The sequence below is a fragment of the Streptomyces sp. NPDC001220 genome (genome assembly GCF_053597895.1).
On sequence record NZ_JBSFJE010000004.1, the window covers coordinates 283,910 to 341,580 of the forward strand.

General features: G+C 71.3%; 44 protein-coding genes (2 of these 44 running past the window's edge). 29 read left to right on the forward strand and 15 right to left on the reverse strand.

Annotated features, from left to right (window positions below):
* Positions 1-3,144, reverse strand: the 5' portion of a protein-coding gene (locus ACWDGI_RS11960) for an RHS repeat-associated core domain-containing protein (RefSeq protein ID WP_450757931.1). Its footprint begins 3,333 nt before the window's first position; only the first 3,144 of its 6,477 coding nucleotides appear in the window; its start codon is at positions 3,142-3,144; the stop codon falls past the left edge of the window.
* 959 nt (positions 3,145-4,103) lie between these two features.
* Here ACWDGI_RS11960 and ACWDGI_RS11965 point away from each other — a divergent pair.
* Together ACWDGI_RS11965 and putP are read left to right on the forward strand one after the other, a co-directional pair.
* On the forward strand, positions 4,104-4,496 hold the full coding sequence (locus ACWDGI_RS11965) for a hypothetical protein (protein ID WP_450757933.1): 393 nt from the start codon (positions 4,104-4,106) through the stop codon (positions 4,494-4,496).
* Positions 4,497-4,515: 19 nt separating this feature from the next.
* Complete coding sequence (gene putP, locus ACWDGI_RS11970) at positions 4,516-8,100, forward strand: sodium/proline symporter PutP (protein ID WP_450757935.1); 3,585 nt, start codon at positions 4,516-4,518, stop codon at positions 8,098-8,100.
* A 139-nt stretch (positions 8,101-8,239) separates the two neighbouring features.
* Here the strand turns inward: putP and ACWDGI_RS11975 are convergent, their stop codons facing one another.
* Complete coding sequence (locus ACWDGI_RS11975) at positions 8,240-10,348, reverse strand: FUSC family protein (RefSeq protein WP_450757937.1); 2,109 nt, start codon at positions 10,346-10,348, stop codon at positions 8,240-8,242.
* Between the two features lie 317 nt (positions 10,349-10,665).
* On the opposite strand from ACWDGI_RS11975, the gene panD reads away from it, so the two are divergent.
* Genes panD through ACWDGI_RS11990 form a run of 3 tightly spaced genes read left to right on the forward strand, consistent with a single transcriptional unit; the run spans position 10,666 to position 12,103 of the window.
* Positions 10,666-11,085, forward strand: a complete 420-nt coding sequence (gene panD / locus ACWDGI_RS11980; RefSeq protein ID WP_450757939.1) for an aspartate 1-decarboxylase — start codon at positions 10,666-10,668, stop codon at positions 11,083-11,085.
* A 21-nt stretch (positions 11,086-11,106) separates the two neighbouring features.
* A complete protein-coding gene (locus tag ACWDGI_RS11985) occupies positions 11,107-11,451 on the forward strand; it encodes a GNAT family N-acetyltransferase (protein WP_360479393.1) in 345 nt (114 codons plus the stop codon).
* Positions 11,452-11,461: 10 nt separating this feature from the next.
* On the forward strand, positions 11,462-12,103 hold the full coding sequence (locus tag ACWDGI_RS11990) for an aspartate/glutamate racemase family protein (RefSeq protein ID WP_450757941.1): 642 nt from the start codon (positions 11,462-11,464) through the stop codon (positions 12,101-12,103).
* Between the two features lie 557 nt (positions 12,104-12,660).
* On the opposite strand, the gene gndA is transcribed toward ACWDGI_RS11990, so the two are convergent.
* Positions 12,661-14,100, reverse strand: a complete 1,440-nt coding sequence (gene gndA / locus ACWDGI_RS11995) for an NADP-dependent phosphogluconate dehydrogenase (protein ID WP_450757943.1) — start codon at positions 14,098-14,100, stop codon at positions 12,661-12,663.
* 352 nt (positions 14,101-14,452) lie between these two features.
* Between gndA and ACWDGI_RS12000 the strand changes: the two genes are divergently transcribed.
* The gene (locus ACWDGI_RS12000) at positions 14,453-15,628 is read left to right on the forward strand and encodes a transglycosylase family protein (RefSeq protein WP_450757945.1); all 1,176 of its coding nucleotides are present in this window, start codon (positions 14,453-14,455) and stop codon (positions 15,626-15,628) included.
* Here ACWDGI_RS12000 and ACWDGI_RS12005 read toward each other — a convergent pair.
* Entirely contained in the window at positions 15,618-16,841 is a 1,224-nt protein-coding gene (locus ACWDGI_RS12005) for a DMT family transporter (RefSeq protein WP_450757947.1), read from the reverse strand. The two genes, ACWDGI_RS12000 and ACWDGI_RS12005, sit on opposite strands and share 11 nt — an antisense overlap.
* 213 nt (positions 16,842-17,054) lie before the next feature.
* Between ACWDGI_RS12005 and ACWDGI_RS12010 the strand changes: the two genes are divergently transcribed.
* From ACWDGI_RS12010 to ACWDGI_RS12035, 6 genes are all read left to right on the forward strand, one after another.
* Positions 17,055-17,840 (forward strand): (2Fe-2S)-binding protein, encoded by a 786-nt coding sequence (locus ACWDGI_RS12010; protein ID WP_450758482.1) that lies wholly within the window; start codon positions 17,055-17,057, stop codon positions 17,838-17,840.
* 38 nt (positions 17,841-17,878) lie between these two features.
* Positions 17,879-19,030 carry a glycogen synthase gene (gene glgA / locus ACWDGI_RS12015; protein WP_450758484.1) on the forward strand — a complete coding sequence of 384 codons (1,152 nt, stop codon included), beginning with the start codon at positions 17,879-17,881 and terminating at the stop codon, positions 19,028-19,030.
* A 92-nt stretch (positions 19,031-19,122) separates the two neighbouring features.
* The gene (glgC, locus tag ACWDGI_RS12020) at positions 19,123-20,343 is read left to right on the forward strand and encodes a glucose-1-phosphate adenylyltransferase (RefSeq protein ID WP_450757949.1); all 1,221 of its coding nucleotides are present in this window, start codon (positions 19,123-19,125) and stop codon (positions 20,341-20,343) included.
* A gap of 183 nt (positions 20,344-20,526) precedes the next feature.
* On the forward strand, positions 20,527-22,845 hold the full coding sequence (locus ACWDGI_RS12025; protein WP_450757951.1) for a GH92 family glycosyl hydrolase: 2,319 nt from the start codon (positions 20,527-20,529) through the stop codon (positions 22,843-22,845).
* 148 nt (positions 22,846-22,993) lie between these two features.
* Positions 22,994-24,322, forward strand: coding sequence for a wax ester/triacylglycerol synthase family O-acyltransferase (locus ACWDGI_RS12030; protein ID WP_450757953.1), 1,329 nt, complete (start codon positions 22,994-22,996; stop codon positions 24,320-24,322).
* A 103-nt stretch (positions 24,323-24,425) separates the two neighbouring features.
* Positions 24,426-25,919, forward strand: a complete 1,494-nt coding sequence (locus tag ACWDGI_RS12035; protein ID WP_450757955.1) for an SDR family NAD(P)-dependent oxidoreductase — start codon at positions 24,426-24,428, stop codon at positions 25,917-25,919.
* A 152-nt stretch (positions 25,920-26,071) separates the two neighbouring features.
* Here the strand turns inward: ACWDGI_RS12035 and ACWDGI_RS12040 are convergent, their stop codons facing one another.
* Together ACWDGI_RS12040 and ACWDGI_RS12045 are read right to left on the reverse strand one after the other, a co-directional pair.
* On the reverse strand, positions 26,072-26,830 hold the full coding sequence (locus ACWDGI_RS12040) for an SDR family oxidoreductase (RefSeq protein WP_450757957.1): 759 nt from the start codon (positions 26,828-26,830) through the stop codon (positions 26,072-26,074).
* A 25-nt stretch (positions 26,831-26,855) separates the two neighbouring features.
* Positions 26,856-27,233: a hypothetical protein gene (locus ACWDGI_RS12045; protein ID WP_450757959.1), complete on the reverse strand. Its 378-nt coding sequence runs from the start codon at positions 27,231-27,233 to the stop codon at positions 26,856-26,858.
* 495 nt (positions 27,234-27,728) lie between these two features.
* Here ACWDGI_RS12045 and ACWDGI_RS12050 point away from each other — a divergent pair, with 495 nt between their 5' ends.
* Positions 27,729-27,902, forward strand: coding sequence for a hypothetical protein (locus tag ACWDGI_RS12050; RefSeq protein ID WP_450757961.1), 174 nt, complete (start codon positions 27,729-27,731; stop codon positions 27,900-27,902).
* A gap of 58 nt (positions 27,903-27,960) precedes the next feature.
* On the forward strand, positions 27,961-28,443 hold the full coding sequence (locus tag ACWDGI_RS12055; RefSeq protein WP_450757963.1) for an N-acetyltransferase family protein: 483 nt from the start codon (positions 27,961-27,963) through the stop codon (positions 28,441-28,443).
* Positions 28,444-28,449: 6 nt separating this feature from the next.
* Here ACWDGI_RS12055 and ACWDGI_RS12060 read toward each other — a convergent pair whose 3' ends face one another.
* The 4 genes from ACWDGI_RS12060 to ACWDGI_RS12075 all read right to left on the reverse strand — a co-directional run bounded on the left by ACWDGI_RS12060 (position 28,450) and on the right by ACWDGI_RS12075 (position 31,389).
* Positions 28,450-29,406, reverse strand: a complete 957-nt coding sequence (locus ACWDGI_RS12060) for an SDR family NAD(P)-dependent oxidoreductase (RefSeq protein WP_450757965.1) — start codon at positions 29,404-29,406, stop codon at positions 28,450-28,452.
* A 54-nt stretch (positions 29,407-29,460) separates the two neighbouring features.
* Positions 29,461-29,586, reverse strand: coding sequence for a hypothetical protein (locus tag ACWDGI_RS12065; RefSeq protein ID WP_450757967.1), 126 nt, complete (start codon positions 29,584-29,586; stop codon positions 29,461-29,463).
* A 65-nt stretch (positions 29,587-29,651) separates the two neighbouring features.
* Positions 29,652-30,347: an MBL fold metallo-hydrolase gene (locus tag ACWDGI_RS12070; protein WP_450757969.1), complete on the reverse strand. Its 696-nt coding sequence runs from the start codon at positions 30,345-30,347 to the stop codon at positions 29,652-29,654.
* Between the two features lie 58 nt (positions 30,348-30,405).
* Complete coding sequence (locus tag ACWDGI_RS12075) at positions 30,406-31,389, reverse strand: aldo/keto reductase (RefSeq protein WP_450757971.1); 984 nt, start codon at positions 31,387-31,389, stop codon at positions 30,406-30,408.
* A gap of 106 nt (positions 31,390-31,495) precedes the next feature.
* Between ACWDGI_RS12075 and ACWDGI_RS12080 the strand changes: the two genes are divergently transcribed.
* On the forward strand, positions 31,496-32,077 hold the full coding sequence (locus ACWDGI_RS12080) for a TetR/AcrR family transcriptional regulator (protein WP_450757973.1): 582 nt from the start codon (positions 31,496-31,498) through the stop codon (positions 32,075-32,077).
* A 265-nt stretch (positions 32,078-32,342) separates the two neighbouring features.
* On the opposite strand, the gene ACWDGI_RS12085 is transcribed toward ACWDGI_RS12080, so the two are convergent.
* Positions 32,343-33,686, reverse strand: a complete 1,344-nt coding sequence (locus tag ACWDGI_RS12085; protein WP_450757975.1) for an amidase — start codon at positions 33,684-33,686, stop codon at positions 32,343-32,345.
* 255 nt (positions 33,687-33,941) lie between these two features.
* On the opposite strand from ACWDGI_RS12085, the gene ACWDGI_RS12090 reads away from it, so the two are divergent.
* On the forward strand, positions 33,942-36,317 hold the full coding sequence (locus tag ACWDGI_RS12090) for an alpha-L-fucosidase (protein ID WP_450758485.1): 2,376 nt from the start codon (positions 33,942-33,944) through the stop codon (positions 36,315-36,317).
* Positions 36,318-36,610: 293 nt separating this feature from the next.
* Here the strand turns inward: ACWDGI_RS12090 and ACWDGI_RS12095 are convergent, their stop codons facing one another.
* Positions 36,611-37,660, reverse strand: a complete 1,050-nt coding sequence (locus ACWDGI_RS12095; RefSeq protein WP_450757977.1) for a LacI family DNA-binding transcriptional regulator — start codon at positions 37,658-37,660, stop codon at positions 36,611-36,613.
* Between the two features lie 228 nt (positions 37,661-37,888).
* On the opposite strand from ACWDGI_RS12095, the gene ACWDGI_RS12100 reads away from it, so the two are divergent.
* From ACWDGI_RS12100 to ACWDGI_RS12125, 6 genes are read left to right on the forward strand one after another with little or no spacing between them, the layout of a single operon-like run.
* On the forward strand, positions 37,889-39,181 hold the full coding sequence (locus ACWDGI_RS12100) for an ABC transporter substrate-binding protein (RefSeq protein WP_450757979.1): 1,293 nt from the start codon (positions 37,889-37,891) through the stop codon (positions 39,179-39,181).
* Positions 39,182-39,191: 10 nt separating this feature from the next.
* A complete protein-coding gene (locus ACWDGI_RS12105; protein WP_450757980.1) occupies positions 39,192-40,079 on the forward strand; it encodes a carbohydrate ABC transporter permease in 888 nt (295 codons plus the stop codon).
* Positions 40,076-40,942: a carbohydrate ABC transporter permease gene (locus ACWDGI_RS12110; RefSeq protein WP_450757982.1), complete on the forward strand. Its 867-nt coding sequence runs from the start codon at positions 40,076-40,078 to the stop codon at positions 40,940-40,942. The genes ACWDGI_RS12105 and ACWDGI_RS12110 overlap by 4 nt, the downstream gene beginning before the upstream one ends.
* Positions 40,943-40,968: 26 nt before the next feature.
* Positions 40,969-42,216: a glycoside hydrolase 5 family protein gene (locus ACWDGI_RS12115; RefSeq protein WP_450757984.1), complete on the forward strand. Its 1,248-nt coding sequence runs from the start codon at positions 40,969-40,971 to the stop codon at positions 42,214-42,216.
* On the forward strand, positions 42,213-42,374 hold the full coding sequence (locus tag ACWDGI_RS12120) for a hypothetical protein (protein WP_450757986.1): 162 nt from the start codon (positions 42,213-42,215) through the stop codon (positions 42,372-42,374). The genes ACWDGI_RS12115 and ACWDGI_RS12120 overlap by 4 nt, the downstream gene beginning before the upstream one ends.
* Before the next feature lie 28 nt (positions 42,375-42,402).
* Positions 42,403-45,423 (forward strand): alpha-mannosidase, encoded by a 3,021-nt coding sequence (locus ACWDGI_RS12125; RefSeq protein ID WP_450757988.1) that lies wholly within the window; start codon positions 42,403-42,405, stop codon positions 45,421-45,423.
* Positions 45,424-45,481: 58 nt separating this feature from the next.
* Here ACWDGI_RS12125 and ACWDGI_RS12130 read toward each other — a convergent pair whose 3' ends face one another.
* Together ACWDGI_RS12130 and ACWDGI_RS12135 are read right to left on the reverse strand one after the other, a co-directional pair.
* Positions 45,482-48,832, reverse strand: a complete 3,351-nt coding sequence (locus ACWDGI_RS12130; RefSeq protein WP_450757990.1) for an NACHT domain-containing protein — start codon at positions 48,830-48,832, stop codon at positions 45,482-45,484.
* A 126-nt stretch (positions 48,833-48,958) separates the two neighbouring features.
* Positions 48,959-49,660 carry a FadR/GntR family transcriptional regulator gene (locus ACWDGI_RS12135; protein WP_450757992.1) on the reverse strand — a complete coding sequence of 234 codons (702 nt, stop codon included), beginning with the start codon at positions 49,658-49,660 and terminating at the stop codon, positions 48,959-48,961.
* Positions 49,661-49,822: 162 nt separating this feature from the next.
* On the opposite strand from ACWDGI_RS12135, the gene ACWDGI_RS12140 reads away from it, so the two are divergent.
* Genes ACWDGI_RS12140 through ACWDGI_RS12170 form a run of 7 tightly spaced genes read left to right on the forward strand, consistent with a single transcriptional unit; the run spans position 49,823 to position 57,470 of the window.
* Entirely contained in the window at positions 49,823-50,893 is a 1,071-nt protein-coding gene (locus tag ACWDGI_RS12140; protein ID WP_450757994.1) for a sugar ABC transporter substrate-binding protein, read from the forward strand.
* Complete coding sequence (locus tag ACWDGI_RS12145; protein ID WP_450757996.1) at positions 50,890-52,422, forward strand: sugar ABC transporter ATP-binding protein; 1,533 nt, start codon at positions 50,890-50,892, stop codon at positions 52,420-52,422. Before ACWDGI_RS12140 ends, ACWDGI_RS12145 begins: the two co-directional genes overlap by 4 nt.
* A complete protein-coding gene (locus ACWDGI_RS12150) occupies positions 52,415-53,449 on the forward strand; it encodes an ABC transporter permease (protein WP_450757998.1) in 1,035 nt (344 codons plus the stop codon). The genes ACWDGI_RS12145 and ACWDGI_RS12150 overlap by 8 nt, the downstream gene beginning before the upstream one ends.
* 41 nt (positions 53,450-53,490) lie before the next feature.
* Entirely contained in the window at positions 53,491-54,864 is a 1,374-nt protein-coding gene (locus ACWDGI_RS12155; RefSeq protein WP_450758000.1) for an L-fuconate dehydratase, read from the forward strand.
* Positions 54,861-55,616 (forward strand): SDR family NAD(P)-dependent oxidoreductase, encoded by a 756-nt coding sequence (locus tag ACWDGI_RS12160; RefSeq protein ID WP_450758002.1) that lies wholly within the window; start codon positions 54,861-54,863, stop codon positions 55,614-55,616. Before ACWDGI_RS12155 ends, ACWDGI_RS12160 begins: the two co-directional genes overlap by 4 nt.
* Complete coding sequence (locus ACWDGI_RS12165; protein ID WP_450758004.1) at positions 55,613-56,599, forward strand: aldo/keto reductase; 987 nt, start codon at positions 55,613-55,615, stop codon at positions 56,597-56,599. Before ACWDGI_RS12160 ends, ACWDGI_RS12165 begins: the two co-directional genes overlap by 4 nt.
* A gap of 40 nt (positions 56,600-56,639) precedes the next feature.
* The gene (locus tag ACWDGI_RS12170; protein ID WP_450758006.1) at positions 56,640-57,470 is read left to right on the forward strand and encodes an amidohydrolase family protein; all 831 of its coding nucleotides are present in this window, start codon (positions 56,640-56,642) and stop codon (positions 57,468-57,470) included.
* A 62-nt stretch (positions 57,471-57,532) separates the two neighbouring features.
* Here ACWDGI_RS12170 and ACWDGI_RS12175 read toward each other — a convergent pair whose 3' ends face one another.
* On the reverse strand, positions 57,533-57,671 hold the final stretch of the coding sequence (locus tag ACWDGI_RS12175) for a lipase maturation factor family protein (protein ID WP_450758008.1). 1,283 nt of this gene lie beyond the right edge of the window; only the last 139 of its 1,422 coding nucleotides appear in the window; its start codon lies off the right edge, out of view; its stop codon occupies positions 57,533-57,535.

The window sequence follows — 57,671 nt, forward strand, 5'->3', positions numbered from 1 at the left end:
GGTGCTGCCGGTGAGCTGGCAGTCCTTGGACGAGACGGTCACCGTGGAGCAGTCCGTGCCCGGTGTGACCTGGGTGATGGTCGTGCTGCTCGTGGGGAGGGCGCCGGTGGCCGGGGTGTAGGAGGTGTAGACGGTCTGGGCGAGGCTCTTGCCGTCGGGGGAGACCGAGTGCGGAGTACGGGTGGCCTTGATGGTGCGGCCGTAGGAGTCGAAGGTGGTGGCGGCCTGGTCCACGAACGTGGTGGCAGTGGCGCCGCCGGCGGCGGACGCCTGCTGGTCCAGGGTGGCGTCGCCGAGCGTGGGGAGTGCCGGGTTCTGCTGGCCGTCGCCGTCGTAGGCGAAGGCGTTGTGGTCGTAGGAGGTACGGACGTCGGAGAGCAGGGTGCCGCTCGGGGTGGCGCCCGCGGTGGAGCAGTCCTGGGACGTGGAGATGACCTCTGCGGGCACCACCAGGGTGCTCGGGCTGCCGGTGAGGTAGCGGGTGAAGGTGCACTTGGCGACGTTGGCGCTGTCGGTGGGCTCGCCCCGGTCGTCGACCTGCACGGGCATGCCCGTGGTCGACTTGCCCAGCGTCCGGTTGTAGAAGTTGTCGGTCTCGGTCTTGCGCCAGCCGTACGACACCGCCTGGCGGGTCAGTGTCCTGGCGGGGCGGACCATCAGGGCCGTCAGGTCCGGCAGACCGCTGCGGTTGCGGCCGGCCGTGGGTCCGATGATCGTGGGCACGTTGACGACGGCCTTGACCAGACTGCCGCCGGAGGCGGAGTAGGTGTCGGTCTCGAAGGCCTGGCCGGCCAGCGCGTCGTCGTCCGCGACCGAGGTCGCGCCGTCCTGGCTGGTCAGATCCGGCACCGACCGGGTCTTGCCGCCGGGTAGCGTGTCGCCGTTCATGCCCAGGAAGTAGTACGACTTCGTGAGCGTCTTCTGGTCGTGCACCTTGGTGCCGTCGGTGTAGTGGAACACGTTCGGGTCACCGGTGGTGACGTCCACCTCCGGGTAGCCGCGGAACTGGCCCCAGGTGCGGTTCTTGGCCTTGACGACCTCGTTGTCGTCGTAGTGCCAGCCGGGGTTGCCCTTGTAGGCGTAGTCGGTCTCCAGCTCCGGCTGGGTGCCGTCCTGGTAGGAGTTGTGCGGGTCGGTGGTGACGACCGAGGTGACCTTGTACTTGTAGAACCAGTCCAGCCATGGCGCCGGCTGCCCGTCGGGCGTCCAGTACACGGGGAAGCAGGACAGGGTGTTGGTGGAGGCGAAGGCGCGGGCCGCCGCGTCGGTGGGGTCGTCCGGGTCGCTGGCCGGGGCGCTGGAGCAGTTCGGCCGGTCGTAGGTGACCGTCGTCTGCGCGCCGGCCTCGCTGGTGACCGTCTGGATCCGGTCGTGGTACATCAGCGGCATCTGCGGGATCGTGCCGACCCGGTTGGGCAGTTGCAGCGGCGGGTCGAAACTCACCGCCGGCGTCGAAGTGCTGCCCGACGCTCCGCCCAGGGTGTCCAGGCCCGTGTGCTGGACGGAGTCCAGCCACAGGGTGGGGGCGTGGTCGCCGCCGTCGGGGAAGGACTGGGTGAAGGTGTACTTGTCGACCTGCTTGGTCGTCCCGCCGGTCTGGATCTGGGTGGTGATCGAGGTCAGGCGCTTGCGCGACCAGAAACTCGGGCCGTGGTTGGTGCAGTTCGTCGAACCCGATGTGCAGTTCAGGTCCACCGGTACGTCCGGCCAGTACGCGGCGTTGGCGGGGGTGAACTGACTGTCGGCGCAGGTGTTGCCGGCCGGGGTTCCCGGTATGCAGCGCTCGGCGGTGTCGAAGAGGACCTGCTCCGGCGCCGTACCCGAGTAGATCGTCGTGGCGGTCATGCCGTAGTCGATCCGGGACAGGGTGCCGCCGCGCGTGTAGGCGACGGCGGTGTTCTTCGTGTCCGCGCCGTAGTAGCCGGTCTCCGGGCTGTAGTACCAGGCGGTGGCGTTGCCGTGCGAGTCCGCCACGTAGTCCAGGTTGAACCGGTAGCCCAGCGTGCAGGCCGTGTCGGCGAAGGTCGTGCTGTCCGGACACGCCGACACCCCGCTGTGCGCGTGGTACACGGGCTGGGTCCACACCGACTTGGTCTCGTCCTTGCCGCTGGACCAGCCCGGCAGCCGGTTCAGGCCGAAGAAGTACTGCACCCCCGCCTCGGTGACCTTGAAGTACTCCTTGTTGTCGGTGCCGTTAGTGGCACCGGTCAGGTCCTCGATCTTGGTGGTGGAGTCGTCGCCGGCCGGGTGGAAGGTCTTGGTGGCGTCGTCGTAGACGATGTCGGTGGACGTGCCGTTGAGCGAGAGGGTGAGGATCTGTCCCGCCCAGCAGGAATCACCGTCGTTGTCCGGGGCTCCGGAGGAGGAGTCGTCCTTGCAGGACTTGTAGGTGCGCTCGATGTAGTTCTCGGTGGAACTCCAGCCGTCACCCAGCCAGGAGGACTGGTTGTTGGTGCCGTCGGTGCGTGCGTCCTGGGCGGAGGAGTTGTAGGAAAGACCGACGTTCGGTGCCGCGCCGCCGGTCGCCGGGGGCACCGAGATGGGGTAGCTGTAGGTGAACGCGCCCGTGTTCCCCGACGTCGACCAGGAACCGCCCGGTGACAGGCTGGTCGCCGAGTAGTCGCCGGAGGAGCCCGACGCGCCGGAGGTCGCCGCCATGACCACCATGGCGCCGGACGATGCCGTGGCCGAGCGGGCGGCAGCGCCGGCTCCCGGACCGGACGGTGCTGCCGCGGGCACGGAGACCTGCGCGGACAGCGGCGTTCCCGGTGCGGTCCGCACCGCGGTCTGGGCCTGGCACTTGGCCAGCGTCGGCGTGGTCAGCGCGCACGCGGGCAGCCGGACCAGGTGCAGGCGCGCGGCGAAGTCACCGCCGAAGGCGTTGCGGAACGAGGAGTCGTCCACCCGCAGCGAGAGCTTCCCGCTGCCGGGGCCGGTGCGCCGCAGGGTGAAGAGCAGGCCGTGGACGCCGGCGGCGCGTGCGGTCTTCTGCTCCAGCACGGACACCCGCACGCGCTGCGAGCCGACGGCGGCGGACGAACCCGGCTGGGCACCCGGTGCCGGACCGAGCAGAACGGGCGTGGACCCCGCCCGGACCCGGGGCGCCCTGACCCCTTCGTGGGCGACCTCGGTGGGGAGTGTCACGTCCGCAAGGGCCGGCGCGGGCAGTTTCGCGTGCCCGGTGGGATCGAAGTGCTTGAACCGTTTGGGGGTGGACCCCCGCTTCGGTTTGACCCGAGTGAAGGGGATCCGTTTGTCGTGCGGAAGGGCGGAGGCCGACACCTGCCGCGGCCCCGACGGGGCCGCGGTGGCGGCCGTGGCCGGCAGGAGGCCGGCCACCAGGATGCCGACTGTCACCACTGCCGTGCGACTAGCGCTCCAGCCACCGCCGGCCGCCCAACCGCGTCTCCACCCCATGATGCGCGTCCCCCCGTCACCAAATTGCCCAAGTGCCCTTGGGACACAACTATTTGAGTGCACGTCAAAACGGGTGGACACACATCGGTCCCCCCCGCGGCTGATCACGCTATGACCTTCCAATGACTCGACAGGCAAAGCGATTTCCGAGGAAACGTAAAGGAAGTGCACAGCCTTGGGCGCAAGTTGCCCGCAATGCGGCAAAAATAGACCCCAAACCTTCACTCGGTGATCGGTTCGGGATGGACCCGGCTCACGCCGGCCTCGTAAGCCATTCGGGCGTGCGGTGAGAAGCACGTACTGGTTGGCGCTGGTCCTCCACCTCACCGCCGCTGACCCCGGTCAGCAGGTTGCTCCGGGTCCCTCGACCCGCCTGATGACTCGTCGGGTAGGTCAGCATCTGATCAGCATGGGACCGGGACGGTCTCCCGTACACGCTCTCGGTCGACGGCTTCGCGGCAGCTTGTTTCGCGCCCCCCACCCCATGGCCGTTCCGGCCGGAGTCGCGGCGCAGTCCGATCCGCGGACCCTGGCTGACCTCGGTGTTCGGCTGATCCTCCTCGACCGGCTGCCGGCGACCCAACACGATCAGGCATGGACGGGGGTTGGGACCAGGGCACCGGGGGTGCAAATTACTTAGGGTATGAGTGTGGATTTCATTGTTTGTCCACATGGGCGAGTGTTCGGTGGCAAAGGAGCAGACGACCGAGTTGCCTGGCGCACTCGGAGCAGGGCAGGCCGACGCGGGACTGTTCGGAACACGGCTGGGCACCGCGCTGCTGGTGTGCGGGCACGTGACCGTGTTCACCACGGTCATCTTCGCGACGTCGGTCGTGGGCCGCCGTATCGAGTCGGCACATGCGCGTGCCGAATGGCAGGTGCGGCAGAACGAACTGGTGCAGGCGTTCATGGACCACCCGCCCGCGGTGGTGTTCATCAAGGATCTGGACGGTCGCGGCGTGGCACCGTGCCCGTGCCGGCACCGGCGCGGGTGGCACCGGCCGCCGATGGCGACTGGAATCTGTACATTTGTAGAGATCGCGACTGTCAGTCGTGCAGTTGTAGCCCCGTGCTCATGAACCTCGCAGGCGAGGCATTATGTCCGGCTTGAGTGCACCGATCGTGGCCACGTTCCTCGTGTACGTGGCCGTCATGATCGGAACTGGTGTCTGGGCCTACCGCCGTACGCACACCTTCGCCGACTTCGCCCTGGGCGGCCGCAGGCTCCCCGCGTTCGTCGCTGCCCTGTCCGCAGGGGCCAGCGACATGTCCGGCTGGCTGTTCCTGGCGTTCCCCGGAGCGGTGTACGCGGCCGGTATCGGGGCCGGCTGGATCGCGGTCGGCCTGGTGCTCGGTACGTATTTCAACTGGCTGTTCGTCGCGCCGAGGCTGCGCACCTACACGGAGCGCGCCGGGAACGCGGTGAGCCTGTCGGCCTACCTGGAGGAGCGGTTCGAGGACCGCACCCGGATGCTCCGGATGGTCTCGGCTGCGGTGACCCTTGTCTTCTTCACCGTGTACGTCGCCAGTGGGCTGGTAGCCGGCGGGCTGCTGTTCGGGCACATCTTCGGTGCCGGGTTCAGGCTCGGGGTGGCCCTGACCGCCCTGGTGATCGTCGTCTACTCCGGCCTGGGCGGCTTCCTGGCCGTGAGCCTGACGCACGTCATGCAGGCCACGCTGATGTTCCTCGCCCTGCTCGTGCTCCCCGTCGTCGGCATCGCGACGCTCGGCGGCTTCGGTGCGCTTCGTGACTCCCTCGACAGCAGGACGCCCAGCCTGTTGGACATGGGTGCCACGGTCGACTTCGTGAACGGGCGGTGGTCGGGAGGCGGCGGGTCGCTCGGCGCCGTCTCGATCATCTCGCTGCTCTCGTGGGGCCTCGGCTATTTCGGGCAGCCGCACATCCTGGCCCGCTTCATGGGCATCCGCAGTACCGGTGCCGTACCCGCGGCCCGCCGGATCGAGACCGGGTGGGTGGTCGTGGTGCTGGCCGGTGCCACAGTGGTCGGCCTGCTGGGCATCGCGCAGTTCCGCACGCCGCTCCATGACCCGCAGACGGTGTACATCGCTCTGAGCCGGACCCTGTTCAGTCCGTGGGGCGCCGGTGTGATGCTGATCGCGGTGCTCGCCGCGATCATCTCGACCGCGGACAGTCAGCTCCTCGTGTCGTCCGTCGCCCTCACGGAGGACTTCTACCACGCGTTCCTCAAGCGGCGCGCCTCGGACGAGGCGCTGGTGTGGGTGGGTCGCGCCGCCGTCGTCGTCGTGACCCTCGTGGCCTCCGTGATCGCGCTCAGGGGCGGCGGGCTGCTGGGGATCGTGGGGTACGCCTGGGCGGGCTTCGGGGCCGCCTTCGGCCCGGTGGTCCTGCTCTCGCTGTACTGGCCGCGCATGACCTGGGCAGGGGCCATGGCCGGGATCGTGTCCGGAGCAGTCACGGTGCTCCTGTGGCGTGTGGTCAAGCCGCTGCACGGCCCCTTCTGGTCGGGCATCTACGAGATGATTCCGGGCGTCCTGGTCGCCACGGTCGCGGCACTGATCTTCGGCAGGTTCGTCGGCCGGCCCCCGAAACGGGCCTTCTGGCGGATGCCGGGCGGCGGGGTGAGCCAGCTGATGCTCACACCCTTCCTCAGCCACGCACCGGTCGGTATCGCTGTCCTCGACACGGATCTGCGGTACGTCTGGGTGAACGAGCCACTGGCCCGCCAGATCCCCCTCAAACGGCGGATGGGACGGCGGATGGCGGAGGTCCTGCCGCTGGCCGAGGCCGATGCCTTCGAGGAGCAGATGCGCGAGGTTCTTCGCACCGGTGCTCCGGTGATGGACTACGAGTACCGAGGCGCCGGCCACACGGTGCACGATCGCAGTCGTGCGATCTCCGCCTCCTTCTTCGCGATGAAGGACCGCCACGACCGGAACGTCGGCATCTGGTACATGATCATCGACGTCACCGAGCGATGGCGGGCCCAGGAACGCCTGGCCCTGCTCAACGACGCCGCCACCCGTATCGGAAGCACCCTGGATGTGACGCGGACCGCGCAGGAACTGGCCGACGACGCCGTGCCGGCCGTCGCCGACTTCGTCGCCGTCGACCTGCTGGACTCGGTCATGAGGGGCGAGGAGCCGGCACCCGGGCCGATCGGCATGGCGCCCGTCATCCGACGCGCGGCGCAGCAGTCGGTACGCGAGGGCTGCCCCGAGGCATCCCTGGCGGTGGGGGAGACGGTCCGGCGAGCCCCGTCGTCGCCCGTGACCCGCTGTCTGATAAAGAGCAGGACCCTGGTCGAACGGGTCTTGGACCGCACCAACAGTCCGTGGGTGACCGCGGACGAGACGCTGGGCGCCTCGTTCCTGGACTACGACTTCCGCTCGGTGATGGTGGTCCCCGTGCGGGCACGCGGCGTCACCCTGGGCGTGGCGACCTTCGCCCGATCACGGAGGCTCGGGCCCTTCGAGGAGGACGACGCACGGCTGGCCGAGGAACTCGTCTCCCGTGCGGCGGTGTGCATCGACAACGCACGCCGTTATACCCGCGAACGCACCGCAGCCCGCTCCATGCAGCGCTACCTGCTTCCGCAAGACCTGACGGGAGGGTCCGCTCTCGCCGTGGCCTCGTGGTACCTCCCGGCGGATGCCCCCAGCGGTGTGGGCGGCGACTGGTTCGACGTGATCCCGCTCTCCGGGGCAAGGGTCGCGCTGGTCGTCGGGGACGTGGCCGGGCACGGCATCAACGCGGCGGCGACGATGGGGCGCCTGCGCGTTGCGGTACGCACGCTCGCCAACCTCGACCTCTCTCCGGACGAACTGCTGGCCCATCTGGACGATCTGGTGATCGGCCTCATGGGAGCGCACGACATCGATACGCCGTTGGCGGCCGAGGGTGAGGCGACGGGCACCGCGTTCCTGGGTGCCACCTGCCTGTACGCCGTCTACGACCCGGTCAGCAGGCGGTGCACCATGGCCCGGGCCGGTCACCTCCCCCCGATGATCGTCGCTCCCGACGGCGCCGCCGACATTCTGGACCTGCCCGCCGGACCACCGCTCGGCCTCGGCTACCTCCCCTTCGAGTCCATCGAGACCGAGCTGGAAGACGGCAGCCTCATCGCCCTCTACACCGACGGCCTCATCGAGTCCGTCGACCGGGACATCGACGTCGGGCTCTCCCGGCTGGGCGATGCCCTCGCGGCACCCCTGCCGACCCTGACGGAGACCGGCCAACGAGTGATCGACAGCGTCCTGACGGATCCGCCTGTCGACGACGCGGCCCTGCTTCTCGCCCGGACCCGGGTCCTGGCCCCGGACCGCGTCGCCTCCTGGGACCTGCCCAGCGATCCGGCCGCCGTCGCGCACGCCCGCGACCTCGCGGCTCAGAAGCTGACGGAGTGGGGCATCCCCGATCTGACGTTCACCACGGAACTCATCGTCAGCGAACTGGTGACCAACGCCATCCGCCACGCGACCGGACCCGTCTGCCTGCGCCTTATCCGGGACCGCGGCCTGATCTGCGAAGTCTCCGACGCCAGCAGTACCTCGCCCCGCCTGCGCCACGCACGTACCACCGACGAGGGGGGACGGGGCCTGCTGATCGTTGCCCAGCTGGCCCGCCGGTGGGGCACTCGTTACACGAAGACCGGCAAGATCATCTGGACGGAGCAGGTCATCGCGGCCGACACGATCGACTAGCCCGGCGGGCGGATCAGCCATCGCCGGGTCCGCCACCTGCGGTGGCAGGCCGCGTCGATCCCCGGGGCCTACCCGGCTTCGCCCGTCACCCCCCGGCAGGGACCCCACCGTCAGGGCCCGACAGCGACTTTGCGGAGTTTCAGGCTGCCGCGTGGCGACCGCGGCGATGGCGGGAGGCGATGGTGGCGGTCAGGGCCTCCACGGCGTCGACGGTTGCGGTGCTCAGGACGACGGCGCGGCTGGTCGTGGCGCTGCCGAAGCCGTCGGGTGTCTCGGCCAGCAAGCCGGAGCGGGCGGTGAAGGAGTCGAAGACCGACCGCAATGCCCCCGGGGCCACTGTCTCGGCTCCGGCGGCGGCGCGGGCGAGGGCCGTGAGGTGTTCGTGCAGCGGATCGACCAGTTCGGTCAGCTCCGGCACGGTGTCCTGAGGAGTATGCGGCAGGTGTTCGCCCAGCAGGGTGGCGCATCCGGCAACCGTGGACACCTGAGTCCTGATCTGCTCCAGCTGCACACCCGACCAGGGGCCGCGGTGCTCTGCCGGCTCGGCGTGCGACTGCTCCACCGCGGCCTCCAGGTGCTCCCTGACCTGCCGTGACCGCGCCCGCAGCGCGTCGACGGCTGCCGGGTCGGTCGCCCCGACGTCGGCGTAGCCGGTCAGCAGCTCTGGCAGCAGCCGATCCTGCACCCGCAGCCACTCCGCGAGCAGGCCCGGCACCCGCCGGGTGGACCAGGTCGGCCAGACCAGGAAGATGAGCACGGCGATCGCGGCGCCGACCACCGTGTCGGCGGCGCGCGCCCACGCTGTGGGCCCGGGCAGCCCGCCGACGTGGTGGATCAGGAAGACGATCCAGGTGGTCAGCCATAGATTGAGCATCAACTGCCCAGTCCGCAGGGTCACAAACGACGCAGCGGCCAGCACCACCGCCACGACCGCGAGGCTGACGGGCGTCCAGTTCGGCAGGGACAGAATCCAGGCGAACAGGCCGCCCAGCACGGACCCGGCCGCACGCCCCCAGCCGCGGGCGAGGGTATGACCGTACTCGGGGAAGAGCACCAGCATGGTGGTCAAGGCCACCCAGAAGCCGTGCGTGGAGATGCCCAGCCCGCCCCACCCGCCGATCGACCGGCCGATGACCTCGGCGAGCACCACGCCCACTGCGAGCCGCACCGCATGGCGGAAGATCGGTGATTGGGGGTGCAGTTGCGCCCGGATCCGCCGGGCGGTGCGTGCTACGGAGGGGGTGCCCGCGTACAGGCCCGGCACCTCGGTGTGGGGTTCCAGTACATCGCCCAGGCGGTCGTCGGTCGAGCGTCGGGCCAGCTGCTCGGCCGTCCGTAGCCGTGCAGCCAGATCGCGCGGGCCGCGCATGGGCGAGACGGCCGCCCAGGACTCCAGGAGGGTCCAGGCTTCCTCGGGGGTGCAGTGCTCGCGGCCGGAGGCCACCGTACGGGAGATGTCGCCCAGCACCTGCGCCGCAGCGGCCAGTGCCTCCTGGTTCCCGGCCGCCGCTACCGTCAGCCGCACCGTGTGCAGCGCGCGGCGGATGCGCTCGGCCTCTCCCAGCAGTCCGAACATGGCCGCCGCCGCCGGTCGGCTCAACTGCGGCAGCACGTCCAGGGCCTGCCGGGCCGCCGTGAACGGAGCGGAGCCGCCCAGGCCGACGGAGCCGGCCGCGACCGAAGCCTCGGCGAGCGACCGGTACAGAGCTGCAAGGGCGCGGCGCTGGGCGGCGAACCGCGGACCGTACGGGGGGAGCAGTTGCACCACCACGACGAGTCCGGTCCCGACCGCGATCCAGCCGGCGATCACCAGGCCGCCATGTACGTCGGGAGCGAGATCAGCCGTGATCATCAGCCCGATGACCGCGAGGCAACCCCGGATGCCGGGCGCGACGCCCATCGTCCGCCACAGCCCGGTGGCGAACGCTGCGACCGCGAGCACCAGCAGGAACAGCCAGGTAGTGCCGTGCACCAGGGCCCCCAGTACCGCCATGGCGCTGAAGGCCGCGGCCATCCCGAGCGCGTTCACCACAGGGTGTCGCAGCGGGCTCAGCAGCGTACCGATGCCGCAGATGAACGCACCGACGCTGGCCATGGCCCCGGCCACCGGGTCGTCCAGCACCAGGCCGAGGACCGTGGCGAGCAGCACGGACAGTACGGCCCGCGCGATCGCCGACGGGGCGGCGAATGCCCGTTGAATGCGCAGCCCGTCCCGGCCGACCGTGACCAGCGACGACCACCAGCGCATGTCCGGGCCTCCTTGGCGGCGCGGCGCGGGAGCAGCGCTCTCATCCTCTGCCAGCTCCGGCGTGGCTGCCACTCGCCCTCCGACGCGCTCGCGGTCGGCGCACTGACAGCATGCGCCTACGTACCCTGGGTCCTTGCGACCCGCAGATCGGAGTCGGCAGCAACCTGATCATTTGCCACGAAAGTCAGCAACGGGTCAGTGTGAGCCCTGAAACACCTGAGGACAGCTGACCGAGCATGCGAATCGTTGTAGGCTCCGAAGACAGCCCTTGACCTGCAAAAACGTGGGCAGGGAGCTTACCTTTTAGGAGTGTCCCGATGCTGCGCACCATGTTCAAGTCCAAGATTCACCGGGCCACCGTCACCCAGGCCGACCTGCACTACGTGGGATCGGTGACCATCGACGCCGACCTCCTCGACGCCGCCGACCTGCTCCCCGGTGAGCTGGTGCACATCGTCGACATCAGCAACGGCGCCCGGCTGGAGACGTACGTCATCGAGGGCGAGCGGGGCTCCGGGGTCGTCGGGATCAACGGGGCGGCCGCCCACCTCGTCCACCCCGGCGACCTGGTGATCATCATCAGCTACGCTCAGGTCACCGACGCCGAGGCGCGTACGCTACGGCCGCGGGTCGTGCACGTCGACCACGGCAACCGCGTCGTGGCGCTCGGCGCCGATCCGTCCGAGCCGGTACCCGGCTCGGACCAGGAGCGCAGCCCGCAGGCCGTGTCGGCCTGACCGGCGGACCAGGAGGGCGACATGAGCGACATCGAGATCCGCGACGACCGGCAGGCCGGTCGTCTGGAGGCGGTCGCCGGCGACGAAGTCGTCGGCCACGTCGAGTACTTCGTGCTGGAGTCGCCCTCCCGGGCCCTGGTGCCGGTCCACACCATCGTGGAACCGGAGCACGAGGGGAAGGGCATCGCGGGCTCCCTCGCCCGCGAGCTGTACGCGATCGCCGAGCGCGAGGACACCCCGGTGGCCCCGCTCTGCCCGTACGTCGTCAGGTGGGCCGAACGCCACCCCGAGGTGGCGCCGGCGGCGGACCCCGAGCTGCTGCGCGCGGCGAAGGAGTGGCTGGTCGCCCACCCCGGCCGCTTCTGAGGAACCACAGGTGCTCGCCCTCCTTCACACCTCCCCCCTCCACATCCCCGTCTTCGAGGCCCTGCGCGACGAGGACCACCCTGGTCTGCGGCTACGGCACCTCGTGGCACCGGAACTCCTGGCCCGGGCCCGCCGGGAGGGCCCCGAGGCGGTGGCACCGGAGGTCACGGCGGCCCTGGAGCGGGCGGCGGCGGACGGTGCACGGGCCGTGCTCTGCACCTGCTCGACGATCGGCGAGGTGGCGGAACGGGCCGCCGACAGGATCGGCGTCCCGGTGGTCCGAGGCGACCGCCCGATGGCGACGGCGGCCGTGCTGGCGGGCCCCCGCGTCGCCGTCCTGGCGACGGTCGAGAGCACCCTGGCGCCGACCCTGGCCCTGATCGAGGACGAGGCCCGGCGCGCGGACCGCCCGATCCGCGCCCGCGCTCAGGTCGTGGCGGGCGCCTGGACCCACTTCGAGGCCGGCGACATCGAGGGATGCGCCCGCCTGGTGGCGGCCGCCGCGGACACCGTGACCGACGCCGACGTGATCGTCCTGGCCCAGGCCTCGATGGCCTCGGCCCAGCAGCTGACGACCACCGCCGTGCCGATCCTCTCCAGCCCGCGCCCCGGCCTCGCGGCGGCGGCACGGGCGGCACGGGCGGCAGGGTGAGTGCACGCGCCGCGTTCGGGTACGCGAGGAAGTAGATCCCAGAGGTGAAGTCGAGCCACTGGCCGGAGGACGCCATGACGAACCCGCAGCCCACCCCGGTACCCCCCACCCCCCAGCCTCCGGACCCCTACCCCAGCCCGGTCCCCACCCCGGAACCGCCACCGTCCCCGGGCCCTGTTCCCACCCCACCGCCGCCGAGCCCCATCCCGCCCCCCGTCCCCCCGAACCCGGACCCCGCCCCGGAACCGGGCCCACCCCTGACCTGACACGGCCACACGCACCCCGAAGGGGCGGGGAACCGCGCAGAACCCGCCGCAGCCCCGCGCCCGACGGCCTCGGCTGTCACCCTTCAGAGGCGCGGGGAACCGCGCAGAACCCGCCACAGTCCCGCGCCCGACGGACGGCCTCGGCTGTCACCCCTCAGGGGCGCGGGGAACCGCGCAGAACCCCGCCACACAGCCGCACCCGACCGACAAGCTCGGCCCGTCTCGAAGGGGGCGCGGGGAACTGCGCGAAACCGCAGCCCACCCGCACCCCTTTCCCAAAGGCCCAGCCGCCTACGCGGTGACCTCGCTGCGGTCCCCGCCCCACAGCGTGTGGAACGCACCCTCCCGGTCCACCCTCCGGTACGTGTGCGCCCCGAAGAAGTCCCGCTGCCCCTGCGTGAGCGCCGCCGGCAACCGCTCCGCCCGCAGCGCGTCGTAGTACGCCAGCGCCGCCGAGAAACCGGGCACCGCGACCCCCTCCCGGGTCGCCGCGACGATCACCTCTCGCCAGTCGTCCTGCGCCCCGGCGATCTCCCGGGCGAACGTCTCGTCGGACAGCAGGCTGGGCAGATCCGCCCGCGCGTCGTACGCCGCGCGGATCCGGTCCAGGAACGCCGCCCGGATGATGCAGCCGCCCCGCCAGATCGAGGACACCGCACCGAGGTCGACGTTCCAGTCGTACTCGTCGCTGCCCGCCTGGATCTCGTGGAAGCCCTGCGTGTACGACACGATCTTCGACGCGTACAGCGCCTGCTCCACCCGGTCGGCGAACGCCCCCGCCTCCGCCTCGGAGAGCGCCGTCGGCTTCGGACCGGCCAGCCCCCGGGAGGCGGCTCGCAGGTCGGCGTGACCGGACAGCGAGCGCGCGAAGACCGCCTCGGCGATCCCCGACACCGGCACGCCCAGGTCGAGTGCGATCTGGACGGTCCAGCGGCCGGTGCCCTTCTGCTCGGCCTGGTCCACCACCACGTCCACGAACGGCTTGCCGGTCGCCGCGTCCACGTGCGCCAGCACTTCCGCCGTGATCTCGATGAGGTACGAGTCGAGGCGGCCCGTGTTCCAGGTCCGGAAGACGTCCGCGATCTGCGCGGGGGAGTACCCGGCGACGTCCCGCAGCAGCTGGTACGCCTCACCGATCAGCTGCATGTCGGCGTACTCGATGCCGTTGTGGACCATCTTCACGAAGTGCCCGGCGCCGTCGGGGCCGATGTGTGTCACACACGGCGCGCCGTCGGCCGCCTTCGCCGAGATCTTCTCCAGCATCGGGCCCAGCGAGTCGTACGACTCCTTCGGGCCGCCCGGCATGATGCTCGGCCCGTGCAGCGCGCCCTCCTCGCCGCCGGAGACGCCCATGCCGACGAAGTGGATGCCCTGCTCGCGCAGCGCCTTCTCACGGCGCCGGGTGTCCGCGAAGTGCGCGTTGCCACCGTCGATGATCATGTCGCCGGGTTCCAGGAGCGGTGCGAACTCCTCGATCACCGCATCCGTCGGGTCACCGGCCTTGACCATGATGACCAGCCGGCGGGGCCGTTCCAGCGCCTCCACGAACTCCTTGGCGGTCTCGGCCGCGATGAAGTCGCCCTCGTCCCCGAAGTTCTCCACCAGCTCGTGTGTCTTGGACACCGTCCGGTTGTGCAACGCCACCGTGTAGCCGTTGCGCGCGAAGTTCCGGGCGAGGTTGCGGCCCATGACCGCGAGACCCGTGACGCCGATCTGCGCCGAAGTGCTCATACCGCCTGCTCCTCAAAGATCAAGTCGATCCCGTAGAACGTGCAAGGGATGCTGCCGCCCCTCATGCCCGCCAGTATTGCCCAAAGGCCATCCTGACTCGCCGTTCGACCGGCCGCACTTGCAGATACGGACCACAGGGGCCGACGCCTCAGTAGCCTCACGGGACACTTCGCGGGAGTGCCGCGCGGCCCCTGGACTGACGGCGGGTCAACGCCGTTTCGCCGCGCGCCGCTTCACGGCGTGACGGCCGTGCCTCCAGGTGCGAGAGGCGGCTGATTGCTGTCTTGTCATGGCCGGTTCGGGGCACTTACTTTTGGCCTTCCTGACGCGTGTGGCGAGGGGGATCTCAGACATGGCCGAACGCGGCCGGCACCGCCGGTACCAGCCGAACAGGATCAACCGCGCCTCGCTGACCGTCACGGCGGGCGGCGCCGGACTGGCGCTTCCGCTGGCCGCCGCCGGGAGCGCCGACGCGGCCTCCGTGTCCACCTGGGACAAGGTCGCCGCCTGCGAGTCCAGCGGCGACTGGGGCATCAACACCGGCAACGGCTATTACGGCGGTCTTCAGTTCACCCAGTCCACCTGGGAGGCCTACGGCGGCACCCGGTACGCGCCGCGTGCCGACCTCGCCACCAAGGACCAGCAGATAGCCGTGGCCGAGAAGGTCCTGGGCGGGCAGGGGCCGGGCGCCTGGCCCGTCTGCTCGGTCCGGGCCGGGCTCACCCGCGGCGGCGGCACGCCCGAGGTGCACACCGAGAGCACCTCCACCCGCCCCGCCAGGAGTTCGGTACGGGACGTACAGCCGCAGACCACACCGCAGTCCCGGGCCGGCAAGGCCGAGATGTACACCGTGGTGCACGGCGACACGCTCTCCGGGATCGCCGAGGATCACGACGTCACCGGCGGCTGGCACCGGCTGTACTCGGCCAACCGGGCGACGATCGGCTCCGATCCCGACCTGATCCTGCCCGGCCAGCGGCTGAGTCTGACGGGCCACGCGACCGAGGCCCCGAAGACCGGGTCATCGGCGAAGAAGTCGGCGGCGAAGACGTCCGAGCCGGCCAGGACGAAGACCAAGGCCAGGCCGGAGGCCCGGACCAAGAAGGCCTCCTCCCACAGCGACCACTCCCTCGTCGCCCCGGTCGACGCCCCGATCGGTACGCCGTACCACGCGTCCGGCTCGCACTGGTCGAAGGGTTACCACACCGGCGTCGACTTCCTGGCGTCCACCGGCACCTCCGTCAAGGCGGTGGAGACCGGGCAGGTCGTCACGGCCGGCTGGGGCGGTTCGTACGGCTACCAGGTGGTCATCCGGCACGCCGACGGCCGCTACACGCAGTACGGTCACCTCTCGGCCATCTCCGTGCGGGCGGGGCAGAGCGTGTCCACGGGGCAGCGGATAGGCCGCTCGGGGGCCACCGGAAATGCCACGGGCCCGCATCTGCACTTCGAGGTGCGGACAGGGCCCGGATTCGGCACGGACATCGACCCGGTCGCCTATCTCCGGGCCGGCGGCGTCAGGATTTGACCCGCATCCGGTGCCGGTCCAGCACCGGGGCCGGCACGTGGCCGACGGCGGGGAGCAGTACGTCCGGTACGGACGTGGTGCGCTGCTGGGGCATCTCGGGCAGCAGCGGGAGCACCGCGCCGTCCACCGCCGGCCCGTCGTCCACCGAGCCCGCCGCAGCCGGCTCGGCCTTCGCGAGGCCGGCGTCCACCAGGCCGGCGTCCACCAGTCCGGCCTCCACCAGGCCGGCGCCCACCAGCCCCGCCTCGGCCGGCACCGCCTTCGCCAGGCTCGCTTCGGCCGCACCGGCCCCCGCCAGACCCGCCTCCGCCAGTTCCACGAGGGCCTCGACCAGTGGCTCGGGGGAGGTCTCGGGCACCGGTGTGGAGTGCGCCGGGTGCGGGGTGCTCTCGATGCGTTCGGTCGTGAGCAGGATCAGGCCGCCCGTCGCCACCACACCGCAGCCCAGCGCCAGCAGGGTGCCGGTCGCGCCGTAGCGGAACGTCTCGTCGAACATCGTGATGCCGACCGCTGCGGCCAGTACCGGGTTGACCACCGTCAGCGTGGCCAGCGGCGCGGCGAGGCCGCCACCGCGGTAAGCGGACTGCGAGATCATGACGCCGGCGACCGCGTACACGCCGATCACGGCCAGCCAGAGCGCGTCGGACACGGCGATCCCGCCGTCCCAGTCGATCGCCACGACCTTGGTGAACACCGAGGACATACCGAAGGCTATGCCGGACGCGACGGCGAGCAGCACGCTGCGCACCACCGGGTGCCGGTGCGCGGCCCGGCCCGCGGCCATCAGCGCGACGATCGCCCCGCCGGTGACCACCGCGACGCCGGTCCGGCCCGCGGAGTCCAGGGTGTGGGAGTCGGAGGTGCCCACCAGGGAGAGCAGACCGGCCAGACCCACGGTGGCCATGATCGCCCCCCGCCAGGCGGTGGAGCCGGCCGTGCGGCCGACGAACAGGGCCGCCATGGGCAGCGCGAACACGATGGTGAGCGCGCCCAGCGGCTGGACCAGGCTGAGGGGGCCGTAGGCCAGCGCCACGACGTGCAGCAGGCCACCGAGGCCGTTCAGCGCCATCGCCCCCCACCAGCTCGGGCGGCGCAGCGGCGCGTACTGCTCGTCGGGGGAGGTGACCGCGACCTGCTCCTGCACGATCGCTCCGCCGGCGTAGGCGACGGCGGACACGAAGGACAGCAACACGGACAACGCGAGGGAACTCATGCAGGGCTCCTCGGCGTCAGGCGGATCCGCAGGACGGTCCCGCACGGTGAACGGTCGGCTTCCATGAGCAACACTGTGCCCGCCCGATCGCTTCCCGTCGTCGTACCTGAGCACCCAATGCCTCGTACTACCGATGGAGTAGGGGAGGTCTCTGATCATCCCCAGGGTGGGTGCCGGTGGGTGGAGAGCCGGGGCCCCGGAGTCCTAAGACGCCTGGTACTACTGCTGTTCGTGGACCTGGAACCTGATCTCGCCGCGCTCCGGCCGCTCGGCGGCTTCTTCGTGCTGCGGACGCTCCGACCGACGGCCGGAGACCCGGAGGCGGTGCGGATCAGCAAACTGCCAAGCCTTGCAAAAGCTTATAAAAAAGGCACATCGGATGTTTACGAAAATATCCTAACTTTCCGTGTTGGGGTGGTGGCGGGCCGTCTCCGCACCCCCGAGCCCCGGATCGCCGCCTCCATCGCCCATCAGGCACTGGCCGCCCGGCTCTGGTCCGTCGCCCTCGGCTGCGCCGCCCGCTACGGCCGCCTCCCCGATCTGGACCCCGGTCTGCTCCGCTGGGACGCCGGTGCCGGCGCCCCCGACGACCTCTGGCTCACCGAGGTCCGCCCGCTGCCCGGCGGCGCCGGACCGGACACGCTCGCGGACGCCGTCGTACACGGCCATCTCGAACCCCTCGCGCAGGCCCTGCGGGCCCGCTACGGCGTCGCCGCCGGCCTGCTGTGGGGCAACGCGGGTTCCGCGCTGGCCGGCGCCGCCCGCGAGCTGGAGCGCCGGGTCCGTGCCGACGGCCGCGCCGAGGTCGCGGACCGGACCCGCACCCTCGTCGACGCGCTCTTCGCGCACCCCCTGCTGAGCGCCACCGGCATCCGTACCGGCCCGGCCTTCCGGCGGCGCAGCTGCTGTCTGTACTACCGGGTACCGGGCGGCGGGGTCTGCGGTGACTGTTGTTTCACACAACCACCGTGCTCTTCCCCGCGCGCCGCATCTGGGTGACCATGGAACAACCGGCCGTGGAGATCAGGGGGTTGCGGGTGCGAGTGGGACTGCTGACCCGGGAGTACCCTCCGGACGTCTACGGCGGCGCGGGTGTTCATGTGGAGTTCCTCGCCAGGGAGTTGCGGCCGCTGGTCGACCTGGAGGTGCACTGCTGGGGTGAGGGCCGCGGGGTCGGCGTCGTGCGGCACCGCCCCTGGTCCGCGCTGGACACCGCCAACGACGCGCTGCGCACCTTCTCCGTGGACCTCGCCATGGCCGCCGGCCTCGAAGGCCGCGAACTCGTGCACTCCCACACCTGGTACGCCAACCTCGCCGGCCATGTGGCCAAGCTGCTGTACGGCGTCCCGCACGTGGTGACCGCGCACTCGCTGGAGCCGCTGCGCCCCTGGAAGGCCGAGCAACTCGGCGGCGGATACGCCCTGTCGAGCTGGGCCGAGCGCAGCGCGATCGAGGCCGCCGACGCGGTGATCGCGGTCTCCGGGGCCATGCGCGCGGACATCCTCGGCTGCTACCCCGCCCTGGACCCGGCGAAGGTCCACGTCGTGCACAACGGCATCGACACCGCCCTGTACCGGCCGGACCGCTCCACCGACGTCCTCGCCCGGACCGGCATCGACGCGGGCCGCCCCTACGTGCTGTTCGTCGGCCGCATCACCCGCCAGAAGGGCGTACCCCATCTGCTGCGCGCGGTACGGGACATCGACCCCGGCGTGCAGGTGGTGCTGTGCGCCGGAGCGCCCGACACCCCGGAGATCGACCGGGAGTTCCGTGAGCTGTTCGAGGAGCTGCGCCGGGTCCGCGAGGGCGTGCACTGGATCCCGCAGATGCTGCCGCGCGCGGACGTCATCCAACTCCTCACCCACGCCGCCGTGTTCGCCTGCCCATCGGTGTACGAACCGCTCGGCATCGTCAACCTGGAGGCGATGGCCTGCGGCACGCCCGTGGTGGCGTCCCGGGTCGGAGGTATCCCGGAGGTCGTCGAGGACGGCAAGACGGGGCTGCTGGTCGATCTCGACGACGACTTCGAGGCGGGCCTGGCCCGGGCGCTGGACGCCGTCGTCGGCGACCGGGAGACCGCCCGGCGGATGGGCGAGGCCGGACGGGAGCGCGCCGTGGGCGAGTTCGGCTGGGACGCGGTGGCCCGGCGCACGGTCCGGCTCTACGAGGAGATCCTCAAGCAGTCGTAACTGGCAGGCCGCCTGTTCGACGCGATCGGGGTACAGGCTTAGCGGGAGTGCTTCGAGGGCAGGCATGGAGCACCAGGGTGAGGGGAGCGGCCATGCGTCGTGGTGGGCCTTCGGTACTCGGGATCGTGCTCGCGGGCGGCGAAGGCAAGCGCCTGATGCCCCTGACCGCCGACCGGGCCAAACCAGCTGTCACTTTCGGCGGGACGTACCGTCTGGTCGACTTCGTGCTGTCCAATCTCGTCAACGCGGACGTGCTGCGCATCTGCGTGCTGACCCAGTACAAGTCGCACTCGCTGGACCGGCACATCACCACCACCTGGCGGATGTCCAGCCTGCTCGGCAACTACGTCACCCCGGTCCCGGCCCAGCAGCGGCTCGGCCCGCGCTGGTACCTGGGCAGCGCCGACGCCATCCTGCAGTCCCTCAACCTGGTCCATGACGAACAGCCCGACTACGTCGCGGTGTTCGGCGCCGACCACGTCTACCGCATGGACCCCCGGCAGATGCTCCAGCAGCACATCGAGGGCGGCGCCGGGGTCACCGTCGCGGGCATCCGCATCCCGCGCGTGGAGTCCTCGGCGTTCGGTGTGATCACCCCGGCCTCGGACGGGCAGACGATAGAGACCTTCCTGGAGAAGCCCACCGACCCGCCGGGGCTGCCGGACGCCCCCGACACGGTCTTCGCCTCGATGGGCAATTACATCTTCACCACCAAGGCCCTCGTAGAGTCCCTGCACCGGGACGCCGAGGACGACGACTCCGTGCACGACATGGGCGGCTCGATACTGCCCCAGCTGACCGCCCGCGGCGAGGCCCAGCTCTACGACTTCGGCACCAACCACATCCCCGGCGAGACCAGCCGCGACCGCGGCTACTGGCGGGACGTCGGCACCCTCGACGCGTACTACGACGCCCATATGGACCTGATCGCCGAACGGCCCGCCTTCAACCTCTTCAACCGCAGCTGGCCCATCTACACGCACTCCTACCAGCTCTCCCCGGCCCGCTTCAACGCCGGCGGCATGGCGAGCGAGTCCATCATCAGCGCCGGCTGCCTGATCCGGGGCCAGGTCACCCGGTCCGTGCTCTCACCGGGCGTGCGCGTCGACCCGGGTGCGGTGGTCCAGGGGTCGATCCTGCACGACAACGTGGTCGTGGGCCGGGGCGCGGTGGTGCGCGGCGCGGTCCTGGACAAGAACGTCGAGGTCCCGCCGGGCGCCACCATCGGCGTCAACCCGGACCGGGACGCCGAGCTGTACACCGTCTCCAAGGGCGGGGTGATCGCCCTCGGCAAGGGGCAGCAGGTCTCGTAGTTCCCCCTCCGTGTCACCCGGGCCCGGCGCCGTTCCCGCGCCGGGCCCGACTCGTCGCCCCTCTCGTACCGTCCCGTCCCTTCGTGCGACGCGCTGCGCGTGAAAACCCCTATGTGCCGGGCTTTGCGGCTTTTCCCCTTCACGATGCAGACAACGACGTCGAACCTTCGGAGGTCATCCGACATGAGAGGGACCCGGCGCACACGGCTGTGCCTGGCCGGGGTGCTGACAGCGTCCGCGCTGCTCACCGCCCCCGCAGGGGCCGCCGAACCGACCGACGGCCACCTCACCGACCTGGTGAACCCCTTCATCGGGACCCAGAACGAGGGCAACACCTTCCCCGGCGCGGCCGTGCCCTTCGGCATGGTGCAGCTCTCCCCGGACACCGGGCACAGCACCGGCTACGACTACACCCAGCACCAGATCCGCGGCTTCTCCCTGGTCCACCTCTCGGGCGTCGGCTGCCGCATCGGCGGCGACCTGCCCGTCCTGCCCACCACCGGGGACATCACCCAGACGGATTACGCCCGGTACGCGGCCGGATTCGACCACTCCGACGAGGAGGCGAGCCCCGGCTACTACCGGGTCGGCCTCGACTCCGGCATCCGCGCCGAGCTGACCGCGACCGCCCGCACCGGCGTCCAGCGCTACACCTTCCCGGCCACCGACAAGGCCAACGTCCTGCTCAACGCTGGTCAGGCGCTGCACAAGCCGGTGAGCAGCGAGGTCGAGATCATCGACGACCACACCGTCCGTACGAAGATCACCGGGCACGGCTTCTGCCGGGAGACCGCCCCCTACACCGTGTACACGGTCACCCGCTTCAACCGTCCCTTCACCGCCTACGGCACCTGGAACGGCACCGCGATCACCCCGGGCGCCCGCAGCGGGGCCGACGGCGCCTATGTCCGCTTCGACACCACCCGGGACCGTACCGTCGAGGCCACCACCGCCCTGTCGTACGTCGACGCGCGCGGCGCCGAGGTCAACCTGCGTGCCGAGGGCGGCCGTTCGTTCGACACGGTACGAGGACAGGCGAGGGGCGCCTGGGAGCGGCGGCTCGGCGGGGTGCGCGTCCAGGGCGGCGGTGCGACCCTCCGTCGTACCTTCTACTCGTCCCTGTACCGCGCCTTCCTGGCGCCCAACGTCGGCGACGACGCGGACGGCCGGTACGCCGGCTGGGACCGCCGGATCCACCGCTCCGCGGGGTTCACCTACTACCAGAACTGGTCGCTCTGGGACACCTACCGCACCCAGGCCCAGCTGCTCGCCCTGCTCGCACCGCGCGAGGCCCGCGACATGGCGCTGTCGGTGCTGAAGGTCGACGAGGAGGGCGGCTGGCTGCCCAAGTGGGGCTACGGCACGGTCGAGACGAACATCATGACCGGCGACCCGGTCACCCCGTTCCTGACCACCGCCTACCAGGCGGGCCTGCTCAAGGGCCACGAGGAACGGGCGTACCGGGTGCTGCGGAAGAACGCCGACGGCGTGCCGCCGGCCGCCAACCCGGGCGTCGGCCGCGAGGCCAACGCCGAGTACCTCGCCGACGGCTTCGCGCCCTACACCAAGGGCCGCCCGCACACCAAGGTCGGCGACTCCGACTACGACCACGGCGCCTCCGTCACCCTCGAGTACGCGCTGTCCGACGCGATGCTCGCCCAGATGGCCCGGGACCTCGGCCATGGCGCGGACGCGGCCCGCTACGCCACCCGGGCCCAGAACTACCGCAACGTCTTCGACCCCTCCACCGGCTTCTTCCGCGCCCGGGACGCCTCCGGCGCCTTCACCGGCGACCCCGACCCGGCCCGCGGCATCGGCTTCCACGAGGGCACCGCCTGGCAGTACCAGTGGCTGGTCCCGCAGGACCTGCCCGGCGTGATCTCCCTGATCGGCGGCGAGCAGGCCACCAACCGGCGGCTGGACTCCTTCTTCGCCTACGACCAGCTGCTCGCCGACCCGGAGAAGACCGCGCGCGAGGTGTGGGTGCACGGCAACGCCTACGACTACTACCGCGCGGCCGTCTACAACCCGATGAACGAACCCGACCTCATCGCCCCGTACACCTACCTCTCCACCGGCAAGCCCTGGAAGACCACCGACGTGGTGCACGCGGCGCTCACCCTCTTCACCGACGGGCCGTCCGGGATGACCGGCAACGACGACCTCGGCACCATGTCCGCCTGGAACGTGCTGTCGTCCATCGGCCTCTTCCCCGTCCAGCCGGGATACGGCACCTGGGGCCTGTCGACGCCCGTCTTCGACCGGGTCGACGTCCGCCTCGACCGCCGCTACTGGCCGAGCGGCGGTTTCACGGTGACCGCGCCCGGCACCTCGGCCGCCGACCGGTACGTCCAGACCGCCCGGGTCGACGGATCGGAGTACGGCCGCACCTATCTGACGAACGGTTCGCTGCGCACCCTGCGCTCGCTGGCGTTCACGGTCGGCCCGCGCCCGTCAGAGTGGGGTACGTCACCCCAGGCGGCGCCACCGGCGCTGAGATGACCTCAGGTGTCCCATGAGTCCCGCCTCTTTCGGGGGAGGCGGGGCTTAATCTGCTGTTAACTGAGCGTAGCGTGATCGTACTTGACCGTAATCAGGTGTCGGCGTTTGACTGCTGATCCACCCTCCGTCGACGCGAGGCCCCCCTTTGATGACTGCGAATGACCTGCTCGCCCCTCTCGATCTGGCGTTCTGGAACATCGAGTCCGACCGGCACCCGATGCACCTCGGTGCGCTGGGCGTCTTCTCGGCGCACTCGCCGACCGCCGGCGCCCACGCGGCCGACCTGCTCGCGGCCCGTGCCGCCGCCGTGCCCGGACTGCGGATGCGCATCAGAGACGTCTGGCAGCCGCTCGCGTTCGGCGGCGCCGCCCGCGAGAGCGCCCCGGACTTCGATCCCCTCGACCACGTCCGGCTGCACGCCCCGACCGACGACTTCCAGGCCGTCGCCGGCCGGTTGATGCAACGCCCGCTGGAGCGCGGCCGGCCACCGTGGGAGGCGCACGTGCTGCCCGGCGAGGACGGGGTGTCCTTCGCGGTGCTGTTCAAGTTCCACCACGCCCTCGCCGACGGGCTGCGCGCGCTCAAGCTGGCCGCCGGGGTCATGGACCCGCTCGACCTGCCCGAGCGCGCCCCCCGTCCGATCGAGGCACCGCGCACGCTGCCGGCGCTGCCGGACGTGCGCAGGATCCCCGAGCTGGTGCGCGGCGCGCTCTCGGACGTGGGCCGGGCCCTGGACATCGGCGCCTCCGTCGCCCTGTCCGCCCTCGGGGTGAGCTCCTCGGCCGCCCTGCGGTCCGAACCGACCGGCACCCGCAGCATCGCCGGCGTCGACCTCGACATCGACGACGTGCACCGGGTCCGCAAGGCCGTCGGCGGCACCGTCAACGACGTCCTCATCGCCGTCGTCGCCGGTGCGCTGCGCCGCTGGCTGGAGGAGCGCGGCGACCCGACCGACGGCGTCGCCCCGCGCGCCCTGATCCCGGTCTCCAAGCGCCGTCCGCGCACCGCCACCCCACAGGGCAACCGGCTCTCCGGCTACCTGATACGGCTTCCGGTCGACAACCCGGACCCGCTCGCCCGCCTCGACCGCGTCCGCACGGCGATGGTCCGCAACAAGGACGCCGGCCCGAACCGGGGCGCCGGTGCCGTCGCGCTGCTCGCCGACCATGTGCCCGCTCTCGGGCACCGGCTCGGCGGACCGCTCGTCGGCCAGGCGGCCCGGCTCTGGTTCGACATCCTGGTCACCAGCGTCCCGCTGCCGGGCCTGGGCCTGCGCCTGGGCGGTCACCCGCTGACGGCCGTCTACCCGCTGGCCCCGCTCGCGCCCGGCCAGTCCCTCGCGGTCGCCATCTCCACCTACCGCAACCAGGTCCACTACGGCCTCGTCGCGGACGCGGCAGCCGTCCCGGACCTCGATGTACTGGCCCGCGCGGTGACCGACGAGGTCGACTCGCTGATCTCGGTCTGCGAGCCATGATCCGGTCGGGTTTGGAGGTATTGCCCGGCGCTCCGTAAAATTCCCTGTTCGAAAGCGGGCGCGAGTCGGAGCGCCGCTGGTGGATCAGGGAAGCGGCGGCACGATGACGGTGACACAGGACGGCCCGACGGCCGAGGACCAGGTGGTCTACGGCCCGGGCATCGACCCGGAGCGGCTCGCCGTCTGCCTCAGCGTGCTCGACGAGCTGGACAAGCTGGAGGTCGACCACCCGGACGCCATCGCGGTGCGCCGGGCCACGGCCGGCGTCTACCGCACGGTCAAGCAGCGCCGCCGCCAGGAGCGCCGGGCCGCAAAGACAGCGCACGACAAGGCGGTCACCGAGGCCACCGCGACCGGCTCCGCCCAGCGCATCGACGACGAGACCGAGGGCCTGCTGCCCTCCTCGCGGACCGAGGAGGGCAGGATCGCGGGGATACTCCAGCGCCCGCGCTCCTGCTACACCTGCAAGAGCCGCTACGTCGAGGTCGACTACTTCTACCACCAGCTCTGTCCGGACTGCGCCGACCTGAACCGCGCCAAGCGGGACGCCCGCGCCGACCTGACCGGCAAGCGCGCCCTGCTCACCGGCGGCCGCGCCAAGATCGGCATGTACATCGCGCTGCGGCTGCTGCGGGACGGCGCGCACACCACGATCACCACGCGTTTCCCGAAGGACGCCATCCGCCGCTTCAAGGCGATGGAGGACTCGGCGGACTGGCTGCACCGCCTGGAGGTCGTCGGCATCGACCTGCGCGACCCCGCCCAGGCCGTCGCCCTGGCGGAGCAGGTCGCCGCGGCGGGCCCGCTCGACATCCTGATCAACAACGCGACCCAGACCGTACGCCGGCTGCCCTCCGCCTACGCGGCCCTGGTCGAGGGCGAGAGCGCCCCGCTGCCCGCCGGTGAACTCCCCGCCCACCAGGTGATCGGCGCCTTCAACTCGGGCGCCGTGGACGGCCTCGCCGCGCTGCCGCTGGGCACCAGCGGCCTGGACGCCCAGCAGGTCGCCGACCTGGCGCTGGTCGCGGGCAACGCCAGTGTCGCCCGGCACCTCGACGGCACCGCCATCGACGCGGGTGGTCTCGTCCCCGACGTCGTCGACAGCAACACCTGGGTGCAGACCATCGACCAGATCTCGCCGGTCGAGCTCCTGGAGACCCAGCTCTGCAACTACACCTCGCCGTTCATCCTGATCAGCGCGCTCCGGCCGGCCATGGCCGCGGCGGCGAAGAAGGCGGCACGCGGCCGGTCGTACGTCGTCAACGTCTCCGCGATGGAGGGCGTCTTCGGCCGCGGCTACAAGGGTGCCGGGCACCCGAACACCAACGCGGCGAAGGCGGCCATGAACATGGTCACCCGGACCAGCGCGACGGAGATGTTCCAGACCGACGGCATCCTCATGACCTCCGTGGACACCGGCTGGATCACCGACGAGCGCCCGCACTACGACAAGCTGCGGCTGGCCGAGGAGGGCTTCCACGCGCCCCTCGACCTGATCGACGGCGCGGCCCGCGTCTACGACCCGGTCGTCCGCGGTGAGCAGGGCGAGGACGTGTACGGGGTCTTCCTGAAGGACTACGAGCCGGGCAAGTGGTAGGCCCCGCTTAACCGTTGACGGCCTGTGGCACCGGCGCCCTGCTGTTGGGCAGGCGCCGGTGTGCGGGTGCCTCCGGCGGTCCGGTCGAGGAGGGGTGCGGGTCGGGGGCCGGTGCGGGTCGTGCGTCGTTGCTCTCGCAGTTCCCCGCGCCCCTAGGCCGACGTGCGTGCCGCTCGTACCCGGGTGCCGCCGTCCACCACCAGGTCTGCCCCGGTCACCCATGCCGCGGCGTCCGAGCACAGCCACAGCACCGCCCCCGCCACGTCCTCGGGCTCCCCGATCCGCCCGAGCGGCAGCCCGGCGGCGATCTCCTCCTCGCGCGGCTCCCACATGAAGCGGGCCATCTCCGTGCGCACCAGTCCCGGCGAGACCGAGTTCACCCGCACCCGGGGCGCCAGTTCCCCCGCCAGCTGCTGGGTCAGATGCAGCAGTGCCGCCTTGCTGGTGCCGTAGGCGCCCACGTCCGGGCCGACATGCGCCGCGCCCTCCGTGCAGATGTTGACCACCGAGCCGCCGTGCTCGCGCATCCAGCCCCGCCACGCGCACTGCGTCAGCCGCAGCGGCCCCTCGACGTTGACCGTGAAAGCCTCCCGCCACGTGCCGAGATCGGCGTCCATGAGCGGTCCGTAGGGGCGATTGGTGGCCGCGTTGTTGACGAGGATGTCGAGTCGTCCGAACTCGCCGAGCGCCAGCCGGGTCAGCTCCCGGGCGTGCTCCGGCTCGGCGACGCTGCCGGCCAGGCCGGTCCCGCCCAGCTCCGCGGCGGTACGCCGGACCTCGTCCGCGTCCCGCGCGCTCACGCACACCAGCGCCCCGGCCGCCGCGAGCGCCCCGGCGACCGCGCGCCCGATCCCGCGCGTGCCGCCGGTCACGACGGCCGTCCTGCCCCTGAGCCCGTACGACGACGTCATCGCCGTACCGTCTCATGACGCGCCGTCAGTCGACAGCCCCGAGGCGGGAGTTGCGGGCCGCGACCAGTTCCAGGACGGTCCGCCAGTCCTCCAGGACGCCCGCGTCGAACCCCGCGGTGCGGGCCTCCTCGTCGGCCTGCCGCAGGCGCAGCACGTCGTCGTCGGCGGGGGCGCCGTCCCCGCGCACCAGGTGGTGGACCCGCTCCCCGAGCAGATGCCGTACCGCCCGCGCGGCGCCCTCGGCGGGGCCCAGCAGTTCCTCGATGCCGTGTACCAGGCCCGCGACCTGGAGCTCCTTGTCGGCAGGGCGGCTGCGGCGCAGCAGGGCCGCGGTGCGCAGGGCGCGCTGGTGCCGGCAGGCGTACAGCAGATCCATCAGCTCCTCGACGCTGCGCAGCTCCATGCGTCAGTCCTTCCGCGAGACAGCCGTTGTCCTGCGCCATCGGATCATGTCGAGTTTTCGACCCGGCCAACGCAACCTGAACTGCACAGCCTGTGCGGGAGCGGCACCCGCCCATTCGAATGGGTGTTCGTTCGCCTGGGTCGGGCGAGAGGCGCGTAAACGGGGCATCATGTTACGAACGGGTGTATTTGCGGGCGCTCGGAGTGCGGAGCGACTCGCGATAGTTACACCTTGTTTGCACTCCCTATCGAGCGGACCTGCGCTCATTTGGTTAATCTATAGGGGACGGACAGCATCAAGGGGTCCCACCCACACCCATGGTCCGTCCCGGGACAAGCCGGTCGACAACGGCCTGCTCTCTTGTGAGTTACCGGCGCCACCGCGTCCGAACTGGCCTTCCACCCAGACCCGAGCGGGCGCCGAGCACCGGAACGCAGACTCGAACGCAGACTGTCCGGTACGCCCCGAGGGTGACCGACACAAAAGGAGTGCGCGGTGACACCTGAGCAGACGAATCGCGAGCAGCGCCCCACTGAACGCGCGGAGCGCGTGGGCAGCCGGCCCGGACAGCTCGGCAGCCTCGACGTGTGGGCCCGGTCCGCCCCGATCCGCCTCGCGGGTTACGAGGAGGACCTCGCCGAGCCCCACATCCTGCCCAGCGTGGACTGACCGGCCGGTCAGCCCTGTCGCGATCGCCGATGCGCATGGGCGTGCGAGACTCACGCCCATGCTGATCAGAGCAGCCACCGCGGCCGACTGGCCGCAGATCTGGCCCTTCTGGCACCGGATCGTCGCCGCCGCCGAGACGTACGGCTGGGACCCCGACACCTCGGAGCAGGCGGCCCGCGCCCTGTGGATGAGCCCGGCGAAGCGTGTCTACGTCGCCGAGGATCCCACCGGAGCCGTCGTCGGCTCCGCCTACCTCACCCCCAACTACGGGGGCCCCGCCGCGAGCGTCGCCAACGCCGGCTTCATGGTCCACCCCGACCGGGGCGGCCAGGGCATCGGGCGGGCCCTGGCCGAACACGTCCTGGCCGAGGCCCGGGCGCACGGCTACCGGTCCATGGTCTTCAACGCCGTCGTCGAGACCAACCCCGCAGTCGCCCTGTGGACCTCCCTCGGCTTCAGGATCATCGGCACGGTCCCGGAGGCCTTCGACCATCCGGAACACGGACCGGTCGGCCTGCACATCATGTACCGCGCACTGTGAGCGCGGTCACGCCACGAGCGCCTCGGACACCGCCCACAGCCGGGCCGCGTTGTCCCGGTCCAGGGCGTACGGCGCGACCCCGCCGACGGCACCGGCCCGCTCGGTGACCGGCTCGGCCTCCGCGCAGTCCTCGTAGTAGCGGCCGGTGACGCCCGCCACCGCCGGGGAGGCGGCCAGCAGCACCGAGGTCGCGGCGCCCTGCTCCACCGTCTTCTGCGGCGGCAGCGTGAGCTCGCCCGAGGCGATGAAGTCGGCGACCTGCCGCATGTCCATGTGCCGGGCCAGGTTGGTGTCCGCGATGTTGCCCGGCATCAGGGCGTTGGCGGTGATGCCGTCGTCGGCCCAGCGTTCGGCCGCGGCCACGGCGAACAGGATGTTGGCGGTCTTCGACTGACCGTAGGAGGTCCACGGGTCGTAGGGGCGGAACCGGTAGTCCAGGTCGTCGAAGACGACGGGCGAGAAGAGGTGGCCGGTGGAGCTGACCGAGACGATCCGCGCGCCGTCCGCCGCCGCGAGCGCCGCGTGGAGGCCGGTGGTGAGGGCGAAGTGGCCGAGATGGTTGACGCCGAACTGCTGCTCCCGGCCGTCCGGTGTGCGGGTGACCTCCGACGGCGCCATCACTCCGGCGTTGTTGACCAGGATGTGCAGCGGTCCCTGCCATTCGGCCACGAAGGCGGCGACCGTCGACCGGTCGGCCAGGTCGAGCCGCGCCACGGTCAGCTTTCCCGCCCCGGGCGGCAGCTCGGCCGCCAGCCGGGCCACCACGCGGTCGCCCGCCTCGGTGTTGCGTACGGCCAGGGTGACGTCGGCGCCGCCCGAGGCGAGCGCACGGGCCGTCTCCACTCCGATCCCGGAACTGGCGCCGGTCACCACGGCCCGTCGGCCGTGCAGGTCGGCGCCGTCGACGGCCTCGGCCGCGGTGGTGGTGGAGCTGAAGGTGCGGGGGGTTGCGGGTACGGACATGAGGTGTGTCTCCTGAGGTGAGAGGTGGTTCTGTACGGGCCGAGCCCGGCCCGGTTACCGGGACGCCGGCGTGTCGGCGACGGGAGTCCAGCGCTGTTCGCCGCCCTCGCGGGTGACCCGGCCGAACACCTCGTCCGTGAAGTGCCCGGCGGCGATCACCGTGTCCGGCCGCCCGAGCACCCGGTCGCGTACCTGCCGGGCCTGGCCGGGAGCGACGTCGGAGGCGAAGGCCAGGTCGGGGTCCGCTATCTGGGTGGGGGAGTGCAGGATGTCCCCGACGATCCAGCCTCCTCGGTACCGGCGCCCGACGGGTCCCGTACGACGACCGCCAGATGGCCGGGGGTGTGACCGGGCGTGGCCTCGACGGTCACCCCGGGCGCGATCGTGTCGCCCCCTGCGACGAACTCGACGACACCGGTGAGCGGCTTGAGCACCGCCTCGGCGTCCGGTCCGCCCAGGTCGGCTTCCCGCGTCGTCCAGTACTGCCACTCGGCCCGCGACATGAGGTGGCGGGCCCGGGCGAAGGTGAGACCGCCGGGCGCGTGCGCGGCCGGTGTGCCGGGCAGCGGGGCGACATCGCTGGTCCAGCCGACGTGGTCGAGGTGCAAATGCGTGTAGACGACGGTGTCGATGCCGGTGGCGGACAGCCCCTCGGCGGCGAGGCTCCTGAGCAGCGCGCCCCCTTCGAGATGAGCGACGCCGGGCACGTCCACATCGATCTTCCCGGTGGCCAGGTCCACGAGGATCCGTTGGTCCCCGGCCCGGATCAGGAACGATCCGAAGCTGAGGATCAGCTGCCCGTCGTCGAGATGGCCGGGCCGGGTCGTCCAGTCCACTCCGGGGAAGAGGGCGTCGGGGTTGTGGGCGCCGAAACCGTCGGGCAGATAGGTGATCGTCGTGTCGCCGACGGAGATCCGGGAACGCTTGGCGGGCTGGGGCATGGTCGTGAGCTTCTTTCTGAATCGCTCCGCATCGCTGCGGGTCCGGGACGGCGGGCGCTCAGCCGTTGAGGGTGCCCATGTGCTCGGGCGCGTAGCGGTCGCCGGCGACCGCGCCGTGCGGTGCGACCGCCTCGATGGCGGCGAGGTCGGCGGCGGTGAGCGTCACCTCGGTCGCGGCGACGTTCTCCTCCAGGTAGCGGCGGCGCTTGGTGCCGGGGATGGCGACCGCGCCCTGCCGCTGGACCCAGGCGAGGGCGAGCTGACCGGGAGTGACGTTCTTCTCGGCCGCGATCCGGCGGACCTCGCGGACGACGTCGAGGTTGCGGTCGAAGTTCTCGCCCTGGAAACGCGGATCGGTACGTCGCCAGTCGTCCTCGGCGAAGTCGTCCGGGCTGGTGATCGCGCCGGACAGGAAGCCGCGGCCGAGCGGGGAGTAGGCGACCAGGCCGATGCCCAGCTCCTTGAGCGTGTCCAGGACACCGTCGTGCTCGATGCCGCGCTCGAAGAGCGAGTACTCGATCTGCAGGGCGGTCACGGGGTGGACGGCATGGGCCCGACGGATGGTCCCCGCGGAGGCCTCGGACAGGCCGATGTGCCCGATCTTGCCCTCGGCGACCAGCTCCGCCATGGCGCCGACGGTCTCCTCGATGGGCACCTGGGGGTCGATCCGGTGCAGGTAGTAGAGGTCGACGTGGTCGGTGCCCAGGTGCCGCAGCGAGCGCTCCAGTGCGTGCCGCACGTACTCCGGCCTGCCGTTGAGGCCGACCATCCGGCCGTCGTCGGTGATCTCCACGCCGGTCTTGGTCGCTACCACGGCGGCCTCACGGCGCCCGGCCAGCGCCTTGCCGAGCAGCTGCTCGTTGACGAAGGGGCCGTAGCTCTCGGCGGTGTCCAGCAGGGTGACGCCGAGCTCCAGCGCCCGGTCGACGGTGGCCAGGGACTCGGTCTCGTCGGTGGCGCCGTAGAAGACGCTCATGCCCATGAGGCCGAGGCCCTGGACGCCGACGGTCAGGCCCTGACCGCCGAGTACGCGCTGTTCCATGGTGAGGTTCCCTCGATTCCATAACTAACTGGGTAGATACATGGACCGTAGGCCACGCCCGCGAGGGATGTCAATAACTAGATAGTTACTTGGTAGGGTGGTGGGCATGTCACGCGATTCCAGTGCCACCAAGGCCCGGCTGCTCGACGCCGCCTTCAGCGAGTTCGCCGCCTACGGCATCGCCGGCGCCCGGGTGGACCGGATAGCCGAGGCCGCGGGGGCGAACAAGCGGCTGATCTACGTCTATTTCGGCAACAAGGAGCAGCTCTTCGACGAGGTGCTGCGGCGGGCGATGACGGCGGGCGCCGAGTCCGTGCCGTTCGACGTCGAGAACCTGCCCGGATACGCGGGCGCGATCTTCGACCACCTGGTGGCGCGGCCCGACCTGATGCGCCTGCGGCTGTGGAAACTGCTGGAGCGCCCCTCCGCCACCGGGCTCGAACACGACGCGTTCCGCGACAAGGTGGCCCAGGTGGCCGCGGCGCAGGCGCGCGGCGACCTCGACGGGGACATGGCGCCCGACGACCTGCTGACCATGGTGCTCGCCGCGGCCCAGGCCTGGTTCTGGGCCGCCGAGGGGGTCGACCCCAGGGAGGTCGGCGAGTCCTGGCCGCGGGAGCGCCTCGCCCTGCACCGCGCGGCGGTCGTCGAGACGGCCCGCCGGATGACCGAGCCGAAGAAGCCCTAGCGGAAGAGGGCCGAGCCGGAGAGAGCCGAGCCGGAGAGGGCCGAGCCGGAGAAGGCCGGGCGAAGATTTCCGAGCCGGAGAAGGCCGAGCCGGAGAGGGCCGAGCCGGAGAAGGCCGGGCGAAGATTTCCGAGCCGGAGAAGGCCGAGCCGAAGAGGGCCGAGCCGGAGAAGGGCGAGCGAAGATTTCCGAGCCGAGGCAGACCCCGGCCGAGGCAGACCTCGGCCGGAGCAGATCCGGCCGAAGAAGGCTGAGTCGACGAAGTCCTAGCCGACGGGTGCCGTCCGCTGCCACGGCCGCAGGGTCTCCAGTGTCCGGGCGACCTCCAGCAGGACCGCTTCCGAGCCCGGCCGTCCCACCAGCTGTACGGCGCACGGGGCACCCGAGGGCAGCGTGCCGAACGGCACCGACATCGCCGGCCAGCCGGTGAGGTTCCAGGCCGGGGTCAGCGGCGAGTAGTTGGAGCCGGCCAGCGCGTTGCGCAGCCAGCCACGCTCGTGCCAGGGGGCCGCCTCCGGGGCGCGGCGCGCCAGCGCCGGGGTGAGCAGCACGTCGTACTCGGCGAAGAACGGGGTGAGCCGGGCGCGCAGCCGCTCCCGGGAGTCGCCCGCCCGGACCCCGCTCAGGAAGCGGCGGCCGATCGCCGCGTGCACCCGGGTCCGCCGGGTCAGCAGCGCCGGGTCCAGGTCCGCCGCGTCCACGGCCGTCCCCGCGGTCCAGTGCCGGAGCGCGGTGACACCGATCGACGCCGGATACGGCGGCTCGGCGCGCCGCACCTGGTGCCCGGCGCCCGCCAGCAGTCCGGCCGCCTGCGCCACCGCGTTCGTATACGGCCTGCTCACGGTCGTCCCGACCAGGGGGCTGCGCCGCGAGACGGCGATCTTCAACGGAGCGCCCTGCGCGGTGTCCTCGAACCCCTTGTCCGCGATGATCGAGAGCACCAGCCGGACATCCTCGACGCTGGTCGCCAGCGGCCCGTTCTCCGACATGCCGAACCAGTCGCCGTGGCCGATCCCGGCCGGGACCACCCCGAACCCCGGCTTGATGCTCACCAGACCGCAGTTGGCCGCCGGGATGCGCAGCGAGCCCATGCCGTCGTTGCCGAGGGCGATCGGCGCCAGCCCGGCGGCGACCGCGGCCGCGCTGCCGCCCGAGGAGCCGCCCGCGCTGCGCCGGGTGTCCCACGGGTTGCGGGTGACGCCGTGGACCCCGTCGGTGGTACCGAAGACGCACAGTTCGGGCACGTTCGTCAGCCCGACGACCACCGCGCCCGCGGCCCGCAGCCGGGCCACGGTGGCGTGGTCGGCGTCGGCGGGCGTGTCCGGTGTCGCGGCCGAACCGTCCAGATGCGCCTCGCCGCACACCGCCAGATTGTCCTTCACGGCCAACGGCACACCGGCGAGGGGGAGTTCGGCGAGGTCGGCGCGGGCCGCGACCTCGTCCGCCTCGGCGAGCGCCGCATCGGCCCGGACCTTCCGGAAGGCGCCGATCCGGCCGTCCAGCCGCGCGATCCGCTCCAGATGCTCGGCCACCACCTCGCGGGGCGTGACCCGCTTCTCCCGTACGGCGGCGGCGATTTCGGCGGCGGTCCGGCCGACCCAGCTGGTCACAGGCGCTCCTGGTGGTGCGAGAGAGAGGCTTACTCGTCGGTACGAGAGGGCACTCTGCCCCGCCGCGGGCTTCGCGTCGAGAGCATCCGCTCCCGGACGCGCGGGCGGGGTGTGCCGCCGACCGGCCGCCGGCGTCTGTGCTGTTCCCGCAGGTCCTCCGACCACTTTCTCAACTCCCGCACGTGCACGCCCCATTGACAGGCTTCTGGGCCCGCTCAATCATCAGACATCCGATGAATGGAGCCGCGCATGAGCATGTCTCCCTGTCCAAGACGCCAGGTTCTGGGGGCCGTCGCGGGTGTCGCCGCCGCGGCCGCGCTGCCGCTCGCCGCGCCGACCCAGGCCCACGCCGCCGAGTCCGCCGAGGCTCGCGCCGCCGGGACGGCCGCCGCGGGTGCCGCGTCGCCATGGGTTCCCGTCCCCACTCCGGTCCCCGTGACGCTCGATTCCCTCTACGACAACGACGGCATCGACACCGCCGACGCCCGGGGCGGTGACTTCGACGGCTCCGGCTACACGTTCCCGGGCGAGGAACTCCCGGCCGGCCGGGTCGAGGTCGACGGCATCCCCTTCGACTTCCCCGCCGCGACGGCGGGTGCCAAGAACAACGTTGTCGCGCTGGGGCAGCGCGTCGACCTGCCCAAGGGGCACTACCTGTCCGCCGTCTTCCTCACCGCCGGCAGCTACGGCACCGCCTCCGGCCGGGCCACCGTCCACTACGCCGACGGAACGACCACCACCGCCGGTCTGAGCGGCGGCGACTGGTACGCGGTGGGCGGCCCGCTGGCGGCGTCGTACCGCTACCAGCCGGACGGCGGCAAGGACCAGCACGGTGTCGGGATCGGCACCTCGGAGGTGTGGATCGACCCGCAGCGCGAGGCCGTCGCCCTCACCCTGCCGGTCACCAACCCGGCCGAGGCCGGCAAGGCCGCCCTGCACGTCTTCGCACTCTCCCTCCAGCCCGTCGCCCAGGGGCGGGCGCTGGCCCTGCGCGACGCCCACTCCACCGGGTCCCTGCTGGACGCGACCGGCGCCCAGAGCGTCGAGGCCACCGTCGTCAACGCCGGCACCGTCGCGATCCTGGCCCGCGACGCGGTGTCGGTACGCGTCGACGTCCCCGGCGCCCGCACCGTCGAACCCGCCCGCATCCGCCGCCTCGACCCCGGCGAACAGGCACGCGTCCGGGTCGGCATCCGCAGCCGCACCGGCACCGCGCCGGGCACGGAGCAGGACGGCACGGTGAGCGTGCACGGGCGCGGCAGCCAAGTGGCTTCCAGCAAGCGCCCGTTGATACTGGGCACCGCCGACTACCAGCCCACCGAGACCTCGTTGGCCGGTCACCAGGCCCCGTACTGGTTCAACGAGGCCAAGTTCGGCATCTTCATCCACTGGGGCGTCTACTCGGTGCCCGCCTGGGCGCCCGTCGGGGTGCAGTACGCCGAGTGGTACTGGGACCAGATGCAGGACCCGAACAACCCCACCTACGCCTACCACCGGGACACCTACGGCGAGGACTTCGCCTACGACGACTTCATCCCGCGCTTCACCGCCGAGAAGTTCGACCCGCGAGCCTGGGTGGAGCTGTTCCGTGACGCCGGCGCCCAGTACCACGTACTGACCTCCAAGCACCACGAGGGCTTCGCGCTCTGGGACACCAAGGTCTCCGACCGCAACGCCGTGCGGCTGGGCCCGAAACGGGACCTGGTCAAGGAGCTCTTCGAGGCGTCCCGACGGCACACCCCCGAACTCCACCGCGGCCTCTACTTCTCCATGCCCGAGTGGTTCAACCCCGACAACCCCTGGATGGGCCACGCCCCGCGCAACCCGTACACACTGGAGCCGCTGCCCTACACCGGATACACCTCCGGCAAGGACTACGTACGGGACTTCCAGGCCCCGCAGATGCTCGAACTGATCCACGGCTACGACCCGGAGATCATCTGGTGCGACATCGGCGGCTCGAACGACAGCCTCCACGTCCTCGCCGAGTACTTCAACCACGCCAAGAACCGGGCCCGTCCGGTCGACGTGACCGTCAACGACCGCTCGGGCATCGGCTTCCACGACTTCACCACGCCCGAGTACACGACGTACGCCGACACGGTCGTCGCCAAGTGGGAGGCCAGCCGGGGCCTCGACCCGCGCAGCTACGGCTACAACCGGGCGACCCCGGACGACGCCTACATGACCGCGGAGGAGGTCGTGCACAGCCTGGTCGACATCGTCTCCAAGAACGGCAACTTCCTGCTCGACATCGGTCCCCGCGCCGACGGCACCATCCCGGAGATCATGCAGACCCGGCTGCGGGAGACCGGCGCCTGGCTCGCGGTCAACGGAGAGGCGATCTACGGCACCACGTACTGGTCGCGCATGGGCCAGCTCGGCGAGGACCTGCGGTTCACGGTCCGCCCGGACGAGGCCTTCTACATCCACTCCCTGGCCCGGCCAGGCGCCAAGCTCACCGTCGAGGCACCCGTGCCGATCCGTGCCGGTGACAAGGTGACCATGCTCGGCCACCACCGGCCGCTGACCTGGACCGTCGCCGGCGGAGCGCTGGTCATCGACGTGCCCGAGTCGGCCCGGCGGGCGGGACAGCACGTGTGGGTCTTCAAGGTGGAGTGGCACGGATGAGGTGGGGGACAGGCTGCCGCGGCTGCTCGGGGCCGCGGCAGCCCTGACGCCACCGGTGTCACCGATTTCGGCGATCGCCCGGGAGCAGCGGGCGGCCATGCCGGCCACCCCGGTCACCGTGCCCGCGCCGGCCGAATGGACGCCGGGAGATGGCGCACCACAAGCTCAACCAGGGCTCCTCGGGCCGAAGGTGAAGAGCGACGCGCGGTCCGGGCCGGCGGGTTCGCGCCGGTCCGGCCGGCCCGGTTCACGCTGGTCCGGCCGGCCCGGTTCACGCCGGTCCGGCCGGCCGTCTAGGAGCGGACCGCGGCGGGTGCCGTGCTGCCCCGTGTCGTCAGCCGGGGCACCGGCACCCGCACCGCGCGGGCCGAGCCGCCGTCCAGCAGGGACGTCAGTTCGCGGGCCGCCACCCGGCCGAACTCGGCGCTGTCCCGGGAGAGCGCCGACAGCCACGGTTTGACCATGCGGCACAGTGCCGAGTCCTCCCAGGAGACCACCGAGACGTCGTGCGGGACCCTGTAGCCGAGTTCGGCGGCGGCCGCGACCCCGGCCACCGCCATCACGTCGTTGTCGTAGATCAGGGCCGTCGGGGGCGGGGTGGCACGCAGCACGCGGCGGGTGACGGCCGCGCCCTCGGCGTCGGAGTAGTCGGTGGTGACGGAGCGGACCTCGGTCAGGCCCCGGCCGTCCGCCTCCGTGCGCAGGGTGCGGATCCGGCGCTGGGTGTGGGCGAGGCCGGGCAGGCCCGCGATGTGCACGATCCTGCGGTGGCCCAGGGCCGTCAGCTCGTCCACCACCGACGCCATCGCGGCCGCGTCGTCCGCCCAGACCGTCGACAGACCGGGGTGGCGTCCGTCGGGGGCGCCGCCTATCACCACCGCCGGCAGGCCCAGCTCGTCCAGCAGGTCGGGGCGGGGGTCGTCGGCACGCGGGTCCACCATCAGGATGCCGTCGACGCGGTGCTCCGCCCACCAGCGGCGGTACACCGCGCACTCGTCGGCCACGTCCTCCGCCATCTGGAAGAGCAGGCCGAGATGGCGTTCGGCGAGCACCTCCTGGATGCCGGAGACCAGTTGGAGGAAGAACGAGTCGACGCCCAGCGAGTGCGCGGGACGGGCGAGGACGAAGCCCACCGTGGCCGCGCCCTCGCCGGACAGCGCCCGGGCGGCGGTGCTGGGCCGCCAGCCGAGCTGCTCGGCGACCCGGTGCACCCGGGCCCTGGTGGTCTCGGAGACCCCGGGGCGGCCGTTGAGCGCGAAGGAGACCGCGCTCTCGGAGACTCCGGACCGGCGCGCGATGTCCTTCATCGTCGGCCGGCGCGCGGGGATGCGTTTCTCCGCCAACTCAGTTCCTCATTCGGTCGGGGCCGTGATCCGCTAATGCGCTTGAGTTCGAACACCCTAAAGCGCATTAGTGGTCGACCGCAATACGTTCGTGACACCATGCTGAGCAGGGGCTTTGAGTCACTAATGACTTTAGCTCCGCCGAATCCATTGACGCGTCGCGGAAACGGCGTGCAAGGTCTGGCGCGGCACCTTCGGCCACCCCCCGCTGCAAAGGAGCAACGGACCATGCGTATCTCCCGCAGAGCCCTCGCCCTCGCCGCTGCCGCCTTCCTCGCCCTGCCGCTGAGCGCCTGCGGTTCCGGGGAGGACGGCGGTGGTTCCACCGACGCCTCGGGCAAGGTGGAGGGCGACATCACGTTCCAGACGTGGAACCTGCGCGCGAACTTCAAGTCGTACTTCGAGGGCCTGGTCGCGGACTTCGAGAAGAAGTACCCGGACACCCACGTGAAGTGGATCGACCAGCCCGCCGAGGGCTACGCAGACAAGATCAGCGCGGACGCGGCCGGCGGCACCCTGCCCGACGTCGTCAACGTCTCCCCGGACCTCGTCGCCCCGCTCGCCAAGGCGGGCCTCGCCCTCGACCTGGACAAGGCGGCGGCCAAGTACAGGCCCGAGTACCTGGACGGGGCCTGGGCAAGCCACGGGATACCGGGGACGAGCGGCACGTACGCGTTCCCGTGGTACCTGAACACCGGGCCGCTCTTCTACAACAAGGCCCTGTTCAAGCAGGCCGGACTCGATCCCGCGCAGCCGCCGAGGACCTACGACGACCTCTTCGCCGACGCCCTGAAGATGGCACAGAAGAGCGACGGCAAGGTCGCCACCCTCGCCAACGTCCCCACCATCGAGGACTTCGGCCGCTACGGCGTCGAGCTGATGGACAAGCAGGGCACCGGGTTCGCCTTCAACGACGCGAAGGGCGTCGAGATGCTCACCAAGTACAAGGAGTTGTACGACGCCAAGGCACTCGACCCGCAGGCGCTGACCGCTACCCCGGAGTCCTCCGGCAAGAAGTTCCTCACCGAGGCCGTCGCCATGAACCCCGGCAGCGCCCTCGACCTCGCCAACTTCCAGAAGCAGGCGCCGAACCTGTACAAGAACATCGGCATCACCGACCAGATCACCAGCACCGGGCACGTCAACATGTACGTGATGGGTGTGATGGTCAACTCCCGGACCAAGCACACGGCGGCCTCGGTAGCCTTCGCGCACTTCGTGACCGACGCGCAGAACCAGATGTCCTTCGCCAAGCAGGTCGCCATCTTCCCCAGCACCGCCGGCTCCCTCGACGACCCGTACTTCACCAAGGAGGACGGCACCGACGAGACCCGGGTGCGGATCGCCGCCGCCAAGTCGCTGAAGACCGCGGTCAACTACACGCCGGTGCTGTTCAGCGACCAGATGAAGACCGCGCTGCGCAACGAGGTCGCCAAGGCCCTGCAGGGCAAGGAGAGCCCCAGGACGGCTCTGGACAACGCTGTCAAGGCCTGCGACCAGCTGCTCCGGCAGCAGGGCTGAGTGGCGAGGCATGGCCGGCGTGTCCCGCGTGCGACGCCAACTCCCCACCAGTCCCTGGCTGTTCGCCGCACCCGGACTGCTGGTCATCGGCGCCTTCGTGCTGTATCCGTTCGTCTCGACGGTGGTCAACTCCTTCACCGACCGCCGCACCCTGATCCCCGGCCGGTTCGTCGGCCTCGCGAACTTCCGTGAACTGATCCACGACGACATGTTCTGGACCGGCCTGCGCAACAGCACGCTGTACGTCCTCGTGGTCGTACCGGCCCTCGTCGTCCTGCCGCTGCTGCTCGCCCTGCTGGTGCAGAAGAACATCCCGGGCATCACCTTCTTCCGCTCCGCCTTCTACACCCCGGTCGTCGCCTCGATCGTCGTGGTCGGGCTCATCTGGGTCTGGCTCCTCGACGAACGCGGCCTGGTCAACTCCCTGCTGGAGACGGTCGGGATCGGCCGGATCGGCTTCCTCAGCGACCAGTGGCTGCTCCTGCTGAGTGCGATGGCGGTCACGGTCTGGAAGGGCCTCGGCTACTACATGATCATTTATCTGGCGGCGCTCGCCAACGTCCCGCGCGAACTGCACGAGGCCGCCGCCGTGGACGGCGCGGGGACCGTGCGCCGCTTCCTCTCCGTCACCGTGCCCGCCGTACGTTCCACGATGGTGCTGGTCGCCGCGCTCTCCTCGGTCGCCGCCTTCAAGGTGTTCTCCGAGGTGTACCTGATGGCCGGCCCGGACGGCGGGCCGGCCGGCGAGGACACCACCCTCGTGATGCTCGTCCAGCGCACCGGCACCGGACTGACCGGGCGGGTCGGCTATGCCTCGGCGCTCTCCGTCGTCGTCTTCGTCGTCACCGTCGCGCTGATGCTGCTGGTACTGCGCGCCGACCGGGGGGACCGCCCATGAGCGTCACCCGGTCACGCCTCACCGACGAACACGGCCGCCGCATCCGGATCGGTGAGCTGGTCCTGCGCTACGCCCTGCTGCTGCTCGTGCTGGCGGTCACCGTCGGACCGTTCCTGTGGCAGCTGTCCACCTCGCTCAAGGGCCCGACCGAGGACATCTTCAGCTCGCCCCCGAGCTTCCTGCCCGAGCATCCCACCCTGCACAACTACCAGCGGGTCGCCGACACCATCCCCGTCTGGGACTACGCCCTCAACTCGCTGAAGGTGGCCGGCGCCGGCGTCGTCACCAACTGCGTCGGCTCGGCGCTCGCCGGATACGCCCTGGCCCGGCTGCGCTACCGGGGCCGCCGGATCGCCACCCTCGTCTTCGTCCTGGCGATGCTCGTGCCGGTGGAGGGCATCATCATCGCCCAGTTCACCACCATGCGGGAACTCGGCCTCAACAACACCCTGATCGGCGTCGTGCTGCCCGGCTCGATCGGCGCCATGAACGTGCTGCTGATGCGCAACGCCTTCCTCAACCTGCCCTACGAGATCGAGGAGGCGGCCTACGTCGACGGCGCCGACGTCTGGCAGCGGTTCCTGCGGATCGCACTCCCGTCGGTCAAGGGCACCGTCGCCGTCGTCGCGATCTTCGCCTTCATGGGCGCCTGGGACGACTTCCTCTGGCCGCTGATCGTGCTCAGCGACCCCTCCAAGTTCACGCTCACCATCGGCCTCAACTACCTGCACGGCACGTTCGCCAACGACGAACGCCTCGTCGCCGCCGGCACCGTGATCGCCGTGGCCCCGCTCATCGCCCTGTTCGCCTGCCTCCAGCGGTACTTCTTCCGCGGGGTCGGCGAAGGCGCCGTCAAAGGCTGAACCCCCTGTTCCCGCAAGGAGACCGCATGCCTCCGGCCGTGCGCTTCGGCGTCAACTACACCCCCAGCGAAGGGTGGTTCCACCACTGGCTCGACTTCGACCTGGACTCCGTGCGCGCCGACCTCGACTCGATCGCCGCCCTGGGACTCGACCACATCCGGGTCTTTCCGCTGTGGCCCTACTTCCAGCCCGACCGCGGCCTGATCCGGCCGCGCGCCGTCGAGCAGCTCGTCGCCCTCGCCGACGCGGCCGCCGAACGCGGTCTCGACGTCAACGTGGACGGCCTGCAGGGGCACTTGAGCAGCTTCGACTTCCTGCCGGCCTGGACCAGGACCTGGCACCGGCGCAACCTCTTCACCGACCCCGTGGTCGTGGCGGGGGAGGCCGCCTATCTCCGCACCCTGGCCGCCGCGCTCGCGGACCGGCCGAACTTCATCGGGATGACGATCGGCAACGAGGTCAATCAGTTCGCCGCAGGACCGCATCCGGATCCGGACCGGGCCACCGAGGCGGAGGCCGAGCGCTGGCTGGCCCGGCTGCTGGCCGCCTGCGCCGAGGCCGCCCCCGGCAAACTGCACCTGCACGCCTCCTACGACGCCGCCTGGTACCAGGACGACCAGCCCTTCACCCCGGCCCACTCGGCCCGCCTCGGCGACCTCACCGCCGTGCACTCCTGGGTGTTCAACGGCACCGCACAGCGCCACGGCCGTACCGCCCCGCAGACCGAGCAGCACGCCGCGTACCTGGTGGAGCTCAGCAAGGCCTGGGCCGAGGATCCGCACCGGCCGGTATGGCTCCAGGAAGTGGGCGCGCCCGCGCCGCTGATCCCCGCCGAGCACGCGGCCGCGTTCACCGAGGCGACGCTCACCGCCGTTCTGGACTGCCCCGACCTGTGGGGCGTCACCTGGTGGTGCTCGCACGACGTCAGCCGGAGCCTCGCCGACTTTCCCGAACTCGAGTACGGACTCGGTCTGTTGACCAACGACCGCAAACCCAAGGACCTCGCGCACGCCCTCGCGGCCGCCGAGCCCAGGGCGGCGAAGGAACGCACCACCGCGCTCATCGTGCCCTCCGACCCCGCCCGGCGCTCCCGGTGCGCTCCCGGCGGGCCCGTCTTCGACGCCTGGTTCCGTCTCGTCGCCGACGGCGCCCGTCCCACCACCGTCCTCGACACCCGCGCGGACGACCGGGACCATCTCGCCGCGCGCGGCATCACCGAGGTCGTCACTCCCGATCAGGTACTCCCCACCCCACCCGGAGGCACCCGGTCGTGAACCCCAGCAGACGGACCGTCCTCGTCGCCGCCACCGAGGCGGCCCCGGCCCGCTCACTGCCGGCGGCGGCGACCGAGCCGGCGGCACGGTTCGAAGTGCGTGCGGCAGGGGAGCTGTACACCTCGTCGGACCCCGTGACCGTCACGCACACCTGGTAACCGGTAACGAACAAACGGAGCACCCCACATGCATGACGACCGCAGCTTGGTTGAAGCCCGCCTCAGGCGCGTCCTCGACGAGCGCATCCGTCCCGCCGTGTACCCCGATTCCGTGCCGCTCGACGTCGCCGTGTGGCACGCGCCCGGCGAACCCGTGCCGGTCGCCGAAGGGCTCGCGGCCGAGCCCGGGCCGATCGAGGTGGGCGCCCGGTGGGGTGCTCCGTGGGGCACCAGCTGGTTCCGGGTGACCGGAACCGTTCCCGAGGAGTGGGCCGGGCGGACCGTGGAAGCCCTGCTCGACCTCGGATTCGACGAGAACATGCCCGGCTTCCAGTGCGAAGGCCTGGTCTACCGGCCCGACGGCACCCCGGTGAAGGGCCTCAACCCGCGCAACCAGTGGGTCCGGATCGGCGCCCCGGTGGCGGGCGGCGAGCGGGTGCGGCTGCACATCGAGGCCGCCTCCAACCCCGTCATCCTCGACTACCACCCCTTCCGGCCCACGTCGCTGGGCGACAAGGACACCGCCGGGCACGAGCCGCAGTACACGCTCACCCGGATGGACCTCGCCGTCTTCGACGAGACCGTGTGGCAGCTGGTGATCGACCTGGAGGTGCTCGGCGAGCTGATGGCCGAGCTGCCTGCGGACGCCCAGCGCCGCTGGGAGATCCTGCGTGCGGTCGAGCGGGCCCTGGACGCGATCGACCTCCAGGACGTCAACGGCACGGCGGAACAGGCACGTTCACGGCTCACCGACGTCCTGTCCGTCCCCGCCGCCCCCTCCGCGCACCGGATCAGCGCGGTCGGCCACGCGCACATCGACTCGGCCTGGCTGTGGCCGCTGCGCGAGACGGTCCGCAAGGTGGCCCGCACGACCGCCAACATGACCGCCCTGATCGAGGACGAGCCCGACTTCGTGTTCGCCATGTCCCAGGCCCAGCAGTGGGCGTGGGTGAAGGAGCACCGGCCCGAGGTGTGGGCACGGGTGAAGATGGCGGTCGCGGACGGCAGGTTCGTGCCGGCCGGCGGCATGTGGGTGGAGTCGGACACCAACATGCCGGGCTCGGAGGCGATGGCCCGTCAGTTCGTCCACGGAAAACGGTTCTTCCTCGACGAGTTCGGGATCGAGAACGACGAGGCCTGGCTGCCGGACACCTTCGGTTTCGCGGCCGGGCTCCCGCAGATCATCAGGGCGGCGGGCTCCACCCGGCTCCTCACCCAGAAGATCTCCTGGTCCCAGACGAACAAGTTCCCGCACCACACCTTCCAGTGGGAAGGCATCGACGGCACCCGGATCTTCACCCACTTCCCGCCCGTCGACACCTACAACTGCTCCATGAAGGGCAGCGAACTCGCGCACGCGGCCCGCAACTTCAAGGACAAGGGCCGGGCCCGGCACTCCCTCGCGCCGACCGGCTGGGGCGACGGCGGCGGGGGCACGACCCGCGAGATGGTCGCCAAGGCGGCCCGGGTACGGGACCTGGAGGGCGCGCCGACGGTCGTCTGGGAGACCCCGGAGTCGTTCTTCGAGAAGGCGGAGGCCGAGTACCCGGACCCGCCCGTCTGGGTGGGCGAGCTCTACCTCGAACTCCACCGCGCCACCCTCACCAGCCAGGCCAGGACCAAACAGGGCAACCGGCGCAGCGAACACCTCCTGAGGGAGGCCGAGCTGTGGGCCGCGACGGCCGCCGTACGCACCGGATTCCGCTACCCCTACGAGGACTTGGACCGGATCTGGAAGACGGTCCTGCTCCACCAGTTCCACGACATCCTGCCGGGTTCGTCCATCGCCTGGGTGCACCGCGAGGCCCGGGCGACGTATCAGCGGGTCGCCACCGAACTCGACGAGATCATCGACGCGGCCCAGCGGGCCCTGGCGGGGGAGGGCGACCGGCCCCTCCTGTTCAACGCGGCGCCGCACAGCAGGAACGGCGTGCCGGCCGGGGGCGCCGGCGAGGAGACGCCGCCCGGGGAGGTGACGGTCTCGGAGCGCCCCGAGGGCGGCCGGATCCTCTCCAACGGCCTGCTCCGGATCGAGATCGACGCCCGGGGCCTGGTCGTGTCCGCGTACGACGGCACGGCCGACCGCGAGACCATCGCCCCCGGTACGGCCGCCAACCTGCTCCAACTCCACCCGGACTTCCCGAACATGTGGGACGCCTGGGACGTCGACGCCTTCTACCGCAACGCGGTCACGGACCTCACCGGCACCGACGAGCTGACGGCCGGCGAGGACGGCCGTTCGGTCCGGATCACCCGGTCCTTCGGCTCCTCCCGCGTCACCCAGGTGCTGTCACTGTCGCCGGGCGAGCGCCGCCTGCTGATCGACACGGAGGTGGACTGGCACGAGACGGAGAAGTTCCTGAAGCTGGCCTTCCCGCTGGACCTGCACGCCGAACGCTATGCGTCCGAGACCCAGTTCGGCCACTTCCACCGTCCGACCCACACCAACACCTCATGGGAGGCAGCGAAGTTCGAGGCCTGCAACCACCGCTTCATCCACCTGGACGAGCCGGGTTGGGGCGTGGCGATCGTCAACGACTCGACGTACGGCCACGACGTGACCCGCGCGGTCCGCACGGACGGCGACCGGGGTACGACGACCACGGTCCGCGTCTCCCTGCTGCGGGCCCCGCGCTTCCCCGACCCCGAGACCGACCAGGGCGTCCACCGCTTCCGGCACGCACTGGTACCGGGCGCGGGAATCGCGGACGCGGTGCGGGAGGGCTGGGTGATCAACCTGCCGGAGCGCCGGGTGACGGGTGCGCGGGAGGCGGCTCCGCTGGTCACGGTCGACAACGACGCCGTGGTCGTCACCGCCGTGAAGCTGGCCGACGACGGCAGCGGCGACGTGGTGGTCCGCTTCCACGAGGCCCACGGCGGCCGGGCGCACGCGACACTGACGACGGGCTTCGAGGTCACGGGGGTCACGGCGACGGACCTGCTGGAGAGGCCCCTGGCCGACACCCCCGCACCGAGCCTGGACGGGGCCGAAGTGGCCCTGCGCCTCCGCCCGTTCGAACTGAGGACACTTCGCTTCAGCAGGGCGTGACCCGCCACGTCCCGGCCGGCGCACCGCCGGACGCCCTCGCCGTGCGCGGAACGCCGCGTCATGCGCGCGGTGGGGGCACCGGCGCCCCCGCCCGGCCGTCCCGCGTGACGGCGATGGGACGCACGCTGCCGTCACGCAGCACCCGGACCCGGGCACGGCGGCTCGCCTCGTAGGCATGGTGGTGGGCCTGGGGGAAGTGCATGCTGTGGAGGTCGCCGCCGGGCAGGAAACGGATCAGCCAGCCGACCGACTCAGCGCCCTCGGCGGCGGCCGCGGCCGTCGTCAGGAGCTTCTCGTAGTCCCCGCGCAGGGTGCCGAAGCCGGCGCTCGGAGTGCTCTGGAAGTACCGGAACACCGCCTGGGTCCGCGAGGGCGGGATCCTGTTCGGGATCGTGTACTCCTGGAGGTGCTCGCCGCTGCTCAGCCGCTGCAGGCAGTCGTCCACCTCGTCCTCGGGGGAGAAGGCGTACAGCCAGTCCCGCGCCTTCACGCCCTCGGCGTCCGGCAGCCAGCTCCTGGTCCGCAGGTCCTCCACGATGCCCGTGACACCGTAGGGGGACAGCACGGAGACCAGGCGGTGCGGGGCGGAAACGGACTCGTCCAGCTCCTCCCGGATGTTCCAGCGGTCCAGGAGGACCACGTCTCCGTGGACGATCGCCGTACGGATGACATCCAGGCCCACCGGTATCCCCCACGCGGCCAGGGTCGCCGAGGCGGCCACCCGGAGACCGACGTCCGGGTGGCGGATGAACCTGTCGAGTTCCTCGGGGTCTCCGGGGCTTTCGTCCAGGCACTCGAGCGCGAGGCAGCGTACCTGGATCGTCATGTCGTTGTCCCGGACGAGGGCGAGCAGCTCGTCGCGCGGGGCGCGGCCATGGCCCGCGGCGATGTGGTCCCGGATGGCCGTCAGCAGGGCGGTGCTGCTTCCCATCGACCGGAACCGGTCCAGCAGCGTCCGCACGCCCGCCTCACCTGCGGCGTCCAGATACGCCCCGGCCACGTCCTCGTGGTCGAGCGGCCGCCGCAGCAGCACGAGCAGCCGGTCGGCCGTGCCGGGATCCCGGTTGTCCTTCAGCGCGTCCCGTACCGCCGCCGCGATGACGTCGAACCACTCGAGGCCCGCACGCCGCTCCAGCGTGTCCAGGAAGACATCGGCGGGAGCTCCGGCCTGGCCCAGCGCCCGAAGGACCAGGGCGATCCCCTTGGCCGTGGACCAGGAGCCGCGTCGCGACCCGTCGGCCACATGCGCCAGCCTCCGCTCCAGCTCGGTGCGGAGCGCCGGGGCCGCGGCCGCCACCCGGAGCGTGCCCAGCGCGGTGATCAGAGCCTCCCGCAGATAGTCGACCGAGTCGACCCTGCCCAGGGAGAACGCGCCGAGCAGCCGTTCGCCCACCCGCCGTCCGCCGTGCGCCTCCAGAGCCTGGATCAGGGCGAGCCGTGCCCCGCCGTCGCGTTGGTCGTCGCAGATGTAGGCGACGACCTCGTCCAGCTGCTCGTCCGACCGCGCGACCCCGACCAGCGCCCCGGCCGCCCGGCGCTTCTCGTCCTGGTGCAGGGAAGCCCTCAGCAGATCCCATACGGTGGCCACGATCTCTCTCCGCAACGCCACGTCGGCCACGCGGGGACTGCCCGTCAGACAGCGGGCCGCCAGCAGCAGATCGGTGTGGAAGAGGTCGTCGTCGGGCAGGGCGAGGAGCCCGCGGCCGTCGGTGCGTGATGCGCCGGACTCCAGTTGGAGCAGCCCCGCCAGCAGCGGAGAGGCGTCGGGCAGCGCCCCCGCCAGCAGCAGGATCACCTCCTCCCACCAGGGGTCGTACCGGGCGGTCACCGCCTGCCGGATCCCCTCCGCGCCCCGCTCCAGAAGGGCGGCCGCGGTGAAGTGCTCCTGGAGGGTGAGGTGCAGGAAGCCGTACCAGCCGTGCGCCTGCGGCTTGAGCAGGCCGTACTGTGCGGCGATCTCGTCGAGGATCGCGCGGCTGTCGTCCGGGGCGAGGTCGATCGTCGGCAGGAAGCGGGCGATCTGGTCGAGGAGGTCGTCCTCGGGAAAGTAGCGCAGTCCGCGCTGGTGGTAGTGGCGGGCGATCTCCTTCAGCAGGTCCTGTTTGCGGTCGGTGGTGAAGCGGCTGTAGCGCGAGATCTTGCGGTGGGCGTCCCACTCGCGGAGCAGCACCTCCACACAGCGCTGGTACAACGCCGCCCGCCGCTCGGGGAGTTCGAGGTCCCGTTCGTAGACGATCGCGATGAGGCTGAGCAGCAGCGGGTTGGCGGCCAGGGCCTGCAGCCGGCCGTTCGCGGACAGGGCCCGGACCAGGCCGCCACGGCGGCGGTCGTCGGGGCCGAACCAGTTGGAGACGAACGTCTCTATCTGCGGCCACTCGAAGTCCAGCGCCTCCAGCACCTGGAACTGCTGCAGGCCGCCCCGCCAGCCCTGCCGACGGCAGGTCGCGGCGATCGGCGCGCGGGGGAACCGGGTGGCGAGCCGGGCCAGTTCGGCGGTGACCCGGTGGTACGCGCTCTCCGCCTCCCGCGCGCTCTCCCCGCCCAGCACCTCGTCCAGACCGTCCAGCAGCAGAGCCGCGCTGCCGTCGGTGAGCTTCTCCACGACGTAGTCGCGGGCGTCCTCGAAGCCGTACTGGTCGGCCCAGTGCTCGGCGAGATGGTCGAGCAGCGACTCGTGACCGCTCTCGACGAACCGGAACAGCTCGACGTACGCCGGGAGCACGGGCAGCGACTCGTGCTCCGACTGGGTGGCCATGCGCAGGGCCAGATGCCGCAGCATCGTGGTCTTTCCGGCGCCCGGATCGCCCACGACCACGATGCGGCGATAGCGCTGGAGGGCGTCCACGGGGGCGTAGGTGTGCACGGGGGCCTGGGTCTCGGCGGCGGCCCTGGCCTCGGCGCGCTCCGCCTCGGTACGCCAGCTGCGGCGGTCGGCGTCCGGGCGGTGGGCCTGCCGCTCCACCTCGTCGGCGGACAGGAACCGCAACGGCTGCTGCTCCTGCACCCCCACCTGCACATACAGCCGCTCCAGCCGCAACGGCCGCGACATGTCCAGGATCCGCAGGGTCGACAACTCCTGCACCAGCCGCCCGCAGTAGGCCGCCGCCCCCGCCTCCAGGGTGGAACGCCGGGCAGCCACTCTGCGGGCGGCCCGCTCCCGTTCCTGTTCCTCCTCCCGGGCGGCCCGCCGGCGTTCCCGCTCGGTCTGCTGCCGCTCGTGCTCCCACTCCTGTTCCTTCAGCCGCAACTGAGCGGCCGTCTCGAGCCGGATCTTCTCCCGTTCCAGACTCTGGACGCGCTGCACCTGCCACAACGCCACCGCAGCCGCGATCACCGCCGCCAGCAGTCCGCCCAGCGCGGTGACGACGGACGCGCTGTCCAGCGCGAGGTACTCACCCGACAGTGACACAGGCCCCCGCCCCTCTGTATGTCCGCTGTCGATTCTGGCAGCACGGGAGGCCGGTGAAACCCCTTTGTCCCTAAGTCCGTTGCGGACTCCCGTCCCAATGGGCCCGGCGGATCGGCGGATCCTGCCTCAGGCACCCAACTGCGCCCGCAGCCACTCCTCCACCTCGCCCACATGCGCCGCCGCAGCGGCCCGCGCCGCCTCCGGATCCCGGGCGACGAGGGCCCGGTGGATCGCGGCGTGCTCGCGGCGCGTCCTCGCGAACGCCCCCTCCTCCTGGAAGCCCCGCCACACCCGGGCCCGGAACGTCCGTGACGACAGTCCCTCCAGGATGGCCGCCATCGTGTCGTTCCCCGCCGCTCCCGCGATCACCCGGTGGAACGCGAGGTCGTGCGCGAGGATCTCCTCGGGGTCGTCCGTCGCGTTCATCGCCGTCAGGTGCTTCTCCACCTCGGCCAGCTGGTCGGCCGTGATCCGCGCGGCGGCCAGTGCCGTCGCCGTCGACTCCAGGACCCGCCGTACCTCCAGCAGCTCCACCAGCTGCGGTCCACGTGACAGATCGGCGACCACACCGAACGTCTCCAGCAGGTCACCCGCCTCCAGCTGGGTGACGTAGATGCCGGAGCCGTGCCGGGCCTCCAGGACGCCCAGAACCGTCAGCGCGCGGATCGCCTCACGCATCGAGCTGCGGGACATGCCCAGCTGTGCCGCGAGATCCCGTTCCGTCGGCAGCCGCTGGCCCGGCTCCAGGCGGCCCTCCCCGATCATCGCCTTGATCCGCTCGATGGCGCGCTGCGTCACCGTGCCCTTCTGCGGGGCTGTCTCGTCCACACCGCTCCTCCGTTCGCCGGTGCGCCGCAGTCTAACCAGCGATGTGGTCCGACCACTACGGCTCTTTTCGCGGAAAATCGCGTCCGCAGGGTGTTGACGGCGTCGAGTGGTCTGATAAGTATGCGGGCATCTGCTCGAACACGCTCGATGAGGAGCTGCCAGATGCCCGGCAGAACACTGAGGAAGTGGCACAGGTCCCGGATCATCGGCGCGACGGCCGTGGCCGTCGGCGCCTCGCTCGCACTCGCCGCGTGCGGCAGCACGAAGGACACCGGCAGCGGCAGCGCCGGAGGCGGCGGCACCGGCAAGGTCGGGGTGATCCTGCCCCTGCTGACCTCGCCGTTCTGGCAGTCGTACAACGACTACGTACCCAAGATGGCGACGTCGGAAGGCGTCGAGGCGCTGAAGACGGTCAACTCCAACAGTGACCCCTCGCAGCAGATCACCGACATCAACAACGAGCTGAACCAGGGCGTGAAGGGGCTGGTCGTCGCCCCGCTGGACAGCGCGGCCATCGAGGCGGGTCTCGACCAGGCCGAACGCAAGGGCGTACCGGTGGTCGCCGTGGACGTGGCGCCCGACAAGGGCAAGGTCGCCATGGTGGTGCGCGCCGACAACGTCGCCTACGGCACCAAGGCCTGCGACTACCTCGGCTCGCACGTCACCAGCGGCAAGGTCGTACAGATCATGGGCGACCTGGCCTCGGTGAACGGCCGGGACCGCTCCGAGGCGTTCCGGGACTGCGTGAAGAAGAAGTACCCGAAGCTCAAGGTGCTGGAGATCCCCGCCAAGTGGGAGTCCGACACCGCCGCGTCCAAGCTGGACACGCTCCTCAACGCCAACCCCGACATCAAGGGCATCTACATGCAGGCCGGCGGTGTCTACCTCGCGCCGACCCTGCAGACCCTGAAGTCAAAGGGCATGCTCAAGACGGCCGGACAGAGCGGGCACATAGTGATCGTCTCCAACGACGGCATCCCGCAGGAGTTCGACGCGATCCGCAAGGGCCAGATCGACGCCACCGTCTCCCAGCCCGCCGACGCCTACGCCAAGTACGGCATGTACTACATCAAGGCGGCGATGGAGGGGAAGACGTTCAAGCCCGGCCCGACCGACCACGACTCCACGATCGTCAAGCTGCCCAGCGGCATCCTGGAGGACCAGCTCCCCGCGCCCCTGGTCACCAAGGACAACGTGGACGACCCGAAGCTGTGGGGCAACACGGTCAAATGAGCACGCCACTTGTTGAGGCCCGGGACATCGTCAAGCGGTACGGCCCCACCGTCGCCCTCGCCGACGGCCGGCTCACCGTGCTGCCCGGCGAGTCCCACGCCCTCGTCGGCCGCAACGGCGCCGGCAAGTCCACCCTGGTCGGCGTCCTCACCGGCCTCCAGGCCCCGGACGGGGGCACGGTCCGCTTCGACGGCGAGCCCGCGCCCCCGCTCACCGACCGGGACGCCTGGCGGAGCAAGGTCGCCTGCGTCTACCAGAAGCCCACGGTCGTACCGGAGCTGACGGTCGCCGAGAACCTGTTCATCAACCGGCAGCCACTGCGCCGCGGTCTCATCAGCTGGCGGCGGCTGCGGAGCGAGGCGGCCGCCCTGCTCGACACCTGGGACGTCCATGTCGACCCCGAGGCCCGTACCTCCGACCTCAAGGTCGAGGACCGCCAAATGGTCGAGATCGCCAGGGCGTTGAGCTTCGGCGCCCGGTTCATCGTGCTCGACGAACCGACCGCCCAGCTCGACAACCGGGAGATCGAGCGGCTGTTCAGCCGGATGCGGGCGCTCCAGGACTCGGGCGTGACCTTCCTGTTCATCTCGCACCACCTCCAGGAGGTCTACGAGGTCTGCCAGACCGTCACCGTGCTCCGTGACGCCCGCTGGATCACCACCGCGCCCGTCGCCGAACTCCCGCGCCGGGCCCTGGTGGAGGCCATGGCGGGGGAGTCGATCGCCGAGCAGGACCACAGCCGTGACGCGGTGGCGGACGGATCCCCGGTCGTGCTGGACGCGCGGGGGCTGACCTCGCCGACGTACCGGGACATCGACCTCACCGTGCGCCGGGGCGAGGTCGTCGGGATCGCCGGATCCAGCGGCAGCGGCAAGATCGAGCTGGCGGAGTCCTTCGCCGGGCTGTACACGCCGACCGGGGGAGCCGCACAACTCGGCGGCGAGCGGCTGCCGTTCGGCGATGTGCAGGCCGCGCTGAAGGCCGGTGTCGGCTGTGTGCCGCGCGACCGGCACGGGCAGGGCCTGGTCTTCGGGATGAGTATCGGCGACAACGCCACCATGAGCGTCCTCGACCGGCTCGGCCGCTTCGGTTTCGTCGCAGGCGACCGCAAGCGACGCTTCGCCGACGAGCTGATCGAGCGCCTCGACATCCATGCCGAGGGCCCCGAGCAGCCCGTCTCCGACCTGTCCGGCGGCAACGCGCAGAAGGTCGTCATGGCCCGCGCCCTCGCCTCCGACCCCCGGCTGCTGGTGCTCATCAACCCGACCGCGGGCGTCGACGTGAAGTCCAAGGAGTCGTTGCTCGCCCGCATGGACAACGCCCGCGAGGACGGCACCGCCGTACTGGTCGTCTCCGACGAACTCGACGACCTGCGCCGCTGCGACCGGGTCCTCGTCCTCTTCCACGGCCGCGTCGTCGCCGAGCACCCGGCGGGCTGGCGTGACCATGAGCTGATCGCCTCCATAGAAGGAGTGGACTCCATGCCCGCAGGAGCTGGCTCCCCGGCCGAAGGAGCGGACCATGGCTGACACGAAGGCCCCGTCGGCCTCGACCGCCGGCCCCGTACGCGTCCCCGACGCCCGTGCCGCCAAGACCGTGCTGCTCCGCAGGGTCCGTGAACTCGCCCTCGTACCCGCGCTGCTGGTCCTCCTGATCCTCGGCGCGATCGTCAACGACTCGTTCCTCACCGAACGGAACCTGATCTCCATCCTGGGTGCCTCGGCGGCGCTGGCCATGGTGGTGCTCGCCGAGTCGCTGATCCTGATCACCGGCAAGATCGACCTGTCCCTGGAGTCGGTGGTCGGCATCGCCCCCGCCGTCGGCGCCCTGCTGGTGCTGCCCAGCGCGGAGTCCGGCTGGGGCACCGGGTGGCCGGCCGGGCTCGCGCTGCTCGCCGTCCTCGTCGTCGGCGGCGTCATCGGCGCCTTCAACGGCGTCCTGGTGGTGAAGTTCAAGCTCAACGCCTTCATCGTCACGCTCGCCATGCTGATCGTGCTGCGCGGGCTGCTCGTCGGCGCCACCAAGGGCAAGACGCTGTTCGGCATGCCCGACGCGTTCTTCTCCCTGGCCACCTCCACCTTCCTGCGGGTCCCGCTGTCGGTGTGGCTGGCCGCGGTCGCCTTCGGCGTGGCCGGGCTGATCCTCAGGTACCACCGGGTCGGCCGCGCCCTGTACGCCATCGGCGGCAACGCGGAGGCGGCCCGCGCGGCCGGGATCCGCGTCGACCGGGTGGTGCTGGGCGTCTCCGTCGTCGCGGGCGTCCTCGCCTCCGTCGGCGGGATCATGCAGACCGGTTACGTCGGCGCGATCAGCGCCAACCAGGGCAACAACATGATCTTCACGGTGATGGCGGCGGCGGTCATCGGCGGCATCAGCCTGGACGGCGGCAAGGGCACCATGTTCGGCGCCCTGACCGGCGTACTCCTGCTGGGTGTCGTACAGAACCTGCTCACCCTGGCACAGGTCCCCTCGTTCTGGATCCAGGCCATCTACGGCGGCATCATCCTCGTCGCTCTCATGATCGCCCGTGTCACCACGGGACGGGCGCAGGACTGAGCGGCCCGCGTCCCGAACTCCCCCTGACCGAAAGGCAATCCGTGTCCCCGAGCCCCGGCCCCTCCAGTCGCGTCACCGCGCTCGACACCTACGACATCCGCTTCCCCACCTCGCGCGAGCTCGACGGCTCCGACGCGATGAACCCGGACCCCGACTACTCGGCGGCCTATGTCGTGCTGCGCACCGACGCGGCCGACGGGCACGAGGGGCACGGGTTCACGTTCACCATCGGGCGGGGCAACGACGTCCAGGTCGCCGCGATCGACGCGCTGCGGAACCATGTGCTCGGCCGCCCGGTGGACGAGATCTGCGACGACCCCGGAACCCTCTACCAGGACCTGGTCGGCGACAGCCAGCTGCGCTGGCTCGGCCCCGAGAAGGGGGTGATGCACATGGCGATCGGCGCGGTGGTCAACGCGGTGTGGGACCTCGCCGCCCGCCGGGCCGGCAAGCCGCTGTGGCAGCTGCTCGCCGACGCCGAACCCGAGTGGATCGTCCGCCAGATCGACTTCCGCTACCTCACCGACGCCCTCACCCCCGAGGAGGCCCTCGGCATCCTCCGGCGCGCCCGCGCAGGCGCCGACGAGCGCCGGGCCCGGCTGCTGGAGGTCGGCTTCCCCGCCTACACCACCTCCGCGGGCTGGCTCGGCTACGACGACGAGAAGCTCACCCGGCTCGCCGCCCAGGCGGTCGCCGACGGCTTCCGGCAGATCAAGCTGAAGGTCGGCGCCGACCTGGAGGACGACATCCGGCGCTGCCGGGTGGCCCGCGCGGTCGTCGGCCCGGACATCCGGATGGCCATCGACGCCAACCAGCGCTGGAACGTCGACGAGGCGATCCGGTGGACCAAGGCGCTCTCCGAGTTCGACCCGTACTGGATCGAGGAGCCCACCAGCCCCGACGACATCCTCGGCCATGCCGCCGTCCGCCGGGCGGTGACCCCGGTCAAGGTCGCCACCGGCGAACACGTGCAGAACCGGATCGTCTTCAAGCAGCTGCTCCAGGCCGGCGCGCTCGACATCGTCCAGATCGACGCGGCCCGGGTCGCCGGCGTCAACGAGAACCTCGCCATCCTGTTGCTCGCCGCCAAGTTCGGCGTCCCCGTCTGCCCGCACGCGGGCGGTGTCGGACTGTGCGAACTCGTCCAGCACCTCTCGATGTTCGACTACCTCGCGGTCGCCGGCACCACCGACGACCGGGTCATCGAGTACGTCGACCATCTGCACGGGCACTTCCGCGACCCGGTGGTGATCCGGGAGGGTCACTACGCGGCACCCACCGCACCGGGCTTCTCGGCCGCCATGCGAGCGGAGTCCATCGCGGAGTACACCTATCCGGGCGGCACCTTCTGGGCCGCCGACGCACAGACGCAGACACGGACGCACGCACAGACGCGGAAGGGACAGGCGGCATGACCGACTTCGAGGGCCTGAAAGCACTGGTCACCGGCGGGGCCTCCGGAATCGGCCGGGCCACCGCCGAACTCCTCGCCGAGCGCGGCGCCCAGGTCGCCGTCCTCGACCTCGACCCGTCCGCCGTAGCGAAGCCGCTGCTCGGCTTCCGGGCCGACGTCACCGACGACGCCTCCGTGCGTAACGCCGTGGAGAGCGCGGTGGCAGCCCTCGGCGGCCTGGACGTGCTGGTCAACAACGCCGGAATCGGCGCCCAGGGCACGGTCGAGGACAACGACGACGACGAATGGCGCGGCGTCTTCGACGTCAACGTCCTCGGCATGGTCCGCACCGCCCGCGCCGCCCTGCCGCACCTGCGCCGCTCGGACCACGCGGCGATCGTCAACACCTGCTCCATCGCCGCCACCGCGGGCCTTCCGCAACGCGCCCTGTACAGCGCCACCAAGGGCGCCGTGTACTCCCTCACCCTCGCCATGGCCGCCGACCACCTCCGCGAGGGCGTCCGCGTCAACTGCGTCAACCCCGGTACGGCGGACACCCCGTGGATCGGCCGACTCCTCGACAGGGCACCCGATCCGGCCGCCGAACGGGTCGCCCTGGCGGCCCGCCAGCCCTCCGGTCGTCTGGTCTCCGCTGCCGAAGTCGCTGGCGCCATCGCCTACTTGGCGAGCCCGCTGTCCGGTGCCACCACCGGTACCTCCCTCGCGGTCGACGGCGGCATGCAGGGCCTCCGGCTGCGCCCGGCGGGCCAGTGAGCACCCTCGGCCGAAGCGGCGTCCGGGTCAGCGCCCTGGGCCTCGGCGCCGCCGTCATCGGCAACCTCTACACCGAAGTCTCCGACCGGCAGGCGCACGACACGGTCACCGCCGCCTGGCAGCAGGGCATCCGCTACTTCGACACCGCCCCGCACTACGGCCTCGGCCTCTCCGAACGGCGGCTCGGCGAGGCGCTGCGGGAGTACGACCGGGACGCCTACACCCTCTCCACCAAGGTGGGCCGCCGCCTGGAGCCGGGGCCCGGAGACGGCGACGACCTCGCCCACGGCTTCGCCGTGCCCGACAGCCACCGCAGGGTCTGGGACTTCACCGCCGACGGCATCCGCCGCACCCTGGAGTCGAGCCTGGAGCGGCTCGGCCTGGACCGGATCGACGTCGTCTATCTCCACGACCCCGACGACCACGTCGAACAGGCCTTCCGCGAGGGCTACCCGGCCCTGGAGAAGCTGCGCGCCGAGGGTGTCGTCGGTGCGATCGGCGCCGGCATGAACCAGACGGCCGTGCTCACCCGGTTCGTCCGCGACACCGACATCGACGTGGTGCTTTGCGCCGGCCGCTACACCCTCCTCGACCAGAGCGCCCTGGCCGATCTGCTCCCGGCCGCCGAGGCACGCGGTACGTCGGTGGTGATCGGCGGGGCCTTCAACTCCGGGCTGCTGGCCGACCCCAAGCCCGACGCCACCTACAACTACGCACAGGCCCCGCACGAGTTGCTGGCCCGCGCCCTGCGCCTCAAGGAACTCGCCGAACGGCACGGCAGCACGCTCCGCGCGGCCGCCCTCGCCTTCTGTGCCGCACACCCGGCCGTGGCGAGCGTGCTGGTCGGCGCCCGCTCGGCGGCGGAGATCGAGGACGGGGCACGGCAGTTCGCCACCCCGGTCCCCGCCGCCTTCTGGCAGGAACTGCGCGACAGCGGACTCGTGCGCGCGGACACCCCGCTCCCGACGGAGGAGCCGTCATGAGAGTCGCCCCGCACACTCTGCCCACCGTAGGGGAGCTGCCGTGACCGTCGACGCCCACCACCACGTCTGGGACCTCTCGGTACGGGACCAGGACTGGATCACCGGCCCCGAACTCCAGCCGCTCAGACGGAACTTCACCGTCGAGGACCTCGAACCCGAGGCGCGGGCGGCCGGTGTCACCCGCACCGTCCTCGTCCAGACGGTCACCGTCCCGGAGGAGACCCCCGAGTTCCTGGCCCTCGCCGACACCCACGACCTGGTCGCCGGTGTCGTCGGCTGGACCGACCTGACCGCCCCGGCGATCGCCGACGAACTCGCCCGCCTCAGCGAACTCCCCGGCGGTGCCTACCTGAAGGGCATCCGCCACCAGGTCCAGGGCGAACCGGACCCGGAGTGGCTGCTGCGGCCGGACGTCCACCGGGGTCTGGCCGCGATCGCCGACGCGGGCCTCGTCTACGACCTGGTCGTACAGGCCCACCAGCTGCCGGCCGCGGTCAAGGCGGCCGACTCCCACCCCCAGCTGACCTTCGTACTCGACCATCTGGGCAAACCACCGATCGCCTCCGGAGACCTCGACCCCTGGGCCACCGCGGTACGCGCGCTCGCCGCCCTGCCCAACACCGTCTGCAAACTGTCCGGCATGGTCACGGAGGCCGACCCCGCCTCCTGGACGGTCGACGACCTCCGCCCGTACGCCGAGACCGTCCTGGACGCCTTCGGCCCGGACCGCCTGATGTTCGGCTCGGACTGGCCGGTGTGTGTCCTGGCCGGGACGTACGCCGAAGTCTTCGACGCGGCGGAGCAGTTGATCGGCCCCGCCGAACGTACCCGTGTCTTCGAGACCACCGCCACCCGCGTCTACGGCCTCTGACCCCGTCCCCGTCCCCGTCCCCGTCACCCGCGTCCACGGCCTCGTGGCCCCGTCCCCGCCGTCTACGGCCTCCGCGCCGCCCCCGCCAGCCGCGTCGGCGGCATGAACTCCCGCACATACGTCCGCTCCCAGCACGCGCCCGTCTCCCGCAGCTCCCGCCAACTGGTGTAGCGGTAGCGGAAGAGGCGGGCGCGGACGAAG

Bases quoted from the DNA above. Each gene is read 5' to 3' on its own strand.
- putP (WP_450757935.1), top strand. From the start codon at position 4,516: ATGTCCGGCTTGAGTGCACCGATCGTGGCCACGTTCCTCGTGTACGTG.
- ACWDGI_RS11975 (WP_450757937.1), bottom strand. From the start codon at position 10,348: ATGCGCTGGTGGTCGTCGCTGGTCACGGTCGGCCGGGACGGGCTGCGC.
- panD (WP_450757939.1), top strand. From the start codon at position 10,666: ATGCTGCGCACCATGTTCAAGTCCAAGATTCACCGGGCCACCGTCACC.
- ACWDGI_RS11985 (WP_360479393.1), top strand. From the start codon at position 11,107: ATGAGCGACATCGAGATCCGCGACGACCGGCAGGCCGGTCGTCTGGAG.
- gndA (WP_450757943.1), bottom strand. From the start codon at position 14,100: ATGAGCACTTCGGCGCAGATCGGCGTCACGGGTCTCGCGGTCATGGGC.
- ACWDGI_RS12000 (WP_450757945.1), top strand. From the start codon at position 14,453: ATGGCCGAACGCGGCCGGCACCGCCGGTACCAGCCGAACAGGATCAAC.
- ACWDGI_RS12005 (WP_450757947.1), bottom strand. From the start codon at position 16,841: ATGAGTTCCCTCGCGTTGTCCGTGTTGCTGTCCTTCGTGTCCGCCGTC.
- glgC (WP_450757949.1), top strand. From the start codon at position 19,123: ATGCGTCGTGGTGGGCCTTCGGTACTCGGGATCGTGCTCGCGGGCGGC.
- ACWDGI_RS12025 (WP_450757951.1), top strand. From the start codon at position 20,527: ATGAGAGGGACCCGGCGCACACGGCTGTGCCTGGCCGGGGTGCTGACA.
- ACWDGI_RS12030 (WP_450757953.1), top strand. From the start codon at position 22,994: ATGACTGCGAATGACCTGCTCGCCCCTCTCGATCTGGCGTTCTGGAAC.
- ACWDGI_RS12035 (WP_450757955.1), top strand. From the start codon at position 24,426: ATGACGGTGACACAGGACGGCCCGACGGCCGAGGACCAGGTGGTCTAC.
- ACWDGI_RS12040 (WP_450757957.1), bottom strand. From the start codon at position 26,830: ATGACGTCGTCGTACGGGCTCAGGGGCAGGACGGCCGTCGTGACCGGC.
- ACWDGI_RS12045 (WP_450757959.1), bottom strand. From the start codon at position 27,233: ATGGAGCTGCGCAGCGTCGAGGAGCTGATGGATCTGCTGTACGCCTGC.
- ACWDGI_RS12055 (WP_450757963.1), top strand. From the start codon at position 27,961: ATGCTGATCAGAGCAGCCACCGCGGCCGACTGGCCGCAGATCTGGCCC.
- ACWDGI_RS12060 (WP_450757965.1), bottom strand. From the start codon at position 29,406: ATGTCCGTACCCGCAACCCCCCGCACCTTCAGCTCCACCACCACCGCG.
- ACWDGI_RS12070 (WP_450757969.1), bottom strand. From the start codon at position 30,347: ATGCCCCAGCCCGCCAAGCGTTCCCGGATCTCCGTCGGCGACACGACG.
- ACWDGI_RS12075 (WP_450757971.1), bottom strand. From the start codon at position 31,389: ATGGAACAGCGCGTACTCGGCGGTCAGGGCCTGACCGTCGGCGTCCAG.
- ACWDGI_RS12080 (WP_450757973.1), top strand. From the start codon at position 31,496: ATGTCACGCGATTCCAGTGCCACCAAGGCCCGGCTGCTCGACGCCGCC.
- ACWDGI_RS12090 (WP_450758485.1), top strand. From the start codon at position 33,942: ATGTCTCCCTGTCCAAGACGCCAGGTTCTGGGGGCCGTCGCGGGTGTC.
- ACWDGI_RS12100 (WP_450757979.1), top strand. From the start codon at position 37,889: ATGCGTATCTCCCGCAGAGCCCTCGCCCTCGCCGCTGCCGCCTTCCTC.
- ACWDGI_RS12105 (WP_450757980.1), top strand. From the start codon at position 39,192: ATGGCCGGCGTGTCCCGCGTGCGACGCCAACTCCCCACCAGTCCCTGG.
- ACWDGI_RS12110 (WP_450757982.1), top strand. From the start codon at position 40,076: ATGAGCGTCACCCGGTCACGCCTCACCGACGAACACGGCCGCCGCATC.
- ACWDGI_RS12115 (WP_450757984.1), top strand. From the start codon at position 40,969: ATGCCTCCGGCCGTGCGCTTCGGCGTCAACTACACCCCCAGCGAAGGG.
- ACWDGI_RS12125 (WP_450757988.1), top strand. From the start codon at position 42,403: ATGCATGACGACCGCAGCTTGGTTGAAGCCCGCCTCAGGCGCGTCCTC.
- ACWDGI_RS12140 (WP_450757994.1), top strand. From the start codon at position 49,823: ATGCCCGGCAGAACACTGAGGAAGTGGCACAGGTCCCGGATCATCGGC.
- ACWDGI_RS12145 (WP_450757996.1), top strand. From the start codon at position 50,890: ATGAGCACGCCACTTGTTGAGGCCCGGGACATCGTCAAGCGGTACGGC.
- ACWDGI_RS12150 (WP_450757998.1), top strand. From the start codon at position 52,415: ATGGCTGACACGAAGGCCCCGTCGGCCTCGACCGCCGGCCCCGTACGC.
- ACWDGI_RS12160 (WP_450758002.1), top strand. From the start codon at position 54,861: ATGACCGACTTCGAGGGCCTGAAAGCACTGGTCACCGGCGGGGCCTCC.